At 48.4% G+C, this 52,121-nt stretch carries 58 protein-coding genes and 5 pseudogenes; 59 read left to right on the forward strand and 4 right to left on the reverse strand.

The window, feature by feature from the left end; all coding sequences use genetic code 11:
• The 5 genes and pseudogenes from purM to purH all read left to right on the forward strand — a co-directional run.
• A partial coding sequence (gene purM, locus STRDD11_RS12130) for a phosphoribosylformylglycinamidine cyclo-ligase (protein ID WP_128837616.1) occupies positions 1-755 on the forward strand: 755 nt, incomplete at its 5' end.
• Positions 752-1,303 carry a phosphoribosylglycinamide formyltransferase gene (purN, locus tag STRDD11_RS12135; RefSeq protein ID WP_128837519.1) on the forward strand — a complete coding sequence of 184 codons (552 nt, stop codon included), beginning with the start codon at positions 752-754 and terminating at the stop codon, positions 1,301-1,303. The genes purM and purN, both read left to right, overlap by 4 nt.
• 1 nt (position 1,304) lies before the next feature.
• Positions 1,305-2,285 carry a hypothetical protein gene (locus STRDD11_RS12140; RefSeq protein ID WP_128837520.1) on the forward strand — a complete coding sequence of 327 codons (981 nt, stop codon included), beginning with the start codon at positions 1,305-1,307 and terminating at the stop codon, positions 2,283-2,285.
• Positions 2,281-2,400 (forward strand): annotated as a pseudogene (locus tag STRDD11_RS12145) (N-acetyltransferase); the annotation flags it as partial. The gene STRDD11_RS12140 and the pseudogene STRDD11_RS12145, both read left to right, overlap by 5 nt.
• Positions 2,393-3,938, forward strand: a pseudogene (gene purH / locus STRDD11_RS12150) (bifunctional phosphoribosylaminoimidazolecarboxamide formyltransferase/IMP cyclohydrolase). The pseudogenes STRDD11_RS12145 and purH, both read left to right, overlap by 8 nt.
• A 39-nt stretch (positions 3,939-3,977) precedes the next feature.
• Here the strand turns inward: purH and STRDD11_RS12155 are convergent.
• Positions 3,978-5,339 carry a GBS Bsp-like repeat-containing protein gene (locus tag STRDD11_RS12155; protein WP_164828497.1) on the reverse strand — a complete coding sequence of 454 codons (1,362 nt, stop codon included), beginning with the start codon at positions 5,337-5,339 and terminating at the stop codon, positions 3,978-3,980.
• Between the two features lie 174 nt (positions 5,340-5,513).
• Between STRDD11_RS12155 and STRDD11_RS12160 the strand changes: the two genes are divergently transcribed.
• From STRDD11_RS12160 to purB, 12 genes are all read left to right on the forward strand, one after another.
• Entirely contained in the window at positions 5,514-5,729 is a 216-nt protein-coding gene (locus STRDD11_RS12160; protein ID WP_128837522.1) for a type II toxin-antitoxin system RelB family antitoxin, read from the forward strand.
• Positions 5,726-5,989: a type II toxin-antitoxin system RelE family toxin gene (locus STRDD11_RS12165; protein WP_128837523.1), complete on the forward strand. Its 264-nt coding sequence runs from the start codon at positions 5,726-5,728 to the stop codon at positions 5,987-5,989. Before STRDD11_RS12160 ends, STRDD11_RS12165 begins: the two co-directional genes overlap by 4 nt.
• A gap of 165 nt (positions 5,990-6,154) precedes the next feature.
• Positions 6,155-7,414: a phosphoribosylamine--glycine ligase gene (purD, locus tag STRDD11_RS12170; RefSeq protein ID WP_128837524.1), complete on the forward strand. Its 1,260-nt coding sequence runs from the start codon at positions 6,155-6,157 to the stop codon at positions 7,412-7,414.
• 41 nt (positions 7,415-7,455) lie between these two features.
• A complete protein-coding gene (locus STRDD11_RS12175; protein WP_128837525.1) occupies positions 7,456-8,649 on the forward strand; it encodes an ATP-grasp domain-containing protein in 1,194 nt (397 codons plus the stop codon).
• Positions 8,650-8,668: 19 nt separating this feature from the next.
• On the forward strand, positions 8,669-9,157 hold the full coding sequence (gene purE, locus STRDD11_RS12180) for a 5-(carboxyamino)imidazole ribonucleotide mutase (RefSeq protein WP_128837526.1): 489 nt from the start codon (positions 8,669-8,671) through the stop codon (positions 9,155-9,157).
• Positions 9,144-10,235, forward strand: a complete 1,092-nt coding sequence (gene purK, locus STRDD11_RS12185; protein WP_128837527.1) for a 5-(carboxyamino)imidazole ribonucleotide synthase — start codon at positions 9,144-9,146, stop codon at positions 10,233-10,235. Before purE ends, purK begins: the two co-directional genes overlap by 14 nt.
• A 27-nt stretch (positions 10,236-10,262) precedes the next feature.
• Positions 10,263-10,898: a YdcF family protein gene (locus tag STRDD11_RS12190; protein WP_128837528.1), complete on the forward strand. Its 636-nt coding sequence runs from the start codon at positions 10,263-10,265 to the stop codon at positions 10,896-10,898.
• Between the two features lie 13 nt (positions 10,899-10,911).
• On the forward strand, positions 10,912-11,139 hold the full coding sequence (locus STRDD11_RS12195; protein WP_128837529.1) for a phosphoribosylaminoimidazole carboxylase: 228 nt from the start codon (positions 10,912-10,914) through the stop codon (positions 11,137-11,139).
• Positions 11,140-11,141: 2 nt separating this feature from the next.
• On the forward strand, positions 11,142-11,831 hold the full coding sequence (locus STRDD11_RS12200; protein WP_128837530.1) for an aspartate/glutamate racemase family protein: 690 nt from the start codon (positions 11,142-11,144) through the stop codon (positions 11,829-11,831).
• A gap of 40 nt (positions 11,832-11,871) precedes the next feature.
• Positions 11,872-14,031 carry a PHP domain-containing protein gene (locus STRDD11_RS12205; protein WP_128837531.1) on the forward strand — a complete coding sequence of 720 codons (2,160 nt, stop codon included), beginning with the start codon at positions 11,872-11,874 and terminating at the stop codon, positions 14,029-14,031.
• Positions 14,021-14,338 carry a hypothetical protein gene (locus tag STRDD11_RS12210; protein WP_128837532.1) on the forward strand — a complete coding sequence of 106 codons (318 nt, stop codon included), beginning with the start codon at positions 14,021-14,023 and terminating at the stop codon, positions 14,336-14,338. The genes STRDD11_RS12205 and STRDD11_RS12210 overlap by 11 nt, the downstream gene beginning before the upstream one ends.
• A gap of 15 nt (positions 14,339-14,353) precedes the next feature.
• On the forward strand, positions 14,354-15,649 hold the full coding sequence (gene purB, locus STRDD11_RS12215) for an adenylosuccinate lyase (RefSeq protein WP_128837533.1): 1,296 nt from the start codon (positions 14,354-14,356) through the stop codon (positions 15,647-15,649).
• A 284-nt stretch (positions 15,650-15,933) separates the two neighbouring features.
• On the opposite strand, the gene STRDD11_RS12220 is transcribed toward purB, so the two are convergent.
• Complete coding sequence (locus STRDD11_RS12220) at positions 15,934-16,500, reverse strand: NAD(P)H-dependent oxidoreductase (RefSeq protein ID WP_128837534.1); 567 nt, start codon at positions 16,498-16,500, stop codon at positions 15,934-15,936.
• Entirely contained in the window at positions 16,497-17,093 is a 597-nt protein-coding gene (locus STRDD11_RS12225) for a TetR/AcrR family transcriptional regulator (protein WP_128837535.1), read from the reverse strand. The genes STRDD11_RS12220 and STRDD11_RS12225 overlap by 4 nt, the downstream gene beginning before the upstream one ends.
• A gap of 294 nt (positions 17,094-17,387) precedes the next feature.
• Here STRDD11_RS12225 and dhaK point away from each other — a divergent pair, with 294 nt between their 5' ends.
• From dhaK to dhaM, 3 genes are read left to right on the forward strand one after another with little or no spacing between them, the layout of a single operon-like run.
• Positions 17,388-18,377, forward strand: coding sequence for a dihydroxyacetone kinase subunit DhaK (gene dhaK, locus STRDD11_RS12230; RefSeq protein WP_128837536.1), 990 nt, complete (start codon positions 17,388-17,390; stop codon positions 18,375-18,377).
• Between the two features lie 10 nt (positions 18,378-18,387).
• Positions 18,388-18,966 (forward strand): dihydroxyacetone kinase subunit DhaL, encoded by a 579-nt coding sequence (gene dhaL / locus STRDD11_RS12235; protein ID WP_128837537.1) that lies wholly within the window; start codon positions 18,388-18,390, stop codon positions 18,964-18,966.
• On the forward strand, positions 18,966-19,340 hold the full coding sequence (dhaM, locus tag STRDD11_RS12240; RefSeq protein ID WP_128837538.1) for a dihydroxyacetone kinase phosphoryl donor subunit DhaM: 375 nt from the start codon (positions 18,966-18,968) through the stop codon (positions 19,338-19,340). Before dhaL ends, dhaM begins: the two co-directional genes overlap by 1 nt.
• 484 nt (positions 19,341-19,824) lie before the next feature.
• Here dhaM and STRDD11_RS12245 read toward each other — a convergent pair whose 3' ends face one another.
• Positions 19,825-20,541, reverse strand: coding sequence for a GntR family transcriptional regulator (locus STRDD11_RS12245; protein WP_128837539.1), 717 nt, complete (start codon positions 20,539-20,541; stop codon positions 19,825-19,827).
• 139 nt (positions 20,542-20,680) lie between these two features.
• On the opposite strand from STRDD11_RS12245, the gene STRDD11_RS12250 reads away from it, so the two are divergent.
• The 39 genes and pseudogenes from STRDD11_RS12250 to STRDD11_RS12435 form a co-directional block, all read left to right on the forward strand.
• Entirely contained in the window at positions 20,681-22,468 is a 1,788-nt protein-coding gene (locus STRDD11_RS12250) for a glycoside hydrolase family 35 protein (protein WP_128837540.1), read from the forward strand.
• The gene (locus tag STRDD11_RS12255; RefSeq protein WP_128837541.1) at positions 22,465-22,941 is read left to right on the forward strand and encodes a PTS sugar transporter subunit IIB; all 477 of its coding nucleotides are present in this window, start codon (positions 22,465-22,467) and stop codon (positions 22,939-22,941) included. Before STRDD11_RS12250 ends, STRDD11_RS12255 begins: the two co-directional genes overlap by 4 nt.
• A 25-nt stretch (positions 22,942-22,966) precedes the next feature.
• A complete protein-coding gene (locus STRDD11_RS12260) occupies positions 22,967-23,872 on the forward strand; it encodes a PTS mannose/fructose/sorbose/N-acetylgalactosamine transporter subunit IIC (RefSeq protein WP_128837542.1) in 906 nt (301 codons plus the stop codon).
• Positions 23,859-24,677, forward strand: a complete 819-nt coding sequence (locus tag STRDD11_RS12265) for a PTS system mannose/fructose/sorbose family transporter subunit IID (protein WP_128837617.1) — start codon at positions 23,859-23,861, stop codon at positions 24,675-24,677. The genes STRDD11_RS12260 and STRDD11_RS12265 overlap by 14 nt, the downstream gene beginning before the upstream one ends.
• 11 nt (positions 24,678-24,688) lie before the next feature.
• The gene (locus STRDD11_RS12270) at positions 24,689-25,093 is read left to right on the forward strand and encodes a PTS sugar transporter subunit IIA (protein WP_128837543.1); all 405 of its coding nucleotides are present in this window, start codon (positions 24,689-24,691) and stop codon (positions 25,091-25,093) included.
• 517 nt (positions 25,094-25,610) lie between these two features.
• Positions 25,611-26,777 carry an SIS domain-containing protein gene (locus tag STRDD11_RS12275; RefSeq protein ID WP_128837544.1) on the forward strand — a complete coding sequence of 389 codons (1,167 nt, stop codon included), beginning with the start codon at positions 25,611-25,613 and terminating at the stop codon, positions 26,775-26,777.
• A gap of 13 nt (positions 26,778-26,790) precedes the next feature.
• Positions 26,791-27,828 (forward strand): tagatose-bisphosphate aldolase, encoded by a 1,038-nt coding sequence (gene lacD / locus STRDD11_RS12280; protein WP_128837545.1) that lies wholly within the window; start codon positions 26,791-26,793, stop codon positions 27,826-27,828.
• Between the two features lie 13 nt (positions 27,829-27,841).
• Positions 27,842-28,882: an aldose epimerase family protein gene (locus STRDD11_RS12285; RefSeq protein WP_128837546.1), complete on the forward strand. Its 1,041-nt coding sequence runs from the start codon at positions 27,842-27,844 to the stop codon at positions 28,880-28,882.
• An 854-nt stretch (positions 28,883-29,736) separates the two neighbouring features.
• Entirely contained in the window at positions 29,737-30,735 is a 999-nt protein-coding gene (gene ruvB, locus STRDD11_RS12290) for a Holliday junction branch migration DNA helicase RuvB (RefSeq protein WP_128837547.1), read from the forward strand.
• Positions 30,736-30,810: 75 nt separating this feature from the next.
• Entirely contained in the window at positions 30,811-31,245 is a 435-nt protein-coding gene (locus STRDD11_RS12295; RefSeq protein ID WP_128837548.1) for a hypothetical protein, read from the forward strand.
• Complete coding sequence (locus STRDD11_RS12300; protein WP_128837549.1) at positions 31,245-31,607, forward strand: hypothetical protein; 363 nt, start codon at positions 31,245-31,247, stop codon at positions 31,605-31,607. The genes STRDD11_RS12295 and STRDD11_RS12300 overlap by 1 nt, the downstream gene beginning before the upstream one ends.
• 38 nt (positions 31,608-31,645) lie before the next feature.
• Positions 31,646-32,068 carry a hypothetical protein gene (locus STRDD11_RS12305; protein WP_128837550.1) on the forward strand — a complete coding sequence of 141 codons (423 nt, stop codon included), beginning with the start codon at positions 31,646-31,648 and terminating at the stop codon, positions 32,066-32,068.
• Positions 32,068-32,433, forward strand: coding sequence for a hypothetical protein (locus tag STRDD11_RS12310; RefSeq protein ID WP_128837551.1), 366 nt, complete (start codon positions 32,068-32,070; stop codon positions 32,431-32,433). The genes STRDD11_RS12305 and STRDD11_RS12310 overlap by 1 nt, the downstream gene beginning before the upstream one ends.
• Before the next feature lie 41 nt (positions 32,434-32,474).
• On the forward strand, positions 32,475-32,918 hold the full coding sequence (locus STRDD11_RS12315; RefSeq protein WP_128837552.1) for a hypothetical protein: 444 nt from the start codon (positions 32,475-32,477) through the stop codon (positions 32,916-32,918).
• Positions 32,918-33,166 (forward strand): hypothetical protein, encoded by a 249-nt coding sequence (locus STRDD11_RS12320; RefSeq protein ID WP_241209457.1) that lies wholly within the window; start codon positions 32,918-32,920, stop codon positions 33,164-33,166. Before STRDD11_RS12315 ends, STRDD11_RS12320 begins: the two co-directional genes overlap by 1 nt.
• 47 nt (positions 33,167-33,213) lie before the next feature.
• Positions 33,214-33,657 carry a hypothetical protein gene (locus STRDD11_RS12325; protein ID WP_128837553.1) on the forward strand — a complete coding sequence of 148 codons (444 nt, stop codon included), beginning with the start codon at positions 33,214-33,216 and terminating at the stop codon, positions 33,655-33,657.
• A complete protein-coding gene (locus tag STRDD11_RS12330; protein ID WP_128837554.1) occupies positions 33,657-34,916 on the forward strand; it encodes a hypothetical protein in 1,260 nt (419 codons plus the stop codon). Before STRDD11_RS12325 ends, STRDD11_RS12330 begins: the two co-directional genes overlap by 1 nt.
• Complete coding sequence (locus tag STRDD11_RS12335; RefSeq protein ID WP_128837555.1) at positions 34,898-35,290, forward strand: hypothetical protein; 393 nt, start codon at positions 34,898-34,900, stop codon at positions 35,288-35,290. The genes STRDD11_RS12330 and STRDD11_RS12335 overlap by 19 nt, the downstream gene beginning before the upstream one ends.
• Positions 35,274-35,447 (forward strand): hypothetical protein, encoded by a 174-nt coding sequence (locus STRDD11_RS14790; RefSeq protein ID WP_241209458.1) that lies wholly within the window; start codon positions 35,274-35,276, stop codon positions 35,445-35,447. The genes STRDD11_RS12335 and STRDD11_RS14790 overlap by 17 nt, the downstream gene beginning before the upstream one ends.
• 128 nt (positions 35,448-35,575) lie before the next feature.
• Positions 35,576-36,136 (forward strand): nucleotidyltransferase family protein, encoded by a 561-nt coding sequence (locus STRDD11_RS12345; protein ID WP_128837556.1) that lies wholly within the window; start codon positions 35,576-35,578, stop codon positions 36,134-36,136.
• A 282-nt stretch (positions 36,137-36,418) separates the two neighbouring features.
• Positions 36,419-36,841 (forward strand): low molecular weight protein-tyrosine-phosphatase, encoded by a 423-nt coding sequence (locus tag STRDD11_RS12350; protein WP_128837557.1) that lies wholly within the window; start codon positions 36,419-36,421, stop codon positions 36,839-36,841.
• Complete coding sequence (locus tag STRDD11_RS12355; protein ID WP_206512721.1) at positions 36,834-37,259, forward strand: MORN repeat-containing protein; 426 nt, start codon at positions 36,834-36,836, stop codon at positions 37,257-37,259. Before STRDD11_RS12350 ends, STRDD11_RS12355 begins: the two co-directional genes overlap by 8 nt.
• Positions 37,249-39,063, forward strand: coding sequence for an acyltransferase family protein (locus STRDD11_RS12360; protein WP_128837618.1), 1,815 nt, complete (start codon positions 37,249-37,251; stop codon positions 39,061-39,063). Before STRDD11_RS12355 ends, STRDD11_RS12360 begins: the two co-directional genes overlap by 11 nt.
• A gap of 300 nt (positions 39,064-39,363) precedes the next feature.
• Complete coding sequence (adhE, locus tag STRDD11_RS12365) at positions 39,364-42,018, forward strand: bifunctional acetaldehyde-CoA/alcohol dehydrogenase (RefSeq protein ID WP_128837559.1); 2,655 nt, start codon at positions 39,364-39,366, stop codon at positions 42,016-42,018.
• A 122-nt stretch (positions 42,019-42,140) separates the two neighbouring features.
• Positions 42,141-42,290, forward strand: a pseudogene (locus STRDD11_RS14795) (shikimate dehydrogenase); the annotation flags it as partial.
• 24 nt (positions 42,291-42,314) lie between these two features.
• Positions 42,315-42,464 (forward strand): annotated as a pseudogene (locus STRDD11_RS14800) (shikimate dehydrogenase); the annotation flags it as partial.
• 141 nt (positions 42,465-42,605) lie between these two features.
• Positions 42,606-43,286, forward strand: coding sequence for a DUF6796 family protein (locus STRDD11_RS12380; RefSeq protein ID WP_128837560.1), 681 nt, complete (start codon positions 42,606-42,608; stop codon positions 43,284-43,286).
• Positions 43,287-43,449: 163 nt separating this feature from the next.
• On the forward strand, positions 43,450-43,509 hold the full coding sequence (locus STRDD11_RS14805) for a hypothetical protein (protein ID WP_241209463.1): 60 nt from the start codon (positions 43,450-43,452) through the stop codon (positions 43,507-43,509).
• Between the two features lie 144 nt (positions 43,510-43,653).
• Positions 43,654-43,986 (forward strand): acetylxylan esterase, encoded by a 333-nt coding sequence (locus tag STRDD11_RS14810; protein WP_241209459.1) that lies wholly within the window; start codon positions 43,654-43,656, stop codon positions 43,984-43,986.
• Between the two features lie 347 nt (positions 43,987-44,333).
• Positions 44,334-45,041 carry an N-acetylmannosamine-6-phosphate 2-epimerase gene (locus tag STRDD11_RS12390; protein ID WP_128837561.1) on the forward strand — a complete coding sequence of 236 codons (708 nt, stop codon included), beginning with the start codon at positions 44,334-44,336 and terminating at the stop codon, positions 45,039-45,041.
• A gap of 4 nt (positions 45,042-45,045) precedes the next feature.
• Positions 45,046-45,795, forward strand: a pseudogene (locus STRDD11_RS12395) (ATP-binding cassette domain-containing protein); the annotation flags it as partial.
• A gap of 309 nt (positions 45,796-46,104) precedes the next feature.
• On the forward strand, positions 46,105-46,428 hold the full coding sequence (locus STRDD11_RS12400) for a hypothetical protein (protein ID WP_128837562.1): 324 nt from the start codon (positions 46,105-46,107) through the stop codon (positions 46,426-46,428).
• A complete protein-coding gene (locus STRDD11_RS12405) occupies positions 46,418-48,376 on the forward strand; it encodes a V-type ATP synthase subunit I (RefSeq protein WP_128837563.1) in 1,959 nt (652 codons plus the stop codon). Before STRDD11_RS12400 ends, STRDD11_RS12405 begins: the two co-directional genes overlap by 11 nt.
• A 51-nt stretch (positions 48,377-48,427) precedes the next feature.
• Positions 48,428-48,907 (forward strand): V-type ATP synthase subunit K, encoded by a 480-nt coding sequence (locus tag STRDD11_RS12410; RefSeq protein WP_128837564.1) that lies wholly within the window; start codon positions 48,428-48,430, stop codon positions 48,905-48,907.
• A 10-nt stretch (positions 48,908-48,917) separates the two neighbouring features.
• Positions 48,918-49,508 (forward strand): hypothetical protein, encoded by a 591-nt coding sequence (locus STRDD11_RS12415; protein WP_128837565.1) that lies wholly within the window; start codon positions 48,918-48,920, stop codon positions 49,506-49,508.
• Between the two features lie 10 nt (positions 49,509-49,518).
• Positions 49,519-50,532 (forward strand): V-type ATPase subunit, encoded by a 1,014-nt coding sequence (locus STRDD11_RS12420; RefSeq protein ID WP_128837566.1) that lies wholly within the window; start codon positions 49,519-49,521, stop codon positions 50,530-50,532.
• Positions 50,519-50,839, forward strand: coding sequence for a V-type ATP synthase subunit F (locus STRDD11_RS12425; RefSeq protein ID WP_128837567.1), 321 nt, complete (start codon positions 50,519-50,521; stop codon positions 50,837-50,839). The genes STRDD11_RS12420 and STRDD11_RS12425 overlap by 14 nt, the downstream gene beginning before the upstream one ends.
• Before the next feature lie 10 nt (positions 50,840-50,849).
• Complete coding sequence (locus tag STRDD11_RS12430) at positions 50,850-51,677, forward strand: isocitrate lyase/PEP mutase family protein (RefSeq protein WP_128837568.1); 828 nt, start codon at positions 50,850-50,852, stop codon at positions 51,675-51,677.
• A gap of 12 nt (positions 51,678-51,689) precedes the next feature.
• Positions 51,690-52,121: GNAT family N-acetyltransferase (locus STRDD11_RS12435; RefSeq protein WP_164828498.1), on the forward strand; the 432-nt coding region annotated here is incomplete at its 3' end.

Genomic DNA, 52,121 nt, shown 5'->3' on the forward strand with positions numbered 1-52,121 from the left:
GTGTCAACGACATCATCGCTGCGGGGGCTGAGCCCCTCTATTTCCTAGACTATATCGCTACTGGGAAAAATGAGCCAGCCAAGCTGGAGCAGGTGGTGGCCGGCGTGGCTGAGGGCTGTGTCCAGGCCGGTGCTGGCCTGATTGGCGGAGAAACCGCTGAAATGCCGGGCATGTACGGTCAGGACGACTATGATTTGGCTGGTTTTGCGGTCGGTGTGGCTGAAAAATCCCAAATCATTGACGGCTCCAAAGTGGCTGAAGGCGATGTCCTGCTGGGGCTGGCTTCCAGCGGCATTCACTCAAACGGCTATTCGCTGGTCCGCCGGGTCTTTGCGGACTACACAGGCGAGGAAGTTCTGCCTGAACTGGAAGGCAAACAGCTCAAGGAAGTCCTGCTGGAGCCGACCCGCATCTATGTCAAGGCTTTGCTTCCGCTGATTAAGGAAGAGCTGGTTCATGGGATTGCTCACATCACCGGCGGCGGCTTTATCGAGAATGTGCCCCGCATGTTTGGGGATGAGCTGGCTGCGGAAATCCAAGAAGACCGAATTCCGATTCTGCCGATTTTCAAGGCTCTGGAAAAATACGGCAGCATCAAGCATGAGGAAATGTTTGAAATCTTCAACATGGGGCTGGGCATGATTCTGGCTGTGGCACCTGAACATGCAGACCGGGTCAAGGAACTGTTGGAGGAGCCCGTTTACGAAATCGGCCGAATTGTCAAGAAGGAAAATGAAAGTGTCATGATTAAATGAAAAAAATAGCAGTTTTTGCCTCTGGCAATGGGTCTAATTTTCAGGTCATAGCAGAACAGTTCCCAGTGGAATTTGTCTTCTCTGACCATCGCGATGCCTATGTCCTCAAGCGGGCGGAACAGCTGAGTGTACCTTCCTATGCCTTTGAGCTCAGGGAATTTGACAGCAAGACGGCCTATGAAGAGGCTGTGGCGGCCCTGCTCGCTGTGCACCAGATTGATCTGGTTTGTCTGGCCGGCTACATGAAAATCGTTGGGCCCACTCTTCTGGCGGCCTATGAAGGCCGTATCATCAATATCCATCCAGCCTATCTGCCGGAATTTCCCGGTGCCCACGGGATTGAGGACGCCTGGCAGGCCGGTGCCGCTGAGAGCGGCGTGACCGTTCACTGGGTGGACAGCGGCGTTGATACTGGGAAAGTCATCAAACAAGTGCGCGTGCCGCGCTTAGCAGCTGATACTTTGGAGCGTTTTGAAGAGCGGATTCATGCCGCGGAGTATCAGCTCTATCCGGCAGTTTTGGAGAGTTTGGGTGTGGAGAAAAGATAAGATGAAAGTGAAATATTTAGGGAAAATTGAAATCTTCATGGCGGTCATGTCAGCTTTGCTGCTGTTCATATCAATTATGATCACAAAGGATATTTTTAAAGATTCGATCAGAACTCATAACAATAACTGGATGGCAGTCAAAGGCAACAGCTACATCAGTATCAACTACCTCCAGTCTGAGCCGCTGGCGACGGATGTGGACGGGACCAATCTTTATCTGGCGGGCTACTGGCTGTCGGATAGTCTGACGGAGTATTTTGTCCTGCAGGCGGATCCCAACAGTGAAGATACCAAAAATCTCCTGAAAAATGCGGACAAACTGTCAGACCAGCCGCAGAGAGTTTTGGGCAGCCGAAATGGTTCCAGGAAGAACGAAAAAATCACAGAGATTGTCGAGAAAACCAGCCAGTTGCCGGATATTCCCAGAGAAATAAAGCTTTATTTTAATGAGGAAGATTATTTTTCTATCTCTGATCTGGAAAATCCAGTCTGGAATTTCGCTCAGGCAGCTTTTTTTGCCTTGATTTTCTATGCAATTTTTGCAGCCCTTCCCAATATCTTCATTCTGGTGCGCTGGCGCAAGTCCAAAAAAGCTGCAAAAGCCTTTTTTGAAGCTTATCCTGAACTCATGGGCGACTTGAACAATATCGAAAGCGGCGCAGCCTATCTGGACAAAACGGTCGGACTGGCCATTTACAAAAATCATCTGCTTGCTTTTAGTCAAAATTTTGCCATCGCGGATCTGCAACGGGTGAAAAGTCTGGAAATCTCTGGCAGGGGCAATCAGCTTGTTTACGGAGCTCCTGGGCTGCTTCTCCTCATGTCCCTGCTTCGTGCTGCGACTATTTTAGTCAAGGGAGAGAGCAAGAAGGACAAGCAAATCCTGATGGCTCATCATAGTCTGGATAAGCCGGAAGCTAAAGACAGATTGGTGACAGCTATTGGAGCCTATTCAGCGGCTATTGCTGTGGTGATTCGGTGACAATCGGATGAAGCATCTGCTGACCAGTCTGGGATTTGAGGAAACCGGCTGGATTGAAGAATATAAAGAAGTCGCTATGCGCTTAGACCTAAAGAAAGAGGAAAAAAATGACTAAAAAAGCCTTGATCAGTGTATCAGACAAGACAGGCATTGTAGAATTTGCAAAAGAGCTCAAGGCTCTGGGCTGGGATATTATCTCAACTGGCGGGACCAAGGTGGCCCTGGACCAGGCAGGGGTGGCAACCATTGCCATCGATGATGTGACCGGCTTCCCTGAGATGATGGACGGCCGGGTCAAGACCCTCCATCCCAAGATTCACGGCGGTCTTCTGGCTCGCCGAGATCTGGACAGCCATCTGGATGCGGCCAAGCAGCAGAGTATTGACCTCATTGACCTAGTCGTGGTCAACCTCTATCCTTTCAAGGAAACCATCTTGAAGCCGGGTGTGGAGTATGCGGACGCGGTGGAAAATATTGACATCGGCGGACCGTCTATGCTGCGCTCTGCGGCTAAAAACCATGCCAGTGTGACCGTTGTGGTCGATCCGGCTGACTATGCTCTTGTTTTGTCTGAGCTGACGGCAGACGGCAAGACCGGCTTAGAAACCCGCAAGCGTCTGGCAGCCAAGGTCTTCCGCCATACAGCGGCCTACGATGCTCTGATTGCGGACTATTTCACCGCTCAGGTGGGCGAAGCCAAGCCTGAAAAGCTGACCCTGACCTATGAGCTCAAGCAGCCTATGCGCTACGGGGAAAATCCTCAGCAGGATGCGGATTTCTATCAAACGGCCCTGCCTCTGGACTACTCCATCGCCTCTGCCAAGCAGCTCAACGGCAAGGAACTGTCCTTTAACAATATCCGGGATGCGGATGCGGCTATCCGCATCATCCGTGACTTTCAGGACCAGCCGACTGTAGTAGCCCTCAAGCATATGAATCCCTGCGGCATTGGCCAGGGTGAGACCATTGAGCAGGCCTGGGACTACGCTTATGAGTCTGACCCGGTTTCGATCTTCGGCGGCATCGTGGTCCTCAACCGGCAGGTAGACGCTGCGACAGCTGAGAAGATGCATGGTATTTTTCTGGAAATCATCATCGCACCGAGCTATACGGATGAAGCGCTGGCCATTTTGACCAATAAAAGAAAATCTGCGGATTTTGCAGCTGGCTTTTGAAGCCCAAGCCGCATCTGGAGCAGAAGCAGAAGTGACCGGAGTCCTAGGCGGCCTTCTGGTCCAAAATCAAGACGTGGTCGAGGAAAATCCATCCGACTGGCAGGTCGTGACCAAGCGCCAGCCCAGTGAGCAGGAACGCCAGGCTCTGGAATTCGCCTGGAAATCCGTCAAGTATGTCAAGTCTAACGGCATCATCATCACGGATGACCACCAGGTTCTGGGTGTCGGACCGGGTCAGACCAACCGGGTGGCATCAGTCAAGATTGCCATCGACCAGGCCAAGGACCGGCTGGAGGGTGCAGCTCTGGCTTCTGACGCCTTCTTTCCCTTTGCGGACAATATCGAAGAAATCGCTGCAGCCGGCATCAAGGCTATCATCCAGCCCGGCGGCTCAGTCCGGGACCAAGAGTCGATCGAGGCGGCTGACAAGCACGGCCTGACCATGATTTTTACCGGTGTAAGGCACTTTAGACATTAAGAAGATCAAAAAAATCCTCAGCCGAGGATTTTTTGATGATTAGTTTGGATAGATATAAGTCAGATGTCCCCAGTAAGAGGCCGTCGGGTCAAACCAGCCGCGAAAGTTGTCAATGTATTGCTTGCCCAGATAGTTGGCTTCCTTGATTTGGATGCGGGTGTCGGACTCAACATGGGTCACAACGCCGACATGGCCGTAACCGCCGTCATCCCAGCAGGCGATGGCTCCGACCTGAGGACTGCTGCCGGTACGGAATCCCGCGGCGCGAGCACTGGCTGCCCACTGGCCGCCGTTGCCCCACCAGCTGCCGGCCCATGGTGCCAAGACTTTGGCGCCCCAAGTGCACTGGCCCACAGGATAGCTGCCCGCCCCGGCGTAGTCGGGCTCATGGAGGGCAAGAGCAGCAGCGAGGGGAGCATCTGCCCTGTCTTCTTGCTTCACCTGAAAAGTCATCGGCAGCAAACCCCGTCCCTCCTGATAAAGATGCAGATGGTAGGTCCCTGTCCCCTTGTGATTGCTTAGAGGGATCTCGCCCTTAAAAAGATCGCTCTGGCTCTGGCTGGTCGAATACCAGCGCAAGTCATCCTGCCCGCCCTCATCCGACCAAACGGCATAGGAAAGCGGCGCAGAGCTGGGGATATTTTCAGCTGAAAATTGGAAAATCCCCTTTTGCTTAAGCTGAACAGCAACTTCAACCGGCAGCTGCAAATTGGTAAAATCAACTTGCTCGGCCACATAGCCCATTCGGCTGCCGTCGGTATAGGTCACATAGACATGATTGAGATAGTTTCCTTTGATTTTCTGGTGGTTGCGAATGTCCACCCTTGCAGAAAATTCCCCCTGTCCGTTGGAGCTGGCTTCATACCATTTGAGATTGCTCTGATCGCTGGCAGACCAGCTGGCGACAGATACGGAGCGAATAAACTTTGTCAGGTCCGTTTCCTGCACGGAAATTTTATAAGTGCCTCGATTGACATCCAGCTCGGTCAGTTGAATGACGGGGTGTTGCGGAGCTGCATTTTCCTTAGAAACCTGCGTGCTGGCAGGCAGCAGTCCCTTTAGCTGGCCGTTGACAGTATCAGTCGTATAGAGATGAATCTGGTAGCTGCCCGTGTCAAAATGATGATTTTTCAGATAGACTCTGAGCGAAAAGCTGCCGGGACCGGTCTTGCTGGCGCTGTACCAATGCAAATCATCCTGACCCTGGTGTTCGGACCAGATGGGCAGCTGTAGATTAGAGATGTCATCCGGCAGATTGGTCACCTGTACCTCTAATATACCAGCAGTCGGACTGGATGTGATAACATTGATTCCGGTATTGGCCTGGACAGGCTGGACCAATCCCCAGCCTGCAGCCAGCAGGAAGGCAGATGTTAGGAGCAGTTTCTTATATTTCCTCATAAATCTCCTTTGCATAAATTTTTAGAAAGCTTTCACTTCTATTATTCGGAAAAAGATTGGAAAAACAGCTCTTCTTTGAGGATTTGCAAGACTGCTTCGCCTTATTGGCAAGAGTTGACAAGCTTGGAGATTTTTTGTACAATACGAATACAAAGTATTCAAAGGAGAAGACAGATGGCTACAATGACACTTAGAATCAATGACCAAGACGGTGATTTGATTAAAAACTATATCCAACTGCACGGCCTGACTATCTCAGAATTTGCCCGCCAGGCTATGCTGGAAAAAATCGAGGACGAGTACGACCTGCAGATCCTCAGACAGGCCATGGCCGAGGATGATGGTCAAAGAATCTCACATGAAGATGTGATGAAGGAATTTGGCCTATGAGCTATAAGGTAATCTATACGAAAAAAGCTTTAAAACAGCTAAAAAAATTAGATACTTATACTCGAACTTCCATTTTGACTTGGATTGACAGCCATCTGCAAGGCACTGATAACCCCCGCCAGCATGGCAAAAGTCTGACCGCCAATCGTGTAGGTGAGTGGCGCTACCGTGTCGGAAACTACCGCATCCTGGCCCATATCCTGGACGACGAAATTGTCATTGAAGTCTTTGCGGTGGGGCATCGGAGGGATGTTTACTAGAGAATGGGTCCGTGTTCAATTATTTGAGCATGGCCTTTTCTTTTTGCCGCAGCTTGTCAATTTTCCTGCCGGGTCGGATTATTCTCCCTATTTTCCTCATTTTCATGGAACAAAACGAACGATTATGATATAATTTAGATAAATAATTCGTGAATGGAGTTGGACATGAAGCTTTTAGTTGTTGGTTCGGGCGGTCGTGAGCATGCGATTGCCAAGAAATTGTTAGAATCTCCGCAGGTGGAGCGGGTTTTCGTGGCTCCGGGCAATGATGGTATGACCTTGGACGGATTGGATTTGGTGGATCTTGGAATTTCCGAACATTCCAAATTGATTGACTTTGCCAAGAGCCATGCTGTTGCCTGGACCTTTATCGGTCCGGACGATGCGCTGGCGGCTGGGATTGTGGACGACTTTGAAGCAGCCGGCCTCAAGGCTTTCGGTCCCTCCCGCTTGGCAGCTGAGCTGGAGTGGTCCAAGGATTTTGCCAAGTCCATCATGAAGAAATACAACGTTCCGACCGCCCGCTACGAGACCTTCTCTGACTTTGCAGCGGCCAAGGCCTATATCGAAAAGGAAGGCGCGCCCATCGTGGTTAAGGCGGACGGCCTGGCCCTGGGCAAGGGCGTGGTCGTAGCGGAGACGGTGGAGGAAGCCGTAGCAGCAGCCCAAGACATGCTCTTGGATAACAAGTTTGGCGACAGCGGTGCCCGGGTGGTCATCGAGGAGTTTCTGGCTGGTGAGGAGTTTTCCCTCTTTGCCTTTGCCAATGGCGACAAGTTTTATATCCTGCCGACCGCCCAGGATCACAAGCGGGCCTATGATGGCGACAAGGGGCCCAATACCGGCGGCATGGGCGCCTATGCACCGGTGCCCCATCTGGCTGCGGAGGTGGTTGAGACCTCTGTCCAGACCATCATCAAGCCGGTCCTTGAGGGCATGATAGCAGAAGGACGGCCCTATCTGGGCGTGCTCTATGCCGGTCTTATCCTGACAGCTGACGGTCCTAAGGTCATTGAGTTCAACTCCCGCTTTGGCGATCCGGAGACCCAGATTATCCTGCCCCGCCTGACCTCTGACTTTGCGGCAAACATCACAGACATCTTGAATGGCCAGGAGCCTGAGATTACTTGGCTGGATGCGGGCGTGACCCTAGGCGTGGTCGTGGCTTCTGACGGCTACCCGCTGGCTTATGAGAAGGGTGTGGCGCTTCCGGCCAAGACCGAGGGCGATATCATCACCTACTATGCCGGGGCTCAGTTTGTGGAAAATGGCTCCGCCCTGCTGTCCAACGGCGGCCGGGTCTACATGCTGGTCACCACAGCCGACAGCGTCCAGGCTGCGCAGGAAAGAATCTACCAGCAGCTGGACCAGCAGGAAACCGCAGGCCTCTTTTACCGGACCGATATCGGAAGCAAGGCCTTGTAAAGCCAACACATCAAGCTTTAAACATATAAATAATTTAAAAAATGCCAAACAGACTACTGTTCTTAGAAGGTTCCAGCCTAACCTCGCGGGAGACTCTGACGGTTTTGCTCAAATCAGGCTATAAAATTGATGTTCTGTCTCCCAGCAGATTTCCCATTGCAGCCTTCAGTCGGCTGACTCACAGAATTCCGACGGTTGATGTCAATCGTTTTCCGACAGACTACTTGAAGCAGGTGCAGCAGCTGCTGGATCAAAAAACCTACACAGCTATCCTGCCGACCCATGAAGAGGGCTGGCTGCTGGCCAATGGAAAGCCGTTTTTACCCGCAGAATTGCCGATTGCACTGGCTGATAAGGAACAGTTTGAAAAACTGGCTGGAAAGATTGCTTTTGCCGAGACTGCGGATCAGCTGGGCCTGCCCATTCCCAAGTGGGAGTACGTAAAGGATGTAAACTCCATCCGCTTGGACTGCCCCTACTGGCTAAAGGCAGACTATGGCACCGCCGGGCGTTCGGTCTATCAGATCAGCAATCAAGATGACTTGCTGCAGGCTGCCGAGCTTTTATCCGCTAATGACGAAAGATGGATGGTCCAGCAAGATATTGCTGGGGACTACGGTCAGGTGCAGGCAGTGTTTGACCATGGCCGCTTGCTGGCAGTGCATACCAGCCTAAAAGCGGGGTCTGGCGCAGGCGGTTCAGCTGCGGCCAGATTAAGCATAGCATCTGAGGAGACAAGAGAACACGCTGAAAAATTAGGCCGGTTTTTAAAATGGCACGGCAGTCTGACCTTGGATTTTATCCGCAGGGAAGGGCAGTTTTACTATATCGAGTGCAATCCCCGAATGGTGGAGCCGGCTAATGCCTATAAAGCTGGGGTTCATTTCCCCAAAATCATGATCGACCTAGCCACCCACAGCTATGCGGAGCCTGAGGTCAGACTTGGTCAGGCAGGGATACAGACACATAGTCTCATGGCCTTGATCATCGGCACTGCAGAGAGGACAAAAAGCAGGAGAAAAATCCTCCAGACCATCAGGCAGTGGCTCTGGAAGAGCGACAGCCAGGAAGTGCTGACGCCTGTCTGGCAGGATTTTCCAAGCTTTATACCTCTTGCGACGGTTACACTTCGTCTCTTGATCAATCCGAAAAGCGTGAAACATTTGGTTGATCAGACGGTCAAACACTACAGCGTGGAGCCAGCCACTGTGAAAAATATTGAGCAAAAGATTTAGTTTATTCAAAGGAGAAAATATGAAACCACTCGTTTCCATCATCATGGGGTCCAAATCCGACTGGGCCACCATGCAGAAAACCGCTGAAGTGCTAGATAAATTTGGCGTTGCCTATGAAAAGAAGGTTGTCTCGGCCCACCGGACGCCGGATCTCATGTTTCAGCATGCAGAAGAAGCCCGCGGCCGCGGCATCAAGGTCATCATCGCAGGGGCCGGCGGGGCAGCCCATCTGCCAGGCATGGTAGCGGCCAAGACAACGTTGCCGGTCATCGGTGTGCCGGTTAAATCACGCGCTCTCAGCGGTCTGGACTCACTCTACTCCATCGTCCAGATGCCGGGCGGGGTCCCTGTGGCGACCATGGCCATTGGCGAAGCGGGGGCGACCAACGCGGCTCTCTTTGCCCTTCGTCTTCTCTCGGTAGAAGATACAGCCATTGCGGATGCACTTGCCAACTTTGCTGAAGAACAAGGAAAAATCGCTGAGGAGTCCACTAATGAACTCAACTAAAACCATCGGAATTATCGGCGGCGGTCAGCTGGGGCAGATGATGGCCATCTCTGCTATCTACATGGGCCACAAGGTCATCGCGCTGGATCCTGCGGCGGGCTGCCCCGCCTCTCGCGTGTCTAAGATGATTGTGGCGCCTTACGATGATGTGGATGCTTTGCGTCAATTGGCTGAGCGCTGTGATGTCCTGACTTATGAGTTTGAGAATGTTGATGCTGACGGGCTGGATGCCGTCATCAAGGATGGTCAGCTCCCTCAAGGGACAGACCTGCTCCGCATTTCGCAAAATCGCATTTTTGAAAAGGACTTCCTCGCAAACAAGGCACAAGTCACCGTGGCACCCTACAAGGTCGTGACTTCTAGCCAAGACTTGACTGATATGGACCTGTCGAAAAACTATGTCCTCAAGACTGCAACAGGCGGCTATGATGGACATGGTCAAAAGGTTATTCGCTCGGAAAAAGATTTGGAAGAAGCCTATGCGCTAGCGAACTCAGCGGACTGCGTTTTGGAAGAATTCGTTAACTTTGACCTTGAAATTTCGGTTATTGTATCAGGAAATGGCAAGGACGTGACGGTTTTCCCAGTTCAGGAAAATATCCATCGCAACAATATCCTGTCTAAGACCATTGTGCCTGCTCGCATTCCGGCTAATCTGGCTGACAAAGCCAAAGTCATGGCGGTGCAAATCGCAAACCAGCTTAACTTGTCTGGAACTCTCTGCGTGGAAATGTTTGCGACAGCTGATGATATCATCGTCAATGAGATTGCCCCACGTCCACACAACTCTGGGCATTACTCCATCGAAGCCTGCGACTTCTCACAATTTGACACCCATATCTTGGGCGTTCTCGGAGCACCATTACCAGCCATCCAACTGCATGCGCCTGCAGTCATGCTCAATGTTCTCGGCCAACACGTCGAGGCTGCTGAAAAATATGTCACAGAAAATCCAAGCGCCCACCTCCACATGTATGGTAAAATAGAAGCGAAGTACAATCGCAAGATGGGGCATGTGACGGTCTTTAGTGATGAGCCGGATGAGGTTGAGGAGTTCGGCAAGGGGATTGATTTTTAAGAAAATTCTGCGGAGGAAATGTTACAGATGAGACCGATTATCCCTAAAAGTCCTGAAGCGCCAGAAAATTTTTCGGAAGAAGAAACAGATTTTTTGACCACAGTGACTTTTGGAGAAAAAGTTGAACCTCAGGCATGTGATGTCTTATTTGTCTTTAGCGGTACGCATCCAGGCCACTGGGAGAAAGCAATCGAGGCTTACCAAAAAGGCTATGTCAAAAAAATCCTCGTCACTGGCGGCCGGAGTCTGACCGGGACAGCTCATCCAGATTGGAAGGGAGATACAGAGGCAGAAGTCATCATCCAGCACCTGCTGGCTGCGGGCATTCCTGAGGAGGCGATTGTCTCCGAAAATTCCTCCAGCAACACTTTGGAAAATGTGCTTTTCGCCAAGGAAATCTTTGATTTCAATAGCGTGCGGTCTGTCATGTTTATCTGCAAAAGTCATGCGACAGGCCGACAGTGGCGGACTCTGGCCAAGCACTTACCCAAGCACCTGACCCATGTTCCCTATACCTTTAATGCCTTTTACAAGGATATTGAGATTAGCCGTGAGCATTGGATGGACACAGAGATTGGGAAATCCCGAGTCTGGGGCGAATACCTGCGCATTCTCCATTACGGGGATAAGGGAGATATTCTTGGTTTGGGTGAAGAATTGTGATGGAGGAGACTGTATGATACGCATCATCGTCAACGCTTTTGTAGAAGAAGGCAAAGAAACTGCCGTCGTGGAAGTGCTCTTTGCCAGCAGCGACCACGAAAAAGTAGAGGTCAAATATCAAGAACTGACAACCCAGTATCCAGACAATTATCTGGCTGTCTACGATTTACCGCTGGATACCGATCTTAACACTCTGTCGCATTATCCGTCGGTGGCTATCAGCAAGGAGGATTTTAGTTAGCTATGAAAACTATCGGCCTGATTGGTGGTATGAGCTGGGAAAGCACCACTTCATATTATCAGCTTATCAATGAAGCAGTAAAAAAAGCACTCGGCGGTTTGCATTCGGCTAAGATTTTGCTTTACAGCGTTGATTTTGCGGAAATTGAGCAGTATCAAGCAAGCGGAGATTGGGACAAAAGTGCGGATTTGCTAAGCGGTATTGCGCAAAAACTAGAGAGTGCGGGTGCGGATTTCATTGTTATCTGTACCAATACCATGCACAAGGTTGCACCTCAGATTCAAGAGAAAATCGCTATTCCGATTTTGCATATTGCACAGGCAACTGCTGACAGCTTGCTTAAAAATGGAGTTCAAAAAGTTGGTTTATTGGGAACCAAGTACACTATGACTCAAGATTTTTATAAATCAAAATTGCATGAGGCCGGTTTGGAGGTTCTTATTCCAGACCAAAAAGGTATTGCTGAGGTCAACCGAATTATTTATGACGAACTGTGTTTGGGAAACATAAAAGAAAGCTCTAAACAGACTTATCTTGCTATTATCGATGATTTAAAAAATGCAGGCGCTGAGGTCGTTATCTTGGGCTGTACGGAGATTGGATTGCTGGTAAAGCAAGAAGATACAGACCTTCCGCTCTATGACACAACAAAAATCCATGCTGAAAAAGCAGCGGAGTGGGCGGTTGGATAAGAGGGATTTTGAATCAAAAGGTAATTAAGGTTGAAGTAAAATGAAGAAAATAGATTTACATATTCATACACAAAGTTGTAAACAAGGTGATGGGAAAAAGAGAGAAATCTCGCCAGAAGATTTTGTAGAAAAGATGAGAGAGAATAGTGTCGAAATTTGTGCAATAACTAATCATAATAAATTTGATATTGGGGAATATAGAAAGATTAGAGAACTGGATGATGAATTAACAATTTTCCCGGGTATGGAGATCGACGTCACTTTATACAATGGGCAACATAGACATATAATTGTAATAGCTAGTCCAGAAAAAATACAACAATTCGACAACGTTTTTGATGAAGAAACTAGAAATTATGATAATTATATTATAGATTATAAAGACTTTATTGCTCAAATTAAATCATTTTTACCGACTGAAATTATTGTAATACCACATTTTTATTCAAAGGATAAACAAAGAGGGCTAACTATAGAGGAAGCCAATAAACTAAGAGAAGATTTAGACGGTTATATTATCGTGTTAGAGCCGAAAAATATACAAGCAATGGGGATAATTAATTCTCATAATGATTTAGCATTGTTTGGTAGTGATGTAAAAGATTGGAATTTGTATGGTGAGTATATATTACCTGAAATAAAATATAAAATTGACTCTTTTGCGAAATTTTATAGACTTGCAGAAAATCCAGCATTATTTATAAAAACTATATTAGAAGGTACTACACATTATGAAATCACAAAAGGTGATGAAGAACGATACCCTAATTTAAGAAAATCGATAAAAATATTTGAAGATATAAATATTATTTTTGGAGAAAAAGGAGCTGGTAAAACAATATTCGTTAAAAATTATGTATATCCAACACTTAAAGATTTGGGAAAAAATGTTTTCTTTCATGAAGGTAAAGATTATAATATAGAATATGATGACATAATTAATGAATTAAATGATAAGGTTGTGATTGATGAGGAAAAGAAAAGTAAAATTAAGGAAACAATTCGAACTCTATTTGACTATTCAGAATTAAATAAATATGATGGGTTAGAACAAATAATTAAATTTAGAAAATCAGTGTTAAGCAACAAAAATGCAGAAAGAATTTGTAAAAGAGATTCTAGGATATCTGTTTCTATTAACGTAGAAGATATTACGATGGTTCTAAGTGAAACAGATCGAAATTTTAAGAAAATCAATGCTGTTAGAGAAATTAATGAGACTGTGAATAGGGATTCAGTGAACAGAAAAAACTTGAATGACGAATTAAAGCGATTGAAACAAGATGTTTTGAAGGAAGCAAATAATCATATTAAAAATGCTTTTTCAAATAAGGGAATAATTCATTCGGTTGATAGCATTAAAGAGAGTATAAAAAAACAAACAGGATCAGATTCCGCCCCAACACATATCAAATTTTCAGAGTTAGTTGAAAAGAGATTAAGTAGAATTAAATATAACAAATTGTTAGAAGATTTGTTTAAAGAAATAGAAGATACTAAAGTCAATTCATTGGGTAAGTTACCACAGAAAGGAGAAGTTCAGATAGAATCGGTAATAAAAGTATTACCGGAAACAGAAATCTTTAATTCCGAATCTATTTTTGATAAAAATGGTTTACCTGCTCGAAGAGCACTAATGAAAAAATTTAATCATTTTGATATTAGTACCAGTTTTCGCAGGATTAACCAGTATTTTAATGCGTCAGAAAAAGCTACTGAGATAGATGATTTTGTTAATAAGGTTATAAAACATTCATATCAAATTTTTTTAATTGATGAAAATGGAAATAGAAAGAGCTATATACCATCGGAGGGTGAAAAAGCGATACTATCAATAAGTGCAATTTTAGAAAATAACCAATATGATTTCTATATATTTGATGAGATAGAAAGAGGATTGGGAAATAAATATATTAGTTCCTATCTTATTCCAAAAATCAAAGAATTAAGGGATAGAGGAAAGACAGTTATAATATCAACTCATAATGCTAATATTGCAATTAATACATTACCTAGCCAAACAATTTACAGCTCCTATGATGTTGTAAATGAAGAACCAGAGTTTTATGTTGGTAATATGTACAGTAACACATTGGAAAACAGTAAATCGGAAAAATTGAAATGGGAAAAGGTTGCTTTATTACATTTAGAAGGTAGTGAAGAAATGTTTTCTAATAGGAGGGATATATATGGAATTTGAGGTGTTCACATTGAAATTTAATGATTTGGGTGATGGATTTGGATTGAAACTAGAGAATGAAATCCTTGACTGTTCGATAAATTTAGAAAGTGAAGAGACAACGGATTTAAAAGATTTTTTTGATAAAATTTTTGACTATATTATTGAAACTGGACAGCTTATTGAATTTCAATTAGAAAATCATACTGATAAAGCATTATTTCAGTTTGTAGCGGAGGATTTAATTAAACAAGTTAATGCTGAAATTAAAGATTCTGCCATGAATTTTGAAGAAATAATAGCATTTAAATCTCAAACAAGCCAGTAGAATAGGAGAAACAACATGATCAACCGTTATTCACGCCCTGAGATGGCGAACATTTGGACTGAGGAAAACAAGTACCGGGCTTGGCTGGAGGTCGAGATTCTGGCTGATGAGGCTTGGGCGGAGCTGGGTGAGATTCCCAAGGAGGATGTGGCCCTGATTCGTCAGAAGGCGGATTTTGATATTGACCGCATCTTGGAGATTGAGCAGGAGACCCGCCATGATGTGGTGGCCTTCACCCGGGCAGTGTCGGAGACCCTGGGCGAGGAGCGCAAGTGGGTCCACTATGGCCTGACCTCGACCGACGTGGTGGATACGGCCTACGGCTACCTCTACAAGCAGGCCAATGACATCATCCGCGAGGACCTGCGCCGTTTCACTGACATCATCGCTGAGCGGGCCCGGGAGCACAAGTTTACCATCATGATGGGCCGGACCCATGGGGTGCATGCGGAGCCGACGACTTTCGGGCTCAAGCTGGCGACCTGGTACAGCGAAATGAAGCGCAATATCGAGCGGTTTGAGATTGCGGCTGCCGGTGTGGAAGCTGGGAAAATCTCCGGTGCAGTGGGGAATTTTGCCAATATCCCGCCATTTGTGGAAAGCTATGTCTGTGAGAAATTAGGTATCCGTCCGCAGGAGATTTCAACCCAGGTCCTGCCGCGCGACCTCCACGCCGAATACTTCTCTACTCTGGCTCTGATTGCCACGTCCATCGAGCGTATGGCGACGGAAATCCGCGGCCTGCAGAAGTCTGAACAGCGTGAAGTAGAGGAATTCTTTGCCAAGGGGCAAAAGGGCAGCTCAGCTATGCCGCACAAGCGCAACCCTATCGGTTCTGAAAACATGACCGGTCTTGCCCGTGTCATCCGCGGCCATCTGGTGACGGCTTTTGAGAATGTCTCTCTCTGGCATGAGCGCGACATTTCCCACTCATCCGCAGAGCGTATCATCGCACCGGACACCACCATCCTGATCGACTACATGCTCAACCGCTTCGGCAATATTGTCAATAATCTGACGGTCTTCCCAGAAAACATGAAGCGCAATATGAACTCGACTTTCGGCCTTATCTTCAGCCAGCGGGCTATGTTGACCTTGATCGAAAAGGGGATGACCCGCGAGCAGGCCTACGATCTGGTCCAGCCAAAGACCGCCCATTCCTGGGACAATCAAGTCGACTTCAAGCCGCTCCTCGAAGCCGACCCAGAAGTCACTTCCCGCCTGACTCAGGAAGAAATCGACGAAATCTTCAACCCAGTCTACTACACCAAGCGCGTGGATGAAATCTTCAAGCGTGTGGGGTTGGACTAAAAACACATAAAAAAATAGGCGCTTTGAGGAAAGTGTCTATTTTTGTGGCTCGCTATTAAAATATATTTGTTGGGAAAAGTATAGAGTGACTGCCAAGATTAGGATTTTGTGATTTGAGAAAAACATAGACTACTAGTTATTTTTCGCCGTGGTGAAAGCTACATAGCTGAGACTCGGCTATGTAGCACGGAATAATTGAGACTGTAGGCTCAATTATTAGTCATGGAACTCCAACGGAGTTCGCTGACGTCCGTCACCACTTAAGAAAAATAATTTTAGTAAAATTAGATAGTCCGTGCCATCTCCCCAATCTTCTTCAGCATATCTTGACGCTGCTCGTCCGTCTTCTTTTCCACACCGCAGAGCTCGGTCAGCTTGACGGGAGTGATGCCGCAAGGTTTCAGGATTTGATTTTTCAGGACCTTGCCATAGTCTTGGACAAAGGGCATAGCAAAGGCAGGTGTATTGTGGCTGGTGATGATCCAGCCCGATTTCCCTTGCAGGTGGCCTTCCAGACCGACTTTCTTATAAGAGTAGGCGAAATCCGCCGCAAAGACCCGATCGATAAAACCCTTGAGGATGGCCGGCATGCCGCTCCACCAGATAGGGAAAATGAAAATCAGATGGTCGGCCCAAGCAATCAAGTCCCGATAGGGCGCCATTTCGGGATCTTTGTGCAGGTCCCGGCGTTTATGGTCCTGGTCAAAGCGCAAAATCGGGTCGAAATTTTCGGCATACAAGTCCACAGTTTTCACCTCGTGCTTTTTAGAAAGGTTGGTTTGAACTTCTTTGAGAATAGCCGGATTAAAACCGGTGGGGCTGGGGTAGCTGTAAATAATCAGAACTTTCATGATTGTTCTCCTTTGATATAAATGTCTAGCATGTGGTCGATGGTGCTTTGGATGGCTTGCGTATCCAGGTCCTGCCCGATAGGGCTGTTGGCCAGAACGGCTAGGCCGGTGATAAAGCTCCAAAAGTGAAAAAGGGACTCCGCTTCGCTGTTGCTGAAGCCTTCCTCTCTGCGCAGCTGCAAAACAATGGTTTTAAAGCGGTCAAATCCCGGCAGGTCCGACTCTAACAAAATCGTATCCTGACTGACCTTCATATATTTAAAAGGAAATTTGATAAAGAGAGCTTCGAAAAAATGAGGGTAGGACTTGGCAAAAATAATGAAATTCAGGCCAAGCTGGGTCAGCTGCACCCGGGCAGAGGCCGTCTGATCTAGGTTTTGGTTAATCTTTTGATGGAGAAATAGCGAAAGCTGGGCCAGCACCACCCTCAGATAGCCCTCCTTGCTCTCAAAGTGGCGGTAAGGACTGCCGTGGGTCACGCCGCAGGCCTTGGCCACGGTTCTGAGTGAGAACTGCTCAATCCCGTGCTTGCGGATTTCTTCAATCCCGGTCTGAATCAGCTTTTCTTTGAGCTGGTCGGTGTTTCTTTTCATCTGGCTGCTCCTTTAAAAGTATACACTGTCTACTTATCTATCTTTAGTATACACTGTCTACTTTTTTCTGTCAAGAAATTTGAGGCTGCAGTTGGCAGAGGCGGATGAAAGGGAGCCTAGGTCCGCAGCCTGCCCTTTTGAGATCATCTTGCTTTTCCTGCCGATTCTGACTCAGGGCGGGCAGTTGCTTTCGGTAAAATAAAATGTTAAAATAACATCAAAAATGACAGCGCTTTCTTTCTGGTCTGTCTTTTCCAGAACTTTTCTGAAAGCGTCGAGAAACGGAGGACACCTATGAAGAAAATTATCAATGAGCCAGCGGCTGTGGTCGATGAGATGCTGGAGGGGCTGGCCTACATGCACAGTGATTTGGTCTATCGGGTGGAAGGTTTTGACATCATTGCCCGCAAGAGCGAGAAGACGGGAAAGGTCGGACTGATCTCGGGCGGCGGCAGCGGGCATGAGCCTTCTCATGCCGGCTTTGTCGGTGACGGTATGCTGTCGGCAGCTGTCTGCGGTGCGGTCTTTACCTCACCGACACCGGATCAGATCCTGCAGGCTATCAAGGAAGCAGACGAAGGCGCTGGGGTTTTCATGGTCATCAAGAACTACTCCGGCGACATCATGAACTTTGAAATGGCTCAGGAACTGGCTGAGATGGAGGGAATCGAGGCAGCCGGTGTCGTGGTGGACGATGACATTGCGGTAGAGGACAGCCTCTATACTCAGGGCCGGCGCGGTGTGGCAGGCACGATTTTGGTTCACAAGATTCTGGGCCATGCGGCGCGTGCAGGCAAATCTTTGGCAGAAATAAAGGCTTTGGCGGATGACTTGGTCAGCAATATCCACACGGTCGGCTTGGCTCTGAGCGGAGCCACGGTGCCGGAAGTCGGCAAGCCAGGCTTCGTGCTGGCTGACGATGAGATTGAATTTGGCATCGGCATTCACGGCGAGCCCGGCTACCGTAAGGAAAAGATGCAGCCGTCTAAGGAGCTGGCCCGGGAATTGGTGGACAAGCTTAGCCAGTCCTTTGATCTGCGGGCGGGAGACCGGATTGGCCTTCTCATCAACGGCATGGGCGCAACGCCGCTCATGGAGCAGTATGTCTTTGCGGCGGACGTGGCGCATCTTCTGGCTCAGGCTGGGGTCGAAGCGGTTTACAAGAAAGTGGGCAATTACATGACCTCTATTGATATGGCGGGGATTTCCCTGACCTTTATCAAACTGAACCATCCTGACTGGCTGGCAGCTCTCGAAAGTCCGGTCACAACTGCAGCTTGGTAAGGAGGTATTTATGGAAGCAGCACAAGCAAGAAAATGGATAGAGCTGTTCAATGATAAGATTCAGGAGCAGAAGGACTACCTGTCTGAATTGGACACACCCATTGGCGATGGAGACCACGGAGCCAATATGGCTCGGGGAATGGCGGCAGCGGCAGCAGATCTGGCTGCTAAAGACTGTGCCGGCGCGGCAGAGATTTTTCAGGCCGTTTCCATGCAGCTGATCAGCAAGGTCGGCGGCGCCTCCGGACCTCTCTATGGCTCCGCTTTTATGGGCATGGCTAAGGCTGAAAAAGAAGGGCAGGGCTTGGCAGAAGTCATTCAGGCTGGGCTGGATATGATCCAGAAGCGGGGCAAGGCAGCAAGAGGTGAGAAGACCATGGTGGACGTTTGGGAGGAGATTCCTCCGGCCCTGCAGTCTGGGGACTTGACGCATGAAAAAATCCTCTCTCTGGTGGAAGCAACCAAGGATCTGAAAGCTGCCAAGGGGCGTGCTTCTTATGTGGGTGAGCGCTCGATTGGTCACATTGACCCGGGGGCGGCCTCTTCCGGCCTCCTCTTTGAGGCCCTCTTGGAAACGGAGGCAGACTGATGGCAGATACAGGCATTCTCATCGTTTCTCACTCCCAAAATCTGGCTCAGGGCGTCTTTGACCTGATCTCTCAGGTGGCGGCCGATGTGGCTGTCAGCTATGTGGGCGGTCTGGAAGACGGCAGTATCGGGACCAGCTTTGACGGTATTACGGCCGCCCTGGCCGCCAATGATAAGGAACGGATTCTGGCCTTTTACGATCTGGGCTCCGCCCGCATGAATCTGGAAATGGCTGCGGACTTCTCTGACAAGGAAATCCTCATTCAGACTGTCCCTCTGGTAGAAGGGGCCTATACAGCGGCAGCCCTTCTTCAGGCTGGAGCGGATCTGCCCGCTGTTTTGCTTCAGGTCCGTGAGTTAGAAATAAAGAAATAAGGGCAAAGAGGCGGCAAACATTCGCTGCTTTCTGATTGGCAATGTCAGCGGAAGCAGCAGCCCGCCGCCTTCTAATCAGTGCAGGACTCAGGCTTTGGTCTGGGTCTTTTATAGTCATTTATACTCTTCGAACCACGTCAGCTCCAACAGTCTGAGATGGGAGTCAGTCTCAGCCCCTGTATAAAAAATCGGTCAGGAGGAGTCTTCGATCTTGCCAGCAAGTCTTATACTCAATGAAAATCAAATTCAAACCACATCAGTGTCGCCTTGCTTTAAGAGTCCAAGTCTGACCGAAAACAAACAGATTTTCCCTTCTTTCTCCGCTGAATCAGCTTGAAAAGGTGCCGTCTCTCATTTTTTGTTTGTTTTTGACATTTTTTTATAAAAAATCAACTAGAGGGATTGCAAATTGGTATAGGTCAGTTTATAATAGAAGTAAGCAAACTGCAAAAAAACGACAGCTAAGATAGCTATCGTTTTCTCATCAGTGGTCCCGATTGCAGGAAATGAACTTAATCTTGAAGAAATCGCCGCGTTTATAGGTTTCGCTGTATTCAAGGATTTGTCCGGTATTTTCCAGCTTGGTGATTTTGACCTGATGCACGGTCGGGAAGTTGCTGTCAATTTCTAATGTTTTGGCAACTTCTTTGGGTGTCGGAAAGACAATCTCATTGATTTCTTCAAAGTGCTCATCATTCATGTGAATGTGGTAGTCTGTTTTGAAGCGGTTGTAGATTGAGCTGTAGTAGTCCAGATCCGGATAGTTGGGATTGATATACTGCTCAGGAATATAGGTTTGGTGATAAATATAGACTTTATCGCCGGTTCTCCTGATGCGGTCAATCTTGTAGTAGAACTGTGTCGGAGCCAATTCTAGCTTATCCAGGATTTTCAGATCATTGCCGCGCTTGATGGACAGAACGGTCACCTTATCCTTTTGGATAGGGAAGGTTTCCACATCAGAAAACTCAACCAGCTTGTGCTTTCTGGCGCGTGAAACGAAGGTGCCCTTGCCCTGCTGACGGATGATATAGCCGTCATTGGCCAGTTCATTCAAAGCACGGACGACAGTGATGGAGCTGACATTAAACATCTTGATCAACTCAGCTTCGGTGTAGAATTTATCACCGTTTTCAAAGTTGCCAGAAATGATTTGCTGCTTGAGCTCATCTTTGATTTGTTGGTATTTTGGAATAGCCATTGTATTCACCTCTCTTTTAGTTATCCCTCTTTATTAAGATTTTAACATATTTTTTAAAAAAATGTTGACATTTATGCAAAAATTTAGTATATTAATATTAATAAGAAATGAAAGCGGCTTCAACAAAGAGGATAGAGACATGGCAAGATTTGAAATAGGTCCTTCTTTTCGCTTAGATGGCCGGGAGTTTAAGATTTTATCGGGTGCCATTCATTACTTTCGGGTTCAGCCCCAGGATTGGTACCACTCGCTCTATAATCTAAAAGCTCTGGGATTTAATACAGTGGAGACTTATCTCCCTTGGAATATGCACGAGCCTCAAAAGGGAGTGTTTGATTTTCAAGGGATATTGGATATTGAGAGATTTTTGCAGACAGCTCAGGACTTGGGGCTTTATGCCATCGTCCGCCCTTCGCCTTTTATCTGTGCGGAGTGGGAATTTGGCGGCCTGCCTGCCTGGCTGCTGAATGAAAATCTGCGCATCCGCTCCTCCGATGAGGGCTTCCTGCAGGCTGTGGCCAGCTATTATGATGCGCTGCTGCCGCGGCTGGTGCCAAGGCTTCTGGATAATGGCGGCAATATTCTCATGATGCAGGTGGAAAATGAATACGGCTCTTACGGTGAGGACAAGGCCTATCTGCGGGCTGTCAGGCAGCTCATGGAAGAGCGCGGGGTGACCTGTCCGCTCTTCACCTCGGACGGTCCCTGGCGGGCAACGCTGCGGGCCGGCACGCTGATTGATGACGATCTCTTTGTGACCGGCAATTTTGGCTCCAAAGCCGCCTATAATTTCGCTCAGATGCAGGAATTTTTTGCAGAGCATGGCAAGAAATGGCCGCTCATGTGCATGGAGTTCTGGGATGGCTGGTTCAACCGCTGGAAAGAGCCGGTCATCCGGCGTGACCCTGAGGAATTGGCCGAGGCTGTCCGCGAGGTGCTGGAGCTGGGCTCCATCAATCTCTATATGTTTCACGGCGGCACCAACTTTGGCTTTATGAACGGCTGCTCAGCCCGGGGGACTCGCGATCTGCCGCAGGTGACTTCCTATGACTACGATGCCCTTCTGGATGAAGCAGGTAATCCGACGCCTAAATATGAGGCTGTCCGCAGGATGCTGCAGACCTATTATCCGGAGTATCCGCAAATGGAGCCGCTGGTCAAAGAAAGCTGTGAGCTGAGGGATATTCCGCTCAGCCAGAAGGTCAGCCTCTTTGAGACCCTGTCGGACTTGGCAGAGCCTGAGGAAAGCCTGTATCCTCTGGAAATGGAGGAGCTGGGTCAGAATGTCGGCTACCTGCTCTATCGGACAGAAGCAGTCTGGGATGCTGACCAGGAAAAGATCAGGGTCATTGACGCTCGTGACCGCCTGCAGCTCTATGTCAACGGCCAGCTGGCCGCTAGCCAGTACCAGACAGAGATTGGTCAGGAGATTCTGGCCGCCGGTCAGAAGAAAGGCCGCCAGCGGATTGATATCCTGCTGGAAAATATGGGCCGGGTCAACTACGGCCACAAGCTGCTGGCTGAGACGCAGCGCAAGGGCATTCGGACCGGCGTCTGCAAGGACCTGCACTTTCTGCTCCACTGGCAGCACTATCCGCTGCCGCTGGATCGGACGGACAGGATTGACTTTTCCAAGGACTGGCAGCAAGACCAGCCGGCTTTCTACGCTTTTGACTTTGAAATGAAAGCGCTTCACGACACCTATCTGGATCTGACCGGCTTTGGCAAGGGGGTCGCCTTTGTCAACGGTGTCCATATCGGCCGTTTCTGGAAGGTCGGACCGACCCTGTCGCTCTATCTTCCGCACAGTCTGCTGAAAGAAGGCCGCAACCGCATCATTATCTTTGAAACCGAAGGGGAGTACAAAGATTCCATCAACTTAGTTAACCAACCTACATTTAAAACAATAAAGGGGGAAAATCTATGACAATCGTAGGTGCCCGCATCGATGGGCGTTTAATCCATGGACAGGTAGCCAATCTCTGGACTACCAAGCTCAATATCTCACGCATTATGGTCATTGACGATGATGTTGCTCAGAATGACATCGAAAAGAGCGGCCTGAAATTAGCCACTCCGGCCGGTGTCCGATTAAGTATTTTGCCGGTTGCCAAGGCGGCAGAGAATATCCTGGCCGGCAAGTATGATTCGCAGCGCCTCTTTATCGTGGCTAAGAAGCCCGACCGCTTCCTGCGTCTGGTAGAGGCTGGTGTGCCGCTGGAAACGCTGAACGTCGGCAATATGTCTCAGTCAGATGAGACCCGCTCCATTACCCGCTCCATCAATGTCCTGGATGCAGATGTGGAGGCTTTTCATAAACTGCATGAAAAGGGTGTCCAACTGACGGCTCAAATGGTTCCCAACGACCCAGTTGAAGACTTCATGAAACTATTAAAATAAAGAAAAATTTTAGGAGGTCATTGTCATGATACAATGGTGGCAAATTTTACTACTTACTTTGTACTCAGCTTATCAGATCTGTGACGAGCTGACAATCGTTTCTTCTGCAGGTTCTCCTGTCTTTGCCGGCTTTATCACCGGTCTGATCATGGGCGATGTGACCACCGGTCTCTTGATCGGTGGAAATCTGCAGCTCTTCGTACTCGGTGTCGGTACCTTTGGGGGCGCTTCCCGGATCGATGCCACTTCCGGTGCCGTTCTTGCGACAGCCTTTTCAGTAGCACAGGGCATCAAGCCAGATATCGCAATCTCTACAATTGCTGTACCTGTAGCTGCCTTGCTCGTTTATACAGATATCCTTGGACGTATGACAACTACTTACTTCGCACACCGTGTGGATTCAGCAGTTGAACGCTTTGACTATAAAGGCATTGAGCGCAACTATCTCTTAGGTGCACTTCCTTGGGCTCTGTCTCGTGCACTTCCGGTCTTCCTTGCTTTGGCATTGGGCGGCAACTTTGTACAAGCGGTTGTTGACGCTGTAAACAATGTCAAATGGCTGGCAGACGGCTTGACACTTGCAGGTCGAATGCTTCCAGGACTCGGGTTTGCTATCTTACTTCGTTACCTTCCGGTTAAACGCAATCTTCACTACTTAGCTCTTGGTTTTGGCTTGACTGCGATGCTGACGGTGCTTTACTCAAACATTCAGTCACTCGGTGAAGCTGTATCCAGCGTTGTTGGAGCTCTTCCAAAAGATGCTGCCATCACATTTGCCAACAACTTCAAAGGCTTGTCTATGATTGGTGTAGCTATCTTTGGTATCTTCCTTGCAGTACAGCATTTCAAATACAGCCAAAGAACAGCAGCAGCTGCGCCAGCTGCCAGCACAAACTCAGAAAGCGGGGAAATTGAAGATGACGAATTCTAATTACAAATTAAGCAAAGAAGATTTCAAACAGATCAATAAGCGCAGCCTCTTTACTTTCCAATTAGGCTGGAACTATGAGCGGATGCAGGGTTCAGGCTATCTTTACATGCTGCTGCCTCAGCTGCGTAAAATGTACGGTGACGGCACTCCAGAATTACAGGAAATGATGAAACTGCATACGCAGTTCTTCAATACTTCACCTTTCTTCCACACGATTATTGCAGGTTTTGACCTAGCTATGGAAGAAAAAGACGGTGTCAAATCAAAAGATGCAGTCAATGGTATTAAGACCGGTCTCATGGGACCATTTGCTCCTCTTGGAGACTCTATCTTTGGATCACTTGTACCAGCTATCATGGGATCTATTGCTGCCACTCTTGCGATTGCAGGAAACCCTGTTGGCATCTTCCTTTGGATTGCTGTAGCGGTTGCTTATGACATTTTCCGTTGGAAACAGTTGGAATTTGCCTACAAAGAAGGGGTCAATCTCATCACCAACATGCAAAGCACTCTGACAGCACTTGTTGAGGCGGCTTCTGTATTGGGGATCTTCATGGTTGGAGCTCTTGTAGCGACGATGATTAACTTCGAAGTATCATGGGTGCTGAATATCGGTGAAAAAGCCATTGATTTCCAAGATATGCTCAACCTTATCTTCCCGCGTTTGATTCCAGCTATTTTCACAGGGTTCATCTTCTGGCTTCTCGGTAAGAAAGGTATGAATTCTACAAAAGCCATTTTGATTATCATTGTGCTGGCGGTTTCTCTTGCTGCATTTGGTCATTTTGTTCTGGGAATGGAATAATGGAGCAGTCTATGAGCAAACAATTAATCTTAGTCAGTCACGGCCGTTTCTGTGAGGAGCTGAAGCAGACCGCAGAGATGATTATGGGCCCTCAGGAGGCCATTCACGCTGTTGCCCTGCTGCCGGAGGAAGGTCCAGAAGACTTCGCAGCTAAATTTTTGGACACAGTCCAGAATCTGGATGACTATCTGGTCTTTGCGGACCTCCTGGGCGGCACTCCTTGCAATGTAATCAGCCGTTTCATTATGGAAGGCCGGGACATTGAGCTTTACGCTGGGGTCAATCTGCCCATGGTGATTGAGTTTATCAATGCTTCTCTGACAGGTTTGGAGGTCGATTATCCAGCCAAGGCGGCAGAAAACATTGTCAAAGTCAACGATGTTTTAGCCAGCCTGCAGGATGATGAAGACGAGTAATACTCAAAGAACAGCGAAGACGGCAGGGATACCGATGCAGATCAGGCAAGGGCAGTTTGTGTCAGCCGGTCTTCATCAAAGAGGCTGTGGAGAAAGACAAGCAAAGCCTGCTGTCAAAGCAGGGGCTTGTAAATCAAACGAAAGAAATATCCGAAGCAAGGTTCTTTTGTATCAGCCACCTCTTCGATTTTTAAAGAGTATATAGTCTTTTAGTTTGCTTTTAGTAGTGAAACTGTCCGAGGGAGTTAAGGACGGAATAAAAGATAAACTAACTGACGATAAAAAGGGAGAGCAGCCGTCTGGATAGTGCTGGCCGGCTGCCTGAAAAGACAATATATGATGAAAAAGGATACTCGTGGACAGCGAAATCCCGTGTAGCTGTGAGCTTTTCGCAGCGCCGCTGTCAAAGCGGCAGGCGGCAGAGGATTGAGCTTCCTAGAGTGAGAAAAGGATAAGAAGGGGGTGGGAGCTGTTTCCGGCCCCCTTTTTGCAAGAGACAGAAAGGAAGATTCAAAAAATGCTAGATTATACAAAGGAAGAGCTGCTGGAGCTGGGGGCTGACATCACCAGCCGGGAAATTTACCAGCAGCCGCAGGTCTGGCAGCAGGCTTTTGAAGCTTACAAGGCTCAGGCTGCTGCCATTGCCGCTTTTCTTCACAAGATTGAGGAGAAGCACGATTATATCAAGGTGATTTTTGCCGGGGCAGGCTCTTCGGCTTATGTGGGAGACACGCTGCTGCCTTATCTGAGACAGGCTTATGATGAGCGCAAGTGGAACTTTTGCGCTGTTGCCACGACTGATATTGTAGCTACCCCCTTGGTGCATCTGCATCGAGAGGTACCGACAGTGCTGGTTTCCTTTGCCCGCAGCGGCAATTCGCCGGAGAGTGTGGCGGCGGTAGACTTGGCCAAGCAGCTGGTCGATCAGCTCTATCAGGTCACGATTACCTGTGCGGCAGAAGGGCAGCTGGCCCAGCAGGCTCAGGGAGATGAGCGCAATCTCCTCCTCCTGCAGCCCGAGGCTTCGAATGATGCCGGCTTTGCTATGACCTCCAGCTTCAGCTCCATGCTGCTGACTGCCCTGCTGGTCTTTGACAGGGAAAGTGTGGCTGTCAAAGAGAAAAAGGTGGCAGAAGTGCAGGCGCTGAGCCAAAAAGTGCTGGATCAGGCAGCAGATATACAGCGATTGGTCGCTTTGGACTACAGCCGTGTGATCTATCTGGGGGCAGGACCTTTCTTTGGCCTGGCCCATGAAGCGCAGCTGAAAATACTGGAATTGACAGCCGGTCAGATTGCGACCATGTATGAGAGCCCGGTCGGCTTCCGCCACGGTCCTAAATCGCTCATCAACTCAGAAACGCTGGTGCTGGTCTTTGGCTCTGCAGATTCCTATACCAAGGCCTATGATTTGGATTTGATTCGCGAAGTGGCTGGTGACCGCATCGCCCGCAGGCTTGTCTTGCTGACTGACTGCAGCGAAGATCTGGACCAAGTGGAGCAGGTGCTGCTGGAGAGTCCTATCTTGGACGACGGCTATCGGGTCTTCCCTTATATCGTCTATGCCCAAATCTTTGCCCTCCTGACCTCGCTTAAGGTCAAAAATCGGCCGGATACGCCATCTCCGACAGGGACCGTCAACCGTGTGGTCCAAGGAGTTCTCATCCACCCTTTGGAGCAGGTATAAAAAAGGAAATGTTATGAAAAAATTAAACATCAGCCACGGCAAGGTGGCTCATTTAAAAAAATTATCAGATGAACAGGGGATTATCGGAGCTTTAGCCATTGACCAGCGGGGTTCTCTCAAGAAAATGCTGGCCAGCGGAGAACAGGTTCTTTCAGGCGATTCAGCCCTGATTGACTTTAAGAAATTAATCTCCAGCCAGCTGACACCCTATGCGACTTCTATTTTGCTGGATCCAGAGTTTGGCCTGCCGGCTGCCGACTTGCGGGCTGCCGACTGCGGCCTCATTGTAGCCTATGAAAAGACGGGGTATGATGCGACAGCGGAAGGCCGCCTGCCTGATCTGCTGCCCAACTGGTCTGTAGGGCGTATCAGGGAAGCCGGCGCTGATGCGGTCAAAGTGCTCCTCTACTATGATGTGGACGACAAGCCGGAGATCAATGACGTCAAGCAGGCTTGGGTGGAGCGCATCGGCAGCGAATGCTTGGCTGAAGACCTTCCTTATTTTCTGGAAATTCTGACCTATGATGCCCAGAACAGCAGCGTTCTGGATGCCGACTATGCCAGGGTCAAGCCGCACAAGGTCAATGAAGCCATGAAGGTCTTTTCAGAAAATCGCTACCATGTTGATGTTCTCAAGGTAGAAGTGCCTGTCAATATGAAGTTTGCAGAAGGCTTTGCTCCGGAAGGGCTGGATCCGGTCTACAGTCTGGACCAAGTCAAAGACTATTTTCGGGAGCAGTCAGCGGCGACCCACCTTCCTTTTATCTTTCTCAGCGCGGGTGTTTCCGCTCAGCTCTTCCAAGAGACGCTGAAAATTGCCCATGAAGCTGGCTCGCTCTTTAATGGTGTTCTCTGCGGTCGGGCAACTTGGAAGCCAGCGGTCTCTGTCTTTGCAGAAGAGGGGCCTGAAGCAGCTAAGGCTTGGCTTGATGAAGCCGGCCGGCAGCATATTGAAGACTTAAATCAGGTTCTGCGCCAAACGGCTGTTTCCTGGGAGGACAAGCTTGACCTGCCTTTTGAGGACAGGAAATGGCAGGTTCGTGATTTTTGATAAGGAGCTTTGCATGAAATCTTACCAAGAGGCCGTTTTTGGAAGCTTTAAAGGGCAGGAAGTTCGGACCTATACCTTTGAGAATGATCTGGGCTACCGTCTGACTGTCATGAACTATGGGGCCACGGTGGTCCAGTATATCACTCCTGACAGACAGCGGCGCTGGGCCAATATTGTAGTCGGTTTTGACAGGTTTGAAGACTACATTGGCAACAGTCCCAAGTATGGTGCCAGTATCGGTCCGGTAGCGGGCCGCATCGCCGGAGCGGCTTTCGAGCTCAACGGCCGAGCCTATCAGCTGGAAGCCAATAACGGCCCAAACTGCAACCACAGCGGCTCAAGCGGATGGGACAGCAGTCTTTTCGAACTGGAAGAAGTCAGCGATGACGGCCTGACCCTTTACACGGAGCGAGCCCATGGCTGCGGCGGATTTCCGGGCAATCTGAAGGTCTGGGTTTCCTACACTTTGACTGAAAAGGGAGAGCTGGAGATCTCTTATCAGGTACAGACAGACCGAGATACCTTGGTCAATCCGACCAACCACAGCTATTTCAATCTATCCGGTGATTTTCAGCAGCCCATTGACCGCCATATCCTGCAGCTTCATACCAGCGGTGTGTATCCGATTGCACCCGATGGCATACCAGCGAAAAAGGCTGACAGGGAGCCGGGCTTTGTCAAGCGCCTGCAGGAAGGTGTCAGCCTTCAGGATATTTTTGCGGATCAGGACGAGCAGATCCACATCGTTTCCGGTCTGGACCATCCCTTTGAGCTGGACCGCAGCCGGACGACGGCAGGCTCGCTCTATGATACGGACTCTGGCCGCTGGCTGACCTTTAAGACCCAGGCTCCCTGTCTGGTCCTCTATACGGCTAATGTTGTGGATGAGAAGGTTATCTTGAAGGGTCGGCCTATGGTGCAGCATAATGGCTTAGCCATAGAAAGTCAGGCTCTGCCCGATGCAATCCACAGCGACCGGCAGGCTGACGTTATTCTGAGAGCCGGCCAGATATTCACCAGCACAACAGTTTATTTTGCCGGTGTTAAAGACTAGTTTTCTTTTGCGTGGGGGATTTGGGATTGAGTTGTTCAAAGAATCGTCCGATGGCTGGACAAGTCTGCTGAAAAAGCAGAGAGCTTCAAAGAATGGCCGTCAATTTAAAAAGAGAAAAAGCTTTTATCATAAAAAGCAAAAAGAAAGCAGCTGCTTTAAGAATTTCTTAAGCTTGGACTGCTATACTTATCTTTATCAAATGAAGCCCCCTAACTTTATTTGATAATCCTAAACTTTTTCATAATAATCTCCCATAAAGGCCACCCAATCCGGTGGTCTTTTTTTGGGGCTTCAAAACGAGGAAAGTCTCTAGGGTACCATTGATACTCTTTGAAAATATTCAATTCAGATGAGCTTCGCCTTGCCCGGCTCCAGTGTTGTCTGCGGCTAATGTTTCAGTCTGCTTTTGATGTTTTTTGAGCAGTGGTTCGGCAGGAGCGGACAGGATGGCAGCGGACTTGCTCGTCCTATCGCGAGAAATCCTTTCTCTAACTCCCGAGAGGAAGCAGCAAATCTGCTGTTTCGAGGCCGCGACTTGGCAAAAGCAGTCTGTCTTTCTTGATTTTTTTGGAGAAAAGACAGGATGTTTATCGAATTGTAACTCGAATGTTATATTTTAAAAGAGGTGTTATACTGAGTTAAGATTTCTTTAAGCTAAAGGCGGTATACTTATCAGTATCAAATGAAGACCTCCTAACTTTATTTGATAGAAATCCTAAACTTTTTCATAATAATCTCCCATAAAAGCCACCGAATTCGGTGGCTTTTTTTCTTGTTTGCCGAAGTCCGACTATTTTGCTCTTCAAAATGTGTGAAATTCGTCCGCCTCTTGATTTTCTGCTATAATAGTAAGCATGAGTAGAATTTTAGATAATGAATTGCTGGGCGATGAGGAGCTGGCAGAGCGCACTCTGCGTCCCCAGTATTTACAGGAATATATCGGTCAGAACAAGGTCAAAAATCAGCTGAAAATTTTTATTGAGGCTGCTAAGTTTCGGGATGAGGCTTTGGATCATGCCCTGCTTTTCGGACCGCCGGGGCTGGGGAAAACGACCATGGCCTTTGTGATTGCCAATGAGCTGGGCGTCAATATCAAGCAGACTTCGGGACCGGTCATTGAAAAGGCTGGTGATTTGGTGGCCATTCTCAATGACTTGGAACCGGGCGATGTGCTCTTTATCGATGAAATCCATCGTCTGCCCATGGCTGTAGAGGAAGTTCTGTACAGCGCCATGGAAGATTTTTACATTGATATTATGATTGGGACGGGGGAAACCAGCCGCAGTGTGCATCTGGATCTGCCGCCTTTTACCTTGATTGGGGCGACTACCCGGGCTGGCATGCTGTCCAATCCTCTGCGGGCCCGTTTTGGTATTACCGGCCATATGGAATACTATGAGGAAGCTGACCTGACAGAGATTGTCGAGCGGACAGCTGAGATCTTTGAGATGGCTATTACCCATGAGGCGGCTCAGGAGCTGGCTCTGCGCAGCCGGGGGACGCCACGGATTGCCAACCGTCTGCTGAAGCGGGTTCGGGATTATGCTCAAATTATGGGGGATGGCCTCATTGACGGACAGATAACGGATCAGGCTCTGACCATGCTGGATGTGGATCGGGAAGGGCTGGATTATGTCGACCAGAAGATTCTCAAAACCATGATTGAAGTTTATGGCGGCGGGCCGGTCGGTCTGGGGACTCTCTCGGTCAACATCGCTGAAGAGCGCGAAACTGTTGAGGACATGTATGAACCCTATCTGATTCAGAAAGGCTTTGTCATGCGGACCCGTACCGGGCGCGTGGCGACCCGCAAGGCCTATGAGCATTTAGGTTATGAGTATATGGAGGAATGATTGCAGCAATCATTCCTTTTTGTGATTGGCTTAACTGAAATGATAGTATAATAGAAATAAAGGAGAACAAGTACGATGACAAAATCTGGGTTCACAAAAGGCCGGAAGTGGCTGCTTATTGTTTTACTGTTAGCAATTATCACTGCAGGAGGGATATTTATGTTCAGTATGCTTGGCAAATCACAGGAAGAAAGACGCAATCGAGAGTATGAAATCAGCTTAGTCAATGCTCTCAAGAATTCCTATGAGGGGATTGAGGAGGTCAGAATTAGCTCGCCAGAATACGCTTCTAAACCATCAGATAGTTGGGGAGCTGATATTATCATTCATTTTTCAGATGGTGTATCTCTTAAGCATGTTCTAGCGTATAATAAAGAGACAAAAGAAATTCGTATAGGAGTATATAATGAGGAAGATGAGAAGTTTGAAGCATCTCTTAATTCTAGGAAAGGACGAACAACATCTCGTGTAAAAGTTAGATATTCTGATGGGACAGAGGAGGAATTGTGATGGTGTTTGGATATACCGATGAGCAGTTAAATTCACTGAATCAGGGTCAGCATGTTTATAGTGTCAATCCTGAGTATGCACAACGTAAAGAAAATAGAACAAATATTGTCACTGCTAAACCTGATAATGAATTGAAAAAAGGGGAAATCAATACTCTCACAACCCCAGACGGTCAAGAATTTCGAGTAGTTGCGACCAAAGCTGATCCTAAAACAGGTTTTGATGGACTGGCAGTTGCGCCAATTGTCAATGGTCAACCAGATTATAAAAATGTAGCCGTGATTGCTACGGGAACGGACCTAGGAATTCCTACTATGATTGATAGATGTAAAATAACTTTTTCTTATTATAGTGTAATATAGACTAATCTTATAGTATAATAAGAAAAAGGAGAAATTAAATGAATAAATCCAGCAATAAAAAAAGTCATAAAAGGCTACTAATCGTTTTGTTAGTCGTAGCCATTACAACAGGAGGTGTGTTTATGTTTAGTATGTTAGGGAAATCTCAAGAAGAACGTCGAAATAGAGAGTATGAAGTCAGTTTGGTTAATGCGTTAAAGAATTCCTATGAAGGGATAGAAGAAATCAAAATTTCCAATCCAACATATACGAACCCTCCTGGTGACTGGTCTTGTAAGGTTGATATTTTGTTTGAAGATGGGGAAAAAATATTCTATGGAATTCCACATAACTTAGATGAGATAGAAAATTACAATGGTCGTATGACTTATGGACAGCGAGATTTTCTTAACCGAAGAAAAGGAATAACAACTAATACAGTTACGGTTACATACTCTAACAAAGAAAGAGGGGAACAGTAATGGTATTTAATTATACTGATAAACAACTTAATGAATTAAACCACGGGAAGAATGTATACAGTGTCAATTCTGAATACGCTGAGAGAAATAATAAACCTTTGGTTACAGAAGCTCCTAATCCGAATCCTTCTTCATCTGATTTTGAAGAAACCAACACCATAACTACCTCAGATGGTCAAGAATTCCGTGTTGTTGCCACTAAGTCTGACATTGAAACAGGTTTTGATGGACTGGCAGTTGCACCTATTGTCAACGACGAACCAGATTATAAAAATGTAGCTGTGATTGCTACGGGAACGGACCTAGGAATTCCTACTATGATTGATAGATGTAAAATAACTTTTTCTTATTATAGTGTAATATAGACTAATCTTATAGTATAATAAGAAAAAGGAGAAAAACTCAAATGAACAATTCTAAAATAAAAAAAAGTAGTAAAAGGTTACTAATCGTTTTGCTACTCACAACCATCACTGCAGGAGGTGTTTTTATGTTTAGTATGTTAGGGAAATCTCAAGAAGAGCGTCGAAATAGAGAGTATGAAGTCAGTTTGGTAAACGCCTTAAAGAATTCCTACCAAGGGATTGAGGAGATTAAGATTATGGATCCTTACTATAATGACAAACCGGGTTCGTGGTCTTGTGATATTTCAGTACAGTTCAATGATAGTCAAACTATTACTTATGGAATTAATCACAGATTAACCTATAATGAAAACCATGATGGTCTTATGAAAGGAAATACTAATGAAGAAATTGATCAACAATGGTCGATACTTCAAAAACACATTGGTAAAACAGAATCTACAATATTAGTACGATATTCAAATGGTGAAACAGGAGAGCAATAATGGTATTTAATTATACTGATAATCAATTGAATAATTTAAACCAAGATTTTGCGGTTTATAGTGTTAATAAAGAATTTTCAGAACGCAATAAAAAGAAATTTGTGACAGATACTCCAAATAATAAAAACGAAACCAACACCATAACCACCTCCGATGGTCAAGAATTTCGTGTTGTTGCCACTAAGTCTGACCCAGTATCGGGATTTGATGGACTGGCGGTTGCACCGATTGTTCCTATTCTAGTGTAATTTAGTTGTAAATTATAGTATAATAGAAATAAAGGAGAACAAGCTCAATGACAAAATCTGGATTCACAAAAGGCCGAAAGTGGCTGCTTATTGTTTTAGTATTAGCTATCATCACCGCAGGAGGGATATTTATGTTTAGTATGCTTGGCAAATCCAAAGAAGAAAGACGCAATCGAGAGTATGAGATGAGTTTGGTTGATGCTCTTAAAGATACTTATGGAGGGATTGAGGAGATTAAGATTACTAATCCGAATTATACTTATCCGCCGGGTTCATGGTCTTGTGATGTAGAAATTAGATTCTCAGATAAACAAAAAATTAAATATCGGATAGGTCATTCTCTGGATGAAACAGAGAATGACAATGGTTCAGTTCAAGGAGAGACAAATGAAGAAATAAATGATCAGTGGGCTATACTAAATTCTCATAAAGGGACGACAAAAAATAGAGTATCTGTTGTTTATTCAGATGGAGAAGAAGGGGGGCAGTAATGACTTACATGTACTCAGATAAAGAACTTAATGGATTAAATCGTTATCCGAATGTCTATAGTGTTGATCCTGATTATGCTCATAGACATGGTTATAAAATAGTCACTCCGAATCCTCAAAATGATGGAGACACAAATATTATTAAAGCAGGTGGTAAAGAATTTCAAGTTGTTGCTACTAAAAATGACGAAGAAACAGGTTTCCAGGGTCTGGCAGTCGCTCCGATTGTCAATGGTCAGCCGGATTATCAGAGCGTGGCTGTTGTGGCAGCAGGGACAGATCCTGAGAGTAAGATAAACCCTGTTGGTTCTCTTTCCCGTGATACAGCTAGTGCTATAGAGGCAAGGCAGAATTTCATCTCTCCCCAATATGAAGCGGCGGATCAGTTTGTCAAGGAGGTCATGGACGACCCTCGGTATGAGGTGCGCCAGCTGACCGGCTATTCACAAGGGGCTTACATGCTTAAGGCTGGTGCTAAATACCATATCCCAGTAACCACCTTTAATGCTTGGTTTAAGTACGGGGCTCTGACGGAAGAAGAGAAACAGTTCATTAAAAAGAATCCTGCCATGTTCATTGATTATCGAAGAAAAAATGACGATGTGGTTCGTTTTAATGATTTGAATAATCCAGAGTGGTACAATAGCCGTACAAAATTATCAGACAGTGGATTGGGAGTTATATATTGGGTAGACGGAACTAGCCACGATATTAATGCTTGGAAATTTGATCCAGCCAGCGGTCAGGTTATAAATGGTAAGGGCAGTAAGCCTTTAATAAGCGATGTGTTTAAAGCCTATGATAAGACTCTCAAAGGCATGTCTCATTTTCGGGCTCTGAAGACCAAGTGGGCTTCCAATCGTATCAGCGGCACAGAGCAGATTTATCTGGATGCAGCGCAGGGGCAGATCCTTTCCTCCAGTATGGCCAGTGTAGCGCAGATCGGAGCAGATGAGGTCACTGCCTTGACCCAGGAAGCCAATGAAGAAATAGAGGCTCTCTGGTCCAAGATTGACTTTAGCAGCTATACAGAGCTGTCGGCCGAAGAGGTGGAGGGCATCTTTGCCAGCCAAGGAGTGACGCGGGAGCAGTATGTGGACGGCTTTAAGGCCGAGATTGCTCATGCAGCGGCCCAGATGACTGATTCGGCAGCAGCGTTTGCGCGCCTGGACCATCAGCTGCAGGCTGCGATTGAAAAGGTGCTAGCCACAGATGCACAGCTAGCGGGGGAATTTCAGCAATGGAAAGCAAAGATGTAAGCTGGGAAGATGTCAGCAAAAAAGCTCAGGAGCTGAATGATTTTGAAGACGAATACCGACTTGAAAAGATAAGCTTTGAAGCGCGCTGCGAGGAGCTCGATAACCGGGCCGGAGAGTTAAGAAGTCTGGTAGATGCGGAGACAGACCGGATGTCTTTTATATTACAGCGATTTTCAGCTTCTTCGGACGATGCGGCAGATTATTTCTCTGAAATGGAAAATCTGCTGTGGAGATCAGAGCAGGCCTATAAGCGTCGTCTAGCAGATCTGGAAGAGGAAGAAGACAAGAGGGATAAGGCTTTCCGCAGGAAGCGGGACAGGCTGGAAGAAGAGTACAGTCAGCTGAGGAGGGACTACTATGCTCATACCGATTGATGGATATTATACAGACAAAGAGCAGGAACATGCTCTGCGGGCCATGAAAAAAGCTATGGAACGTCAGCGGGCTTTGACAGAGGCTCAGACTGCGGCTGCTGCCCGCAGCAAATTAAAAGCGGGCTTTCTCACAAAAAAAGAAGGAAATCGCAGCTGAAACCAAGGCAGCCATCATCAGTATCAGCAGCCAGATGGATACAGCGATTCGGGGGGAGATTCGCAAGAGCCTTGATAGGTATGTTCCCAACATGCTGACCAAGTATGACGCAGCAGAGGACTGAACCGATGGACAGAGACAGTATTCTGCGGCTTTTGGCTGCAGACCGGGACATGATGACCATCTTGCAGATCATAGCGGGGCTCGGTTTGCAGGACTGTTGGCTGGCAGCCGGATTCGTGCGCAACTTCATCTGGAATGCTTTGTCCAATCGGCCGGCTTTTGATGCGGACACAGATGTGGATGTGATTTTCTTTGATCCGGCAGTCTCATATGAAGAGACGATGAACATTGAAGAAGGGGTGAAAGAACAGTTTCCCCAGTATAAATGGGAAGTCAAAAATCAGGTCTATATGCATGTTCATAGTCCCGGAACGGTACCTTACAGGGATGCAAGAGATGCTATGAGCAAATACCCTGAGCGCTGCACAGCTGTCGGTCTGCGTCTGCGGACAAATGGGGAGCTGCAGCTGTTTGCGCCCTACGGTCTGGAGGATATCTTAAACTTTCAGGTGCGGCCAACGCCGCATTTTTTGGAAAATCCAGAACGCAAAGAACTCTATACTGCGCGTCTCAGCAAGAAAAACTGGCAGGAGAAGTGGCCTCGGCTGGAAATTGAGCGCCCTTAAAATAAAAATTAGAAAAAGAGTCAAAAACCTGAGTTGGTTTAAGGTTTCTTTAAGCTATGGATATTATACTATAAACAGTTAAGAAATTAACGACACTCCTAAAACTTTTTCTTTTTTAAAAAATAATCTCCCTACAGAAAGCCGCCGTTAAGGTGGTTTTTTGCTTGTCCTCAGACTCGGGAAGCATCTCTGGCATGAATTTTCTACGGCAGGCAGCAATCTGTAAACGATTGAGGGGCAGTTTTTGTCATTATTCTGTTATAATAGATAGGAGGTAGTTTTATGAAGAAAATTGTATTTGTATGTCTGGGCAATATCTGCCGCAGTCCCATGGCTGAGTTTGTCATGAAGAGTCTGACAGACAGCCTGAAGATTGAAAGCCGGGCGACCTCTGACTGGGAGCACGGGAACCCCATCCATCAGGGAACGCAGGCGATTTTTAGGAAATATGGCATTGCATATGACAGGGGCAAGACCTCTCAGCAGATTTCGGCTCGGGATTTTGCGGATTTTGACTGCATTATCGGTATGGATGAGGCCAATATCCGCGATCTGAAACGAATGGCCCCGGCTGAATATCAGGATAAAATCTGCCAATTTGGCGAATCTGGTGTGCCAGATCCTTGGTACACAGGAGATTTTGATGAAACGTATGAATTGGTTCTGGCGGGCTGCAGGCAGTGGCTGGAACGCTTAAATGGATAGAAAAATGGATAGAGTAAAAGAATTTTACGATAAATACAAGGTTTATCTGACCCGTCCTAATCTGGAGCTGCTGGCAGTGACGGTCATCGTCCTGTCTGCCATCCTGGTCTTTACCTCAGGGATTCCCGGAAAGGGAGTGCTGACGCTGGATCAGGGCAATATCAAGTATGACGGCACCTTGGTCCGCGGGAAAATGAACGGTCAGGGCACCGTCACTTTTAAAAACGGAGACAGCTACAGCGGCAATTTTCGCAATGGTGTCTTTGAAGGCAAGGGGACCTTTACTTCGCAGTCCGGCTGGAAATATGAAGGGGACTTCAGCGACGGTCAGGCGGACGGTCAAGGGAAGCTGACGACAGAAGGCAATGTCGTCTATGAAGGAACGTTTAAACAAGGAATTTATCAAAATGCGCATTAAATGGTTTTCCCTGGTCAGAATTACAGGGCTGATGTTGGTTCTGCTGTATCATTACTTCCAGAGTGTTTTTCCTGGCGGTTTTATCGGCGTGGACATTTTCTTTGCTTTTTCTGGCTTTTTGATTACTTCTCTGCTCATTGATGAATTTGCCAATAAAAAGAAGATTGACATCCGGGGCTTTCTCAGAAGGCGCTTCTACCGTATTGTACCGCCTTTGGTCTTTATGGTGCTGGTCATCATGCCGTTTACCCTTCTGATTCGCAAGGATTTTGTGGCTGGAATTGGGACGCAGATTGCGGCCGCCTTTGGCTTTGTGACCAATTTTTATGAAATGCTGTCAGGCGGAAGCTATGAAAGCCAGTTTGTGCAGCACCTGCTGATTCATACTTGGAGCTTGGCGCTGGAAATGCACTACTATATCCTCTGGGGACTGGCTGCTTGGGGACTGAGCAAGATGAGTAAGTCAACGGCTCAGTATCGCGGCCTGATTTCGCTGGTGTCGGCCGGTCTCTTTCTGATCAGTTTCGTATCTATGTTTGCTGGGGCTTTGACGACTAAAAATTACTCAGATATTTACTTTTCTACACTGACTCATGTCTTTCCTTTCTTTGCAGGGACTGTCCTAGCGACCCTGTCCGGAGTGGGCCATGTGGGGAATTCCTTTAAAAAATGGGAGGCCAAGGTCAGCCTGAAGCAGGCGCTGGCAGCCTTAGGCGGCAGTGTCGCCCTTCTCTTGCTGCTCAGTTTGTTCCTGAAATTTGACAGTCTCTGGACCTATCTCTTTGGCTTTTTGGCTTCGACCCTTTTGGCCTGTGTCATGATTGTGGCCAGCAGGATGCTGCATGATAAGCTGCCCAAGGTGCCAGAGCCGGGCTTTGTCACTGTCATCGCAGATACCAGCTATGGTGTCTATCTCTTTCACTGGCCTTTCTATATCATCTTTACCCAGCTGATGAGCAATGGTCTGGCGGTCCTGCTGACAACCGTTCTCTCTCTGAGTCTGGCAGCCCTGTCTTTCTATATTTTGGAGCCGACCCTGGCGGGCCGTCAGCCGGTTATTATGGGGATTCAGATGGACCTGTCTGCTATCACCAAGCCCGTTTTTTGCAGCATGATTCCTCTGTCTTTCTTTATGCTTTTCATAGCCGCAACAGCTCCGACCGTCGGGGCCTTTGATGAGAGCTTGATTGTCAATGCGCTCAATCAGGCTGACAGCAAAATGCAGACCACCCGCAGTCAGGTCGATCAGTCCAAAGCGACTGAGTACAATGTGACAGAAGGCGTTACCCTGATTGGTGATTCGGTCACGCTGCGCTCCAGAGAGTATCTGGAGCAGGTGATTCCGGGAGTGCAGCTGGATGCTCTGGTCAGCCGGACGCTGGCTTCCGGCCTGGAAGTCTTCCAAAATGATATTGCCAATCGCGTGCTGTTAAAGCAGGCAGTGCTGGCTTTGGGGACCAATCCGGTAGACAACTATGAAGATCTGCTCAACCAGTATGTAGAAGCCCTGCCTAAGGGGCATCAGCTCATCCTAATCACGCCTTATGACGGCCGCAGCGCCGGGGATGAAAACAGCCTGCCGGTCAAGGTCCGCCATTATGAGCTGGAACTGGCCAAGAAGTATGATTATGTCTATGTGGCCGACTGGTATCAGACCGCCCTGGACAATCCGCAGATTTGGGCTGGAACGGATGCCGTCCACTATGGCTCAGATGCTGACTCCATGGCCGAAGGGGGCCTCCTCTATGCCAATACTCTCAAGCAGGCCATAGACCAGGCTAACTCTGGCAATGTAAAACCATAAATACCAGCCCGGCTCGTCCGGGTTTTTAAAGGAAACAAAAGAAAGCGCTTACACATCTCACATGAAAGCAAAAGTATGTGAAATATCAAAAAGTCAAAATATTTTTTCACAAAGATTCCAAGAATAGTCTGTAGAATCAGGGTTTTGTTAAAACATTCACAAATAAAAACAAAAAAGTTTGTGAATGTTAGCTGAAAGTGTTTACAAAAGAAAAAGAATAGGTTATAATGAAATTGTGAAATATTTAACAAAGGCTGGGTTTCTTCGCCTAACCTTAAGCAAAACCTTTGGAGGAACAGAATGGCTGAAAAGAAGAAAACTGTAGAACAAGAAGACAAGGCTTTGGCAGCGCAAAAGCATGTCGATGAATTGGTGCAAAAAGGTCTGACAGCACTGGAAGAAATGAGAAAGCTGGATCAGGAGCAGGTAGACTACATCGTAGCCAAGGCTTCTGTAGCAGCTCTGGATGCCCACGGCGAGCTGGCCCTGCACGCTTATGAGGAAACGGGCCGCGGGGTCTTTGAAGATAAGGCGACCAAAAATCTCTTTGCCTGCGAGCATGTGGTCAACAATATGCGCCACACCAAAACCGTCGGCGTTATTTCTGAAGACGACGTGACGGGTCTGACCTTGATTGCAGAGCCGGTCGGCGTTGTCTGCGGAATCACACCAACAACCAACCCGACATCGACAGCGATTTTTAAATCTTTGATTGCTCTCAAAACGCGCAATCCAATCATCTTTGCCTTCCATCCATCTGCTCAGGAATCCTCTGCTCATGCGGCTCAGATTGTCCGCGATGCAGCTGTTGCGGCAGGTGCGCCTGAAAACTGTGTGCAGTGGATTACAGAGCCCTCTATGGAAGCGACTTCTGCCCTCATGAACCACGAAGGCATTGCGACGATTCTTGCGACTGGCGGAAATGCTATGGTGAAGGCCGCTTACTCCTGCGGCAAGCCGGCTCTGGGCGTCGGTGCAGGAAATGTGCCGGCCTATGTCGAAAAATCAGCCAATATCCGTCAGGCGGCTCACGACATTGTCATGTCCAAGTCCTTTGACAATGGGATGGTCTGTGCCTCTGAGCAGGCGGTTATCATCGATAAGGAAGTTTACGATGAGTTTGTCGAAGAATTCAAATCCTACCACACCTACTTTGTCAATAAGAAAGAAAAAGCCCTGCTGGAAGAGTTCTGCTTCGGTGCTAAAGCCAACAGCAAAAACTGTGCCGGTGCCAAGCTCAATCCGAATATTGTCGGAAAATCAGCTGTCTGGATTGCGGAGCAGGCCGGCTTTACCGTGCCAGAAGATACCAACATTCTAGCGGCAGAGTGTAAGGAAGTGGGCGAGAAAGAGCCGCTGACGCGTGAAAAACTGTCACCGGTCATCGCTGTGCTCAAGTCTGAAAACCGTGAAGACGGTGTCGAAAAAGCCCGTCAGATGGTCGAATTCCACGGTCTGGGCCACTCAGCTGCCATCCATACAGCAGACGAAGCATTGACCAAAGAATTTGGGAAAGCTGTCAAAGCCATTCGTGTGATCTGCAATTCTCCTTCTACTTTTGGCGGTATCGGTGATGTTTACAATGCCTTTCTGCCGTCACTGACTCTGGGCTGCGGCTCTTACGGACGCAATTCAGTCGGTGACAATGTCAGTGCTGTCAATCTCTTGAACATCAAAAAAGTAGGAAGACGTAGAAATAATATGCAATGGATGAAACTCCCTTCAAAAACATACTTCGAGCGCGACTCTATCCAGTATTTGCAAAAATGCCGGGATGTGGAACGCGTCATGATTGTCACTGACCACGCCATGGTGGAGCTGGGCTTCTTGGACCGTGTCATTGAGCAGTTAGATCTGCGCCGCAACAAGGTGACCTATCAAATCTTTGCGGATGTGGAGCCGGATCCAGATATTACGACGGTCAATCGGGGTACGGAGCTTATGCGGGCCTTTAAGCCAGATACCATCATCGCTCTGGGCGGCGGCTCTCCTATGGATGCAGCCAAGGTGATGTGGCTCTTCTACGAGCAGCCTGAAGTGGACTTCCATGACTTGGTTCAGAAATTCATGGATATCCGCAAGCGGGCCTTCAAGTTCCCGCTGCTGGGCAAGCATACGAAGTTTATTGCCATTCCGACCACTTCCGGTACAGGTTCAGAAGTGACACCGTTTGCCGTGATTTCTGACAAGGCTAATAACCGCAAGTACCCAATCGCCGACTACTCTCTGACTCCGACAGTAGCCATTGTAGACCCGGCTTTGGTCCTGACTGTTCCGGGATTTGTCGCAGCCGATACCGGTATGGACGTGCTGACCCACGCGACAGAAGCTTATGTGTCTCAGATGGCCAGCGATTATACAGACGGTCTGGCTCTGCAGGCAATTAAGCTGGTCTTTGAAAATCTGGAAAGTTCTGTCAAGAATGCGGATTTCCACTCTCGCGAGAAGATGCACAATGCTTCTACGATTGCCGGTATGGCCTTTGCCAATGCCTTCTTGGGCATTTCCCACTCTATGGCCCATAAGATCGGTGCACAGTTCCACACCATCCATGGCCGTACCAATGCTATCTTGCTGCCGTATGTCATCCGCTACAACGGAACCCGTCCGTCTAAGACGGCAACCTGGCCTAAGTACAACTACTACCGTGCGGATGAGAAATACCAAGACATCGCCCGTATGCTGGGGCTGCCGGCTTCTACTCCAGAAGAAGCGGTTGAATCCTATGCTAAGGCAGTCTACGACTTGGGTGAACGCGTCGGTATCGAGATGAACTTCAAGGCACAAGGCATCGATGAGAAAGAATGGAAAGAACATTCCCGTGAATTGGCCTTCCTTGCCTATGAAGACCAATGTTCCCCAGCCAACCCACGCCTGCCGATGGTGGACCACATGCAGGAAATCATCGAAGATGCCTACTATGGCTACAAGGAACGCCCAGGACGCCGCAAATAAGCAGCCAGACTCCTGAATTAGCAATAAGACAGTTTGTCGGTCATCCCCCTGCCATATGGCAGGGGGATTTTCTACTGCTCTTAACGAAACAAGTGCTGCGCACGCAGTTGAGTCCTAGAGCAGTGGATGCAGTTTTGTCCGTCAGGACAAAAGCTGTACACCTTGAAGAAACACTCAGCAAGGCAAGACCTTTGGTCGAAGCCGAGCTTAGAGACCTTGATGCTGAGGAACGCAGCGACGTGAGCGCTATGCTCTTAACGAAACAAGTGCTGTGCACGCAGTTGAGTCCTAGAGCAGTGGATGCAGTTTTGTCCTTTAGGACAAAAGCTGTACACCTTGAAGAAACACTCAGCAAGGCAAGACCTTTGGTCGAAGCCGAGCTTAGAGACCTTGATGCTGAGGAACCTAGTGACGTGAGTGCTGTGCTCTTAACGAAACAAGTGCTGTGCACGCAGTTGAGTCCTAGAGCAGTGGATGCAGTTTTGTCCTTTAGGACAAAAGCTGTAAGCCGTCCAGCTACTTGTGATTGACAGGGACTTTATGCTAAGATAGGAGGAGAATGAAAAAAGGAGAGCAAGGAGAGCAATGTGATTTTCTTATCTTTGTGGGCAGGCTTGCTGAGTGGTCTTTGTTGGCTGCTGGGGGATATTCTGCTGGTGGGCTTTGAGGTAGATCGAGAACGCTACGGCTCCTTTGTGGCTGGCAGTCAGATTGGCAATCAGGATATGGCCCTGCTCATGCTGCCGGGCTCTGTCAAGCGGCTGCGCTTTGGGGCATTAATCGCTCATTTTTCCATTCCCCTCATGCTGGCTTCGCTCTATGGTCTCTTTCGGCTGGCTCATGAGGGCTTTTGGTCCTGGCTGGCTGTCGGGATTCTGGGTCTTGCTTTTGCCCTGTCGCCGCTGGCCCATGCAGCCTTTTACTACGTGGGCATTATCAGCAAATCGGCTTATGAGCGCAGTGCTGGCGGCCCCTGCTCGGAGGTGGACAGCCGGCTCATCAATGAAGCAGTTTTTGTGCTGGATATCACTTGGCGGACAGCGGTGGGGCTGACGGCTTTGGGCTGGCTGCTTTATTCCTGTCTGATTTTTACCGGACAGACAGCCCTGCCGGTCTATTTTGGTCTGCTGACGCCGCTCTTTGGCAGCCCCATGGCTCTCCTCATTGTTGAAAAGCTGCGGATTGGCCGGCCCTATCTGAACGGTGCGGGGCTGAATATAGGTCTCAGTCTCTTCTATTTCCTGCTCCTGCTTCATCTGGCTTTCTAGTCAGTTCGTTAAATTTTAGAAAAAGATAATTTTATATATTAACCTATTGAAAAAATCTTCCTTCTATGATATGATGAAAGAGGTTTCAAGAATCGTTGGGAGGAAGAGACCTGAAAACCCTACTTTGCTTAAAGAAATGCGACACTACCGAGAAAGAGATGAAATGCCTGACGATTTTGATACCTTTTGGGATAAGCATGTAGCGGGAGCAGAGGGATCTTAGGATTATCCGTTGCGGAAAAGGATTTTCAGATTGCTGATGCGGCTTGCTAGGAGCTCATCTTCAAGTCTGGAAATGGCGAACAGCTCTATGCCAAGCTCGTCGTTCCTAAGTCGGCGGAGAACGTTCCGGTGCTGTTTCATTTCCATGCTAGATGGGGCAGGGCTGGGACTGGGCCGATATGCTGGGCTAGACGGCAGCAGGCTGGGGCGTGTATCGATGGATGTTCGCAGGCAGTCAGGCCACTCGCTGGACGGTGACAGGTCGGTCCGTGGCAATACTGTGAAAGGCCGTATTATTCGCGGGGTGCTGGATGGACCAGACTATCTTTTTTTCAAAGCTGTCTATCTGGATGTGTACAGCCTGGCCGAGCTCATGCTTGGTCTGGACTTTGCGGATAAAAACCGCCTGCCTATTTTGGCGGCTCACAGAGCGGAGCTTTGGCTTAGTCGGAGAAAAGGAGTACCCTCTCCTGCCTGAAGGAGCGTGAGGCTGTGAATGCCCACATCAGTGATACAGTCTATAACTGGCTCTGCGGAATGCAATAATAAGAGCTTTCTTCATTTCGGATTTTGAATCCGACCGTTAATATTCGTTCTCCCTTTGGGGCTGGGCTAAGGCCTGGCCCCTTTTACTGTCTGGTTTTGAGAGTCTGATTTTTTTTTCAACATAGCGGCTGTCCTGAAACTACTTTCAGGATTTTATTTGTTTTTTGCAAATTTGGAAACTAAAATCTAAATTTCAGAAGTTATTGAAAGCGTTTTAAAAATTGGATATAATGACATTATAAAAATCGCGGAGAATAAATAGAAAAGGAGAGATTGTCCATGTCACAGATTCTAAAAGACGACCTGATAGCCAAGATTAAAGACGGCATCATTGTCTCTTGTCAGGCCTTGCCGAAAGAGCCGCTTTATACAGAAGCTGGGGGAGTGATTCCTCTCTTGGTCAAGGCTGCTGAGCAGGGCGGTGCTGTCGGTATTCGGGCCAATAGTGTTCGCGATATTCGGGAAATCAAAGAAGTAACTTCTCTGCCCATCATCGGGATTATCAAGCGTGATTATCCGCCGCAGGAGCCTTTTATCACAGCGACGATGCGGGAAGTGGATGAGCTGGCAGCTCTGGATATCGAAGTGATTGCTCTGGACTGTACCCAGCGGGAGCGCCATGATGGCTTGACCATCGCAGAATTTATCCGGCAGGTCAAAGAGAAGTATCCGCGGCAGCTTTTGATGGCAGACATCAGTACCTATGAGGAGGCAGCTGCGGCTGTCGAAGCTGGTGTAGACTTTGTCGGCACGACCCTGTCAGGCTACACTTCCTACAGTCCCCAGGTTGACGGCCCAGACATGGAGCTTATCCGCCGCTTGTGCGAAGCAGGCTTTGATGTCATCGCCGAAGGAAAGATTCACTATCCGAGTCAAGCCAAGCAGATACACGATTTGGGGGTAAGGGGTATCGTTGTCGGCGGCGCCATTACGCGGCCTAAAGAAATTACAGAACGCTTTGTTGCAGGATTAAAAGAAGTGAGGTAGATGCATGACAACCTTAACACTAAATAAACTATATAAAAAATATCCCAACAGTGATTTTTACTCCGTTGAAAATTTTGATTTGGATATTAAGGATAAGGAGTTTATCGTTTTTGTCGGGCCATCCGGCTGCGGGAAGTCAACAACCCTGCGGATGATTGCAGGGCTGGAGGATATCACGGAAGGGGAGCTCTATATCGATCAGAATCTTGTCAATGACATTGCTCCTAAGGATCGGGATATCGCCATGGTTTTTCAAAATTATGCCCTCTATCCTCACATGACTGTTTACGACAATATGGCCTTCGGCCTCAAGCTTCGCAAGTATGACAAGGCTGATATTGACAAACGGGTTCAGGAAGCAGCGGAAATCCTTGGGCTGAAAGAACTGCTGGATCGAAAGCCGGCTGATCTGTCCGGCGGTCAGCGGCAGCGGGTAGCCATGGGACGGGCCATTGTCCGTGATGCCAAAGTCTTTCTCATGGATGAGCCCTTGTCGAACCTTGATGCCAAGCTGCGCGTGTCTATGCGGGCGGAAATCGCAAAAATTCACCGCCGTATCGGAGCGACGACCATCTATGTCACCCATGACCAGACCGAGGCCATGACCTTGGCCGACCGCATTGTCATCATGTCAGCGACTAAGAATGAAGCAGGAACAGGCACCATCGGCCGCATCGAGCAAATCGGTACGCCGCAGGAGCTCTATAATGAACCAGCCAATAAATTTGTAGCAGGCTTTATCGGAAGCCCGGCAGGGAGATTGTGCTCAGAGGGAAGTCCCAGCTTTCGTACGATTTGGAGGCTGGGGTACAGGCAAACTGTCAAAAGAACAGTTAAAACTGTGAACAGACCATGACGGATTGTTTAGAAATATGTTATAATTTACACAAGTATAAACTGATTTCAAACTGTGCAGATCGAAAAAAAGACAGGGTGAGGAGCTGCCGCTCAAAGGAAAGGGGTTTTCCAAAGAGCAGGTGTTTGGCAGCTGGATTTGCCTTGAAAGAGGCCCTGCCCTGACCTTTATCCGAGCAGCCGCAGTTTGGTGTCAAGAGGTGAGAACATGGCGAATCAGACTCTCGAAAAAATGCAGGAAATAGAAGCAGCTGCAGATAAGGTGCTGGCTGGCTATGAGACAGATATAGAGCAGCTGCGCCGGCAGGCTGATGAGCAGATCAGTCAGATGGGGCAGGCTTATGATCAGGAGACTCAGCGGCTGGCAGCGGAATTAGAAGAAAGCAGCCAGAAGCAGTTAGCCGCCCTCAGGCAGGATGTGCTCATCACTGTTCGGCAGAATGAAGCCGCAGTGGAGGCTGCTCTGAACGACAAGAAGGCGGCTCTGGTCCAGTCCATCATAGATAAGGTGGTAGATGAGTATGGCCATTAGTCACATGCTCCAGCTGTCTCTCCTGCTGCCGAAGGAGCTGCTGGATGACCTGCTCTTTTACCTGCAAGGCCTGCAGTCTGTGCAGATTCATGACTTGCGGGAGCAAGAGGACTGGCAGACGGCCTTGGGCAATCAGACGGTCAGCGGTCTGACGATGCCGGCAGCCCAGCAGGAGCTGCTCAAGCGTCAGGAAAAGCTGGAAAAGATGATTGAGCGCTTAGAGTCTTATCTGCCCAAAAAGAAGCTGCTGCAGTCTCTGAAAGAAAAGCCGCTGGAGCTGTCTTTTGAGCAGCTGGAGCAGCAAGGGCAGGCCCGAGATGAAGCCCTGCTTTTGAGCAGGATTGACCAGGAACTGCGCAAGCTGGCTCAGGCCGAAGAGCGGATAAAAGCGGATCAAGCCGAGCTGGTCCGGCTTGAAAAGTGGGAGCCGCTGGAAGCGACCCCGCAGGATTTGGCGGCCTTCAGCCATCTCAAGGGCTTGGTGGGCACCATTCCCAGCAAAGACAATGATGCTCTGCGGACCAGTCTGCAGCTGCATCCGGATCTGCAGGTCGAGGTCGTTTTCAGCAGCGCTACCGAGCAGGGGCTGCTTATTTTCTACAGGGCTGGATCTTTAGAGGAAGTACAGAGCGTTCTGGCTCAGGCTGATTTTAAACCCTTTGACTATGAAGGCAGTGAGCTGCCCCGTCAGCACATCAGGCAGCTCAGGGCTGATATGGAGGAGCAGGAGACTGTGTGCTCTTTGACGAGAGCGGCATTGGCGGCTTCCAAGCAGGAGCTGGCTCAGCTGCAGCTGCAGCTGGACTATGTGCTGAATCTGTCCTCGCGCCAGCAGAGCAAGGATTTTCTGGCCGGTACGCAGAATTTAGTGGCACTTGAGGCTTGGGTGGAAAGCGAGCAGCTGGCAGAACTTCAGGACTGTCTCAACCGGCAGTTTGGGCAGGCCATTCTGGTGGAGAGCAGGGAGGCGGCAGCCGATGAAGCCGGGCAGGTGCCGACCAAGCTGAAGAACCCTGCGCTAATTGAGCCCTTTGAACTGGTGACTGAGATGTATGCTCTGCCCAAGTACGGGGAGAAGGATCCAACTCCTATCGTAGCTCTATTCTACTTTGTTTTCTTTGGGATGATGGTGGCAGATATCGGCTACGGTCTCCTGCTGTTGCTGGGGACCTGCCTTGCCCTGAGATTTTTCTCTGTCAAGCCGGGACTGGCTAAAAACCTCCGTTTCTTTCGTCTGCTCAGCTTTGCGGTTATCATCTGGGGCGTCGTTTATGGCTCTTTTCTGGGTTTTGAGCTGCCTTTTGCATTGATCCGCACCAGCTCGGATGCCATGACGATTTTGGTCCTTTCTGTCCTTTTCGGTTTTATCACGGTGGTAGCCGGCCTTTATCTCAGCGGCTTGAAAAATTTGCGCGTCCGCGATTATGCCGAGGCATACACCAGCGGTTTTGCTTGGGTGCTGATTCTCCTTGGCCTGCTGCTCTTGGTGCTTGGCCGGGTGTTGCCGTCTCTGCCTCTTTTGGGGCCGGTGGGTCAGTGGCTGGCTCTCCTCAATGCTCTGGGCATTTTGGCCGTCTCTCTGGTCAGCGCTAAAAGCTTTTCCGGTCTGGCTGCTGGTCTTTTTAACCTTTATAATGTCAGCGGCTATGTTGGAGATTTGGTCAGCTTCACCCGCCTCATGGCTCTGGGCTTGTCCGGTGCCAGTATCGGCTCGGCCTTTAATCTGATTGTCAGTCTCTTTCCTCCTTTAGCCCGCTTTACGATTGGCTTGTTTCTCTTCATTGCCCTGCATCTGATCAACATGTTTCTGTCTTTCCTGTCGGGCTATGTACACGGAGCGCGCTTGATTTTTGTAGAGTTTTTTGGGAAATTCTATGACGGCGGCGGCAAGCCTTTCAGACCGCTGAAGCCGGCTGAAAAATATGTAAAAGACAAAAAAGAAATTTGAGCAGCTTTGGCAGAAGCAGCCAGTCTGCCCAAGGATAAATAGGAGTTAATCATGGAACATTTAGCATCATATTTTGGAACTTACGGCGGCGCTTTTTTCGCAGGGCTGGGCGTGGCTTTGGCTGTCTTTCTCAGCGGCATGGGATCGGCGCTGGGAGTGGGCACGACCGGTCAGGCAGCAGCCGCTCTGCTCAAGGAGCAGCCTGAGAAATTTGCTCAGGCCTTGATTTTACAGCTTTTGCCGGGGACGCAAGGACTCTATGGCTTCGTTATTGGGATTACTATTTTCTTTAATATCAAGCCTGAGCTGGCTTTGCAGTCCGGTGTGGCTTACTTTTTAGCCGCTCTGCCGGTAGCGGTTGTGGGCTATTATTCGGCCAAACACCAAGGGCGTGTCGCGACTGCCGGTATCCAGATTTTGGCCAAGCGTCCAGAAGAGGTGATGAAGGGCGTGATTCTGGCAGCTATGGTGGAAACATATGCCATCCTTGCCTTTGTCGTATCCTTTATTATGGTCTTGAATGTAAAATAAGGAGGCGTGTATGTCTGACCTATCACAGCTCAAAGCCGCAGTTCTGGAGCAGGCCCATGAAAAGGGACGGCTGCTCCTTTCAGAAAGCAAGGCAAGGCTGGCGCAGGATAGCAAAAAACAGGAAGCCCGTCTGGAGCAGGAAAAACTGCAGCAGCGCACAGCCCGTCTAAAGGACATCAGGCGCCGCAGCCAGCGGGACTTGCAGCAGCTGGAAAATCAAAAACGCCAGTCAAGCTTGGCGATTAAGCAGCGGGTGCTGGGAGAGCTCTTTGAGGAAGCCTACCAAAAGATGGCAGCTTGGTCTGACCGGCAGGAGCTGGCTTTTATCGGCAGTGTTCTGAAAAAGTATTCACGAGAGCCTATGGTCTTGGAATTCGGCTCTCTGACCTATGAAAAGCTCAGTTCAGCCCAAGTGCAGGAGCTCAGAGACAGCTGGCCGCAGCTGGAAGTAGCTGAGACCAGCCGGGCCGGTCAGGCAGGATTTGTCCTGTCCAGAGGCCGGATAGATGACAGCTATCTCTACAGGGATTTGCTGGATGCTGTCAGACAGGAAGAAAGCTGCCGGCTGGCGCAGGCGATTTTCAGGGATGCTGCAGAGTAGGAGGGCGGCCATGGACGGAAAAACTTACTCACAGGTCAACACAGCCATCAGCGTGCGGGAGGCTTCCTTTCTGACTCCCCAGCAGTATGAAGAGCTGCTGCAGACGGCAGATGCAGCCAGCCGCTCTCAGCTGCTGCAGGGGACAGTCTATGCGCTGGATACAGATGCACTCAGCAATCTCAATGCCATTGAGCAGGTGCTGATGCGGCAGCTCATGGCCGAGTATGCCTGGGCCTTTGACATCAGCCCGGATGCCCAGCTGCCCTCTCTCTTTACTCTCCGCTATACTTATCACAATCTCAAGGTCCTGCTCAAGCAGAAGGCCACAGATCTATCGCTGGAGCATCTGCTGCTGCCGGCTGGCCCCTATTCTCTGGAAATTTTGGAGCATTTGACAGCAGCTTTTTCGGCGGAGCACTGTCCGGACTGGATGCTGGAGGAAGTGCTGGCTACTTGGCAGGAGTATGAGGATTATCAGGATTTGCGCGTGCTGGAAATCGGCATGGATTTAGCCTATTTCAAGCATCTCAAGCGTTTGGGCCGGTCTTTGGACAATGCGGCTCTCAAGACTTGGGTGGATGTGAGCATTGATTGCTACAATGCCGTGACGGCCAAGCGGGCTGTGGATCTGCACAAGCCTCACAGCTTTATGAAGCAGCTCCTGTCCGATGAAGGGAACCTGACGGCTGCGGAGTGGATTGCGCTGGCCGAGCGGGGAGATTTTCTCTCTTGGTTCAGTCAGGTCAATCCCTTGGACTATGATGTGGATCTGCGGCTCTATGAGGAGAAAATGCGGACCCAAAGCCTGACAGCGGTTGAGCTGGAATATCTGGCGGACCTGCTGCAGGTCAAGCTGCTGGCTGCTGCTCAGTTTGAGACAGACGGCCCCCTGCCTCTGGCCCGCTATCTGCTGGGCCGGGAGCTGGAGGTGAAAAATCTGCGGCTGATTTTGACTGGACTGGACAATCAGCTGCCGCTCTCAGCAATCAAGGAAAGGATGCGGCCGATTTATGGACAAGACTAGCTATCAGATTGCGGTTGTCGGCAGCCGCGATGCCATTTTGCCTTTTAAACTGATTGGTTTTCAGACTTTTCCGGTCAGCCAGAGCCAAGAAGCGGTTAAGGCGCTGCGCCAGCTGGCACGAGACCGCTTTGGCATCATCTATCTGACCGAGGACATAGCAGCTCAGATCCCGGAAACCCTGGCCTACTACGACAAGCAGGAGCTGCCTGCTATCACCCTGATTCCGACCCACAGAGGCAGCAGCGGTCTGGGCCGGCAGCGAATCCGGGACAATGTCGAAAAAGCCGTTGGGCAGGATATACTGTAAAGGAGCAACTATGTTTTTAAGAAAGCAAAGAAAACTGGCTCAAAAATTTCAAGAACTGCATAGGAGCAAGGAGCTGTTCGTCCTTCCCAATATCTGGAATGTTGGCTCCGCAGTGGTTTTTGAAAAAGAGGGCCATCTGGCAGTCGCTACGTCAAGCGCTGGGATTGCCTATGATATGGGCTATCCTGATGGAGAAGACATCTCCTTGGATGACTTGGTTTTTATGGTTTCAAAGATCACCAAGAGGATTTCTCTTCCTTTGTCGGTGGATTTTGAAAGAGGCTATGCCGAAACGCCTGAAGGGGTAAAGGCCAATGCCCTTCGTTTGCTTGAAGCAGGGGCGGTTGGTTTTAATCTGGAAGACGGCTGTTCGGATAAGAGTTTATCTCCCATCGAGCTTCAACAAGCAAAAATCCAGGCCCTGATGGAGCTGAAAAAAGAGACGGGACTTGATTTTGTCATTAATGCCCGCACCTGTGTCTATTGGAATCAGTTGTTTGATGAGGATACCAGATTAAAAGTGGCTTTAGAAAGAGGGTTCGCTTACGAAAAGGCAGGAGCAGACTGCTTCTTTGTTCCAGGTCCCGTCCCGCAGGCAGCCATTCAAAGATTGACGGAGTCTTTGAGCATTCCAGTTAATATCATCTTAAATCCAGCATCTGGCAGCATTTCGGATTTGCAGGCGCTCGGTGTCAAGCGGCTTAGTCTTGGTTCTGGACCAGTACGGACGATCTATCAGCAAGTAATCGAATTGGCACAAGAAATCGCTGCTCATGATTTTCATCGGATTCAGCAGGCAAGCTTTACTTATGATGATGCAAATCGTTATTTCAGATAAGTTGAGGTTCTTATGAGAGTAAATGAATATGGACAAGCAGTCGGAGAAACTCTTCCTGATTTCACAGCAGGAAAATTTCCCAACATTGAAAGAATTGAAGGGCGCTACGCTGTCATTGAGCGCCTATCGAAAAAACACAGCGCAGATTTGTACGAGGTTTACGGACCGGACTCACCTGCAGACATGTGGACGTATTTGTTCAAGGGACCTGTGGCAAACCAAGCAGAGTGGGAAGATTTGCTGGATGAGCTCATGACAGCTCAGGGACGCTTTTGCTATGCTATTTTGGACAAGGTGACGGGCAAGGCTCTGGGGACCTTTTCCCTCATGCGGATTGACCGAGCCAATCGTGTCATCGAAGTCGGAGCGGTTACCTATTCGCCTCGGCTCAGGCAGACCCGACTGGCAACAGAGGCCCAGTATTTGCTAGCTCGCTATGTCTTT

Origin of the sequence: Streptococcus sp. DD11, from assembly GCF_001578865.1 — a bacterium.
Taxonomy (GTDB): Bacteria; Bacillota; Bacilli; order Lactobacillales; family Streptococcaceae; genus Streptococcus; species Streptococcus panodentis.

What these genes read in the sequence shown, in the direction of transcription:
- purN (WP_128837519.1), top strand. Translation starts at nt 752, where the DNA reads ATGAAAAAAATAGCAGTTTTTGCCTCTGGCAATGGGTCTAATTTTCAG.
- STRDD11_RS12140 (WP_128837520.1), top strand. Translation starts at nt 1,305, where the DNA reads ATGAAAGTGAAATATTTAGGGAAAATTGAAATCTTCATGGCGGTCATG.
- STRDD11_RS12155 (WP_164828497.1), bottom strand. Translation starts at nt 5,339, where the DNA reads ATGAGGAAATATAAGAAACTGCTCCTAACATCTGCCTTCCTGCTGGCT.
- STRDD11_RS12160 (WP_128837522.1), top strand. Translation starts at nt 5,514, where the DNA reads ATGGCTACAATGACACTTAGAATCAATGACCAAGACGGTGATTTGATT.
- STRDD11_RS12165 (WP_128837523.1), top strand. Translation starts at nt 5,726, where the DNA reads ATGAGCTATAAGGTAATCTATACGAAAAAAGCTTTAAAACAGCTAAAA.
- purD (WP_128837524.1), top strand. Translation starts at nt 6,155, where the DNA reads ATGAAGCTTTTAGTTGTTGGTTCGGGCGGTCGTGAGCATGCGATTGCC.
- STRDD11_RS12175 (WP_128837525.1), top strand. Translation starts at nt 7,456, where the DNA reads ATGCCAAACAGACTACTGTTCTTAGAAGGTTCCAGCCTAACCTCGCGG.
- purE (WP_128837526.1), top strand. Translation starts at nt 8,669, where the DNA reads ATGAAACCACTCGTTTCCATCATCATGGGGTCCAAATCCGACTGGGCC.
- purK (WP_128837527.1), top strand. Translation starts at nt 9,144, where the DNA reads ATGAACTCAACTAAAACCATCGGAATTATCGGCGGCGGTCAGCTGGGG.
- STRDD11_RS12190 (WP_128837528.1), top strand. Translation starts at nt 10,263, where the DNA reads ATGAGACCGATTATCCCTAAAAGTCCTGAAGCGCCAGAAAATTTTTCG.
- STRDD11_RS12195 (WP_128837529.1), top strand. Translation starts at nt 10,912, where the DNA reads ATGATACGCATCATCGTCAACGCTTTTGTAGAAGAAGGCAAAGAAACT.
- STRDD11_RS12200 (WP_128837530.1), top strand. Translation starts at nt 11,142, where the DNA reads ATGAAAACTATCGGCCTGATTGGTGGTATGAGCTGGGAAAGCACCACT.
- STRDD11_RS12205 (WP_128837531.1), top strand. Translation starts at nt 11,872, where the DNA reads ATGAAGAAAATAGATTTACATATTCATACACAAAGTTGTAAACAAGGT.
- STRDD11_RS12210 (WP_128837532.1), top strand. Translation starts at nt 14,021, where the DNA reads ATGGAATTTGAGGTGTTCACATTGAAATTTAATGATTTGGGTGATGGA.
- purB (WP_128837533.1), top strand. Translation starts at nt 14,354, where the DNA reads ATGATCAACCGTTATTCACGCCCTGAGATGGCGAACATTTGGACTGAG.
- STRDD11_RS12220 (WP_128837534.1), bottom strand. Translation starts at nt 16,500, where the DNA reads ATGAAAGTTCTGATTATTTACAGCTACCCCAGCCCCACCGGTTTTAAT.
- STRDD11_RS12225 (WP_128837535.1), bottom strand. Translation starts at nt 17,093, where the DNA reads ATGAAAAGAAACACCGACCAGCTCAAAGAAAAGCTGATTCAGACCGGG.
- dhaK (WP_128837536.1), top strand. Translation starts at nt 17,388, where the DNA reads ATGAAGAAAATTATCAATGAGCCAGCGGCTGTGGTCGATGAGATGCTG.
- dhaL (WP_128837537.1), top strand. Translation starts at nt 18,388, where the DNA reads ATGGAAGCAGCACAAGCAAGAAAATGGATAGAGCTGTTCAATGATAAG.
- dhaM (WP_128837538.1), top strand. Translation starts at nt 18,966, where the DNA reads ATGGCAGATACAGGCATTCTCATCGTTTCTCACTCCCAAAATCTGGCT.
- STRDD11_RS12245 (WP_128837539.1), bottom strand. Translation starts at nt 20,541, where the DNA reads ATGGCTATTCCAAAATACCAACAAATCAAAGATGAGCTCAAGCAGCAA.
- STRDD11_RS12250 (WP_128837540.1), top strand. Translation starts at nt 20,681, where the DNA reads ATGGCAAGATTTGAAATAGGTCCTTCTTTTCGCTTAGATGGCCGGGAG.
- STRDD11_RS12255 (WP_128837541.1), top strand. Translation starts at nt 22,465, where the DNA reads ATGACAATCGTAGGTGCCCGCATCGATGGGCGTTTAATCCATGGACAG.
- STRDD11_RS12260 (WP_128837542.1), top strand. Translation starts at nt 22,967, where the DNA reads ATGATACAATGGTGGCAAATTTTACTACTTACTTTGTACTCAGCTTAT.
- STRDD11_RS12265 (WP_128837617.1), top strand. Translation starts at nt 23,859, where the DNA reads ATGACGAATTCTAATTACAAATTAAGCAAAGAAGATTTCAAACAGATC.
- STRDD11_RS12270 (WP_128837543.1), top strand. Translation starts at nt 24,689, where the DNA reads ATGAGCAAACAATTAATCTTAGTCAGTCACGGCCGTTTCTGTGAGGAG.
- STRDD11_RS12275 (WP_128837544.1), top strand. Translation starts at nt 25,611, where the DNA reads ATGCTAGATTATACAAAGGAAGAGCTGCTGGAGCTGGGGGCTGACATC.
- lacD (WP_128837545.1), top strand. Translation starts at nt 26,791, where the DNA reads ATGAAAAAATTAAACATCAGCCACGGCAAGGTGGCTCATTTAAAAAAA.
- STRDD11_RS12285 (WP_128837546.1), top strand. Translation starts at nt 27,842, where the DNA reads ATGAAATCTTACCAAGAGGCCGTTTTTGGAAGCTTTAAAGGGCAGGAA.
- ruvB (WP_128837547.1), top strand. Translation starts at nt 29,737, where the DNA reads ATGAGTAGAATTTTAGATAATGAATTGCTGGGCGATGAGGAGCTGGCA.
- STRDD11_RS12295 (WP_128837548.1), top strand. Translation starts at nt 30,811, where the DNA reads ATGACAAAATCTGGGTTCACAAAAGGCCGGAAGTGGCTGCTTATTGTT.
- STRDD11_RS12300 (WP_128837549.1), top strand. Translation starts at nt 31,245, where the DNA reads ATGGTGTTTGGATATACCGATGAGCAGTTAAATTCACTGAATCAGGGT.
- STRDD11_RS12305 (WP_128837550.1), top strand. Translation starts at nt 31,646, where the DNA reads ATGAATAAATCCAGCAATAAAAAAAGTCATAAAAGGCTACTAATCGTT.
- STRDD11_RS12310 (WP_128837551.1), top strand. Translation starts at nt 32,068, where the DNA reads ATGGTATTTAATTATACTGATAAACAACTTAATGAATTAAACCACGGG.
- STRDD11_RS12315 (WP_128837552.1), top strand. Translation starts at nt 32,475, where the DNA reads ATGAACAATTCTAAAATAAAAAAAAGTAGTAAAAGGTTACTAATCGTT.
- STRDD11_RS12320 (WP_241209457.1), top strand. Translation starts at nt 32,918, where the DNA reads ATGGTATTTAATTATACTGATAATCAATTGAATAATTTAAACCAAGAT.
- STRDD11_RS12325 (WP_128837553.1), top strand. Translation starts at nt 33,214, where the DNA reads ATGACAAAATCTGGATTCACAAAAGGCCGAAAGTGGCTGCTTATTGTT.
- STRDD11_RS12330 (WP_128837554.1), top strand. Translation starts at nt 33,657, where the DNA reads ATGACTTACATGTACTCAGATAAAGAACTTAATGGATTAAATCGTTAT.
- STRDD11_RS12335 (WP_128837555.1), top strand. Translation starts at nt 34,898, where the DNA reads ATGGAAAGCAAAGATGTAAGCTGGGAAGATGTCAGCAAAAAAGCTCAG.
- STRDD11_RS14790 (WP_241209458.1), top strand. Translation starts at nt 35,274, where the DNA reads ATGCTCATACCGATTGATGGATATTATACAGACAAAGAGCAGGAACAT.
- STRDD11_RS12345 (WP_128837556.1), top strand. Translation starts at nt 35,576, where the DNA reads ATGGACAGAGACAGTATTCTGCGGCTTTTGGCTGCAGACCGGGACATG.
- STRDD11_RS12350 (WP_128837557.1), top strand. Translation starts at nt 36,419, where the DNA reads ATGAAGAAAATTGTATTTGTATGTCTGGGCAATATCTGCCGCAGTCCC.
- STRDD11_RS12355 (WP_206512721.1), top strand. Translation starts at nt 36,834, where the DNA reads ATGGATAGAAAAATGGATAGAGTAAAAGAATTTTACGATAAATACAAG.
- STRDD11_RS12360 (WP_128837618.1), top strand. Translation starts at nt 37,249, where the DNA reads ATGCGCATTAAATGGTTTTCCCTGGTCAGAATTACAGGGCTGATGTTG.
- adhE (WP_128837559.1), top strand. Translation starts at nt 39,364, where the DNA reads ATGGCTGAAAAGAAGAAAACTGTAGAACAAGAAGACAAGGCTTTGGCA.
- STRDD11_RS14810 (WP_241209459.1), top strand. Translation starts at nt 43,654, where the DNA reads ATGCTAGATGGGGCAGGGCTGGGACTGGGCCGATATGCTGGGCTAGAC.
- STRDD11_RS12390 (WP_128837561.1), top strand. Translation starts at nt 44,334, where the DNA reads ATGTCACAGATTCTAAAAGACGACCTGATAGCCAAGATTAAAGACGGC.
- STRDD11_RS12400 (WP_128837562.1), top strand. Translation starts at nt 46,105, where the DNA reads ATGGCGAATCAGACTCTCGAAAAAATGCAGGAAATAGAAGCAGCTGCA.
- STRDD11_RS12405 (WP_128837563.1), top strand. Translation starts at nt 46,418, where the DNA reads ATGGCCATTAGTCACATGCTCCAGCTGTCTCTCCTGCTGCCGAAGGAG.
- STRDD11_RS12410 (WP_128837564.1), top strand. Translation starts at nt 48,428, where the DNA reads ATGGAACATTTAGCATCATATTTTGGAACTTACGGCGGCGCTTTTTTC.
- STRDD11_RS12415 (WP_128837565.1), top strand. Translation starts at nt 48,918, where the DNA reads ATGTCTGACCTATCACAGCTCAAAGCCGCAGTTCTGGAGCAGGCCCAT.
- STRDD11_RS12420 (WP_128837566.1), top strand. Translation starts at nt 49,519, where the DNA reads ATGGACGGAAAAACTTACTCACAGGTCAACACAGCCATCAGCGTGCGG.
- STRDD11_RS12425 (WP_128837567.1), top strand. Translation starts at nt 50,519, where the DNA reads ATGGACAAGACTAGCTATCAGATTGCGGTTGTCGGCAGCCGCGATGCC.
- STRDD11_RS12430 (WP_128837568.1), top strand. Translation starts at nt 50,850, where the DNA reads ATGTTTTTAAGAAAGCAAAGAAAACTGGCTCAAAAATTTCAAGAACTG.